Origin of the sequence: Roseateles noduli (assembly GCF_050626985.1) — a bacterium.
Classification (GTDB): Bacteria; Pseudomonadota; Gammaproteobacteria; order Burkholderiales; family Burkholderiaceae_C; genus Roseateles; species Roseateles noduli_A.
In genome coordinates this window covers 1,519,345-1,576,234 of record NZ_CP192463.1, presented here as the reverse complement: position 1 = coordinate 1,576,234, position 56,890 = coordinate 1,519,345, and the positions used below count along the sequence as shown (strand labels likewise).

Genomic DNA, 56,890 nt, shown 5'->3' with positions numbered 1-56,890 from the left:
GCCCTGGCCGCGGTGGACGATGCGCACGCCGGGCCGGTTCAGCGCGTCGCCGATCTGGCGGACGATGTCGCTGGCGGAGGCGTAGCGATGCAGGAGCTGCCCCTCGCCGAAAGGCTGCAGCGCGGCGCGGGCGCGGGCCATCTCGGCGCTGCCGGGCAGCAGGCCCTCGACGACCAGGCGGCGATCGACGCGGCGCACGGTGAGTCCTTCGACGCCGGCCTGACGGAGCGCCTGCGTCGCCTGTTCCATCGGACTGACGGGCGGCGCGGTCGAGGCGGCGGTCTGCGTGCTGAGCACCGACGCGAGCGCCGCGATCAGCGCCGCGGCGGCGACCAGCACGCTCAGCTTCAGGCCGAGCGCCGACTTCGCACGCGGCGCCGCTTCGGCGGCCACGGCCGCGGCGGTCGCCTTGATCTTCGCGACGGGCCGCATCAGCGCGTCCATCAGCGCCATGTCGCTGGGCCAGGCCGCGGCATCGGGGGCCGCGTCGGGACCGACGCACAGCACGATGTCGCCGAAGCGCCGCGGCAGGAAGTCCTCCAGCAGGCCCTGCGGATTCGCGGGCGTTCCGTCGTCGGCGATGAGGTGGAGCGCGGGAGACACGTCGGAGCCTTCTTCCTCGAACGTCAGGATCAGCGGGGCGTGGGCCCAGTCGCTGATCTGGAGGTCGGCGGCCTCATCGCTGGCGATGCGGTACTGCCGACGGGTCAACCGTAGCTGGACCCCGGCATGCAAGCCTGTGAGGATGCGAAGCTGCTTCATGGTTTGCGAATCCCGAACTTCTTTGTCGCTTCGTGGTGGCCTGTCGACGGCGTCGCGGGCTCAGCCGCCGCCGCCCTGCAGGAAGGATTCAGGCGTCGCGGACGGCGCACGAGTCGTCTGGTTCGGCGCCGGATTCGACGCTGGCAAGTTCGATGACGGGGTCGCCGCGGGCTGCGACAGACCCGATGACGACGGGGATTGCGGCGCACGACCGTCCGCCGTCATCGCCACCGCGCCGGCGGTCGCGGCGCCGTAGGGGCCCGACGGGAAGGTCGGCTCGCGGATGATCCGCGGCGAGATCAGGAACAGCCGCTCGGTCTGTCCGGCGCTCTCGCTGGTGTGGCGGAACAGGCCGCCGAGCAGCGGCACGCGGCCGAGCACTGGCACCTCGTCGCGCTGCGAGGCCTGGCTGGTCGTGGTGATGCCGCCGATGAGCAGGCTCTCGCCCTCGCCCACATGGGCCTCGGTCATGATCTCGGTGCGCTTGACGATGGGGACGCTGTCGACGCGCTGGTCCTCGAAGCTGCCGTCCTCGATGTAGAGCGAGAGCTTGATGCGGCGCGACACGCCGCCGTTGTCGGGCACGGAGGTGATCTGCGGCGTGACCTGCAGCAGCGTGCCGGCCTCGACCTGGAAGAGGTTGGCCTCGAGGTTGCCGGCGACCTTGACGGTGACGACGCGCTTCTCGCGCATGACCGCGGGCCGGTTGGCCACGCCGAGCACCTTGGGCTTGGCGATGACGCGGGCCTTGCCGCGGGCGCTGAGGGCGTCGATGCGCGCCATCAGCTCGCGGCCGGCGTTGGACCACAGCGTGCTCAGCGTGAAGGTGCCGGCGCTGTTGCTGCCCGGCGGCTGGGTGACGCCGAAGCTGCCCTTGCCGCCGCGCACGCTCCAGTCGATGCCCAGCGAGTCGATGCTGTCGCTGCTGACGTCGATGATGGTGGCCTCGAGCTCGACCAGCACCGGCTGCACGTCCAGGCGGCGGATCAGCTCGACATACTCGTCCATGCGCTGCGGCCGACCGTGGATGATGACGGTGTTGGTGCCTTCGTCGGCCTGGAAAATCGGCGGCGTGTCGTCGTCGACGGGACTCTGCAATCCGCGGCTGCTGCCTTGCGAGGCCGCGCCGGCGCCGGACTTGGCCGACTGTCCCGCGGTGACCTGGTTGGGCTTGCGCGCCATGATGTCGGCCAGCCGCGTGTCGCGTCCCATCACGCCCTGCAGCGCGGTCAGCTTGCCCGGGTGGATCTCGCCTGCCGACGTCGGCGTGTCCTCGTCGCCCTGCGCGCCGCTGGTGGTGCCGCTGTAGAGCGAGGTGAGCACGGAGGCCACGCCGCGGATGCGCGTCTGGCCGAAGGTGCGATCACCGGCGGAGGCGAAACGCAGCGGCACCACGCGCACCGCCTTGCGGTTGCGCTCCATCGCGCCAACATCGAGCGACTCGATCGCCGCGGCGATCAGCTCCACATGGCGCGGCGGGCCGTAGACCAGCAGCGTGCTTTCGGCCGCGTTGAAGCGCAGGGGGAAACGCGCGTCGCCGAGTTGCAGCGAATCCAGCAGGTCGCTGACCTGCTCGCGGCGGAAGCCCTTGAGCCGGAAGAGCCGGCTCTGCACGGCGCCCGCCGGGTAGAAGTACAGCGCGGTGCCGTCGTGGTACCAGATGACGCCGTAGGCCCGGTTCATCGAGTCGAGGAACTTGTCCGGCGTGGTGTCAAAGTTGGCCTGCACCATGCCGTCGATGCCGTCGGCGAGCACGGCCGGCAGGCCCTGGCTCGCGGCGAAGTCGAGCAGCACCTCGTTCACGCGCTTGCCTTCGGCCTTGTAGATGAAGCGCGGGCTGCGCCATTGGCGCGAGACGTTCTTCGTGGCCACGCGGTCCGACCGGACGGACTTCGCGGTCGGCGCGCCGGTTGGTGCCGTCGTCGTTGTCGTCGTTGTCGGCGTGGTCGTTGTCGGCGTGGTCGTCGTGGCGGGCGCGGTCGTCTGCGCCTGCGTCAAGGTCTTCACTGGCGGCGCGGCGAGCGGCACCGCGATCGGACTGGCGCCCGATCCGGCAGCGGCGCTGGCGCCCGACCTTGGCGTCGATGTCGATGACGATGACGATGTCGGCTGCGCCGACTCGCCGACACGCGCGGACCAACTGAGCGGCGCCGCAGCGCACAGCATCAGCGCCACCGGCAGGCGGCCGATCCGCATCGAGCGGCTGGAGGAACGAAGACGTCGGGGCATGAGGTTCACAGTGCGGGACGCTGACTCGTCGGCTTACTCGTCGTCCTGCATGGACGCCTTGATCTGGTCCGACACCTTGGTCATGGACTTGCTCATCGCCTGCTGACCCTGCTGCATGCTCATCATCATTCGCTGCGCCATCAGCGATTCGAGCTGCGCCGTCTCCGTGGGCGCCGCCGCAGCAGCCGGCGTGGTCGGGACGTTGGCGGCGATCGGTGTGGTCATGGCGAACTCCGTTGATGCGATGGGACGGAACATAGGGACCAGGCGGCCGGCAGCAACGAGACCATGCGAAGGCGGTGTGTGGGATGCGAAGGGGGGGACGGCTCATGCCGACTGCAAAAGCAGTGGCGTTGGCCGCCAGGTCGCGGGGCCTTGGCGGCAAGCGCCAAAACCCCGCGACCTGCCGTCCCCCATCGACGTCTTACTGCAACGGATTTGCGACCGAGGACTTCGGCAGATCTGAACGAGGACCTCGGTGGATCTGAACGAGGACCTCGATGGATCGGAGCGAGGGCCTGGGACAAGACCTGGCACTACCTCGGAAGAGTGGGTTCGTCCCGCCGTCGCACGCTTCGCATCGCACGGTGGCGTCCACCGATGCAACACTTAGCGTCGCGGCCTTCGCAGGTCATCGCTGGAGCGCCGCATGAACGACCGTTCGTTCGTTTCCTTCTTCCGCCACGTCGCCGTGATGACCGTCGTCATGCACGCGGCGGACACGATGGCGCAAGGCATCGGCGCGACCAGCGTGGCCAGCGCCGCCAGCTTCAGCGCCGCGAACGATCGACCCGTCGAGCAGGTGACCCGCTTCCGCTGCACGCTCATCGACGGCAGCACGCGCCTGTTCATCGAGGATCCGCGCGAGCGCCATCCCGGCCTCGCCGACGATTGCACGCTCGTGCGCGTCGCCGTGGCACCGCTGCGCCCAGGCGCCTCGGACGACAGCCCGCCATGGGTCGGTTTTTCCGCCCGGCTGATTCAAGGGCCTCAAGGATTCCCAGGGTCTGGCGCCGCGTCGACGGACATGGCGTCCTTCCTGCGCGACGCCGCACGGCCGATGCCCGCGGAGATGGCATCGCTGGTGCGCGCCGCCAGCGATCGTCATCGCCTCAACCCCGCGCTGGTGTCGGCGTTGATCTTCGTCGAGTCGCGTTATCGCGCCGATGCCCGCTCGCCCAAGGGCGCGATGGGGCTGATGCAGCTGATGCCGGCGACCGCCGCGCGGTATGGCGTGTACTCGCGCGCCGACCTGCTCGATCCGCGCGTGAACGTGGACATCGGCGTGCGGCATCTGCGCGCGCTGCATGACCGCTACGACGGCCGCGTCGACCTGATCCTGGCCGCCTACAACGCCGGCGAAGGCGCGGTCGAACGCTTCGGCCAGCGCGTGCCACCCTTCCCCGAGACCGAGGATTACGTGCGCCGGATCACCACGTTGGTTGGCGTGCCTGAAACCGCTTTCACCCCCTGAACGAGGGGGCATAAATGAAAATGAATGTTCCGTAAAGGACATGAAACGCCGGCGTTGGCGACAGTGCGGTGGTCATCCGGTTTTCAAGGTCCACGTGAAAGTCGCCACCCTCTGTCCTTCCCGCTCGCTGGAACACTTCGCCGCCGCTGCGCTGCGCGAGGCCGGCTACGACCCCAACCCCCACACCCACCTGAGCCCGTTGATCTCGGCGCTGCGAACGCCTGGCGCCGATGCGGTGCTGCTGGAAGACCACGACACCCACATCGACGGCTGGCTGGCCGCGTTGCGGCTGCACGCGGGACGCAGCGTGCCCATCGTCGTGCTCGGGCTGGGCGATTCGGTGGGCATCTCGCGCGCGCTGCAGCGCGGCGCGGATGACTACGCCGTCATCTCCGACGGCGCAGGCCCGCTGATCCATCGGCTGCGCGCCCGCATCCAGACCCGCACGGACGGCGTGCGCGCGAGCTCGCTGCGCGCCGGCCCGTATGCGCTGCATGCGTCGACGCAGAGCCTGTCCACCGGCGCGCGCGAGGTGAGCCTGACGGCGCGCGAGTTCGCGCTGGCCTGGACGCTGTTCGAGAACCTCGGCCGCGTGGTCAGCACGCACACGCTGTCGACCGAGATCTGGGGCCGCTCCAGCGACATCGGCAAGCGCACGCTGGAGCAGCACGTCTACAAGCTGCGGCTCAAGCTGAATCCCGGCGGGCCGCGGTCGCGGTCGCGCACGCTGGACGGAACGCCGGTGCCGCGCATCCAGACGGTGTACGGCGTCGGGTACCGCCTCGACGTGTGAGAGGAAGACCGGCTGCAGTCCTGCCGCGGCCGCTGGCCCTCACCCCTGCCCTCTCCCGCAAGCGGGAAAGGGAGCCATGCCGGCGCGCGCCCTTTACTCCCTCTCCCGCTTGCGGGAGAGGGTTGGGGTGAGGGCCAGCGGACTCGGCAGTCAACGAGACCTCATGCTCTCCCGCAAGCGGGCGATCAAGGCTGCGCGCGTTGCGCCGCGGCCCGCTGCGCGGCATTGCGGCTGCGCACCGTGTCGTTGAGCTGATACGACGCGACGGTCAGCGCGAGCAGCGCGCCGCCAATCAGCCCCGCGACCGCCGCATGCACCCCGGCCTGCGCGGCCTGACGCTCGTTGGCGCTGACGCCGGGCTGGCTCAGTGTCGACTGCAGGGCTTGCACCACGCCCAGCGCGATCAGGCCCGGCACCATCGTGTTGAAGATGCGCGTGTCGGCGCGTTCGGCCTGCCGACCGAGTTCATTGCGGGTGAACGGATTGCGTAGATCGATATGGATGTGGCGCACATGCGTCTCGCCGCCCCGGCCGTGCCGGGTCGTCTCACGCATGCGAAGCGCGGACGCGGTATCGACCAGATGGTCCTCGACCGACGAGGTCAGCATGTTGCCCACGCCCGCGATGGCCCCCGCGCCGATGGCCAGGCCGCGCGCGGCCTGCCAGGCCGGCTGTCCGCCGAGCGTGCGCTGCATCAGCAGCTGCGTGCCCATGTCGATGACCGCCGCGGCGGCGCCGAAGGTGCCTCGCATCGTCCAGGTCACATCGGCGGGACGCAGGTTCCGACCCTCGGGCGGCTGCGTGACGTTGGGGTCGCCGTTGCCGACATGCACCGTGTTGATCGCGGGACGCATCGCCTCGCGGAATTGCGCCTGCAGATGCGCGATGACCTGGATGGCGGCCGCCGCCTGCGCCGCGCCCGCCAGCGCGGGATTGCTGCGCGAGGCGATCGTCAGCGCCAGCGCGGCGAAGTCGCCGCCAGCGATCCCGGCGGACTGGATCCCCTGCCAGATGCGACGCGGCACGCTGCCGTTGCGCTGCGCCGAGTCCCCGGCGAAGGCCCGGTCGGCGACCTGCGCGCTGCTTTCGCTGTGGATCTGCGACACGATGCGGCGACCCAGCGAGTAGGCCGTCAGGGCGGTCTGCGCCGCCACTGCTGCGGTCGGGTGCGACACCACCGCCCGCGCGAGTTCGGGTGCGATGACGCCCTGCACCACCGTGCGCACGCCCGCCACTGGCAGCGCATGACGCACGTTCTGCATGAGGAAGAACGACAGCGCGCCGGCCTCGCGCGGCGCGTGGCCATGGCCATCAGGTGCCGCATGCGCAGGCGCTTGGGGAGGCTCCGGCACTTCGTGCACCGGCGCCTCATGCACCGGCGCTTCATGCGCGGGCACTGCGTGCACCGGCGCTTCATGTACGGGCACTTCGTGCACGGACGCTTCGTGCACAGGCGCCTCATGCACGGGCACTTCGCGCACGGGTGCTTCGTGCACAGGCGCTTCGTGCACAGGCGTTTCATGCACGGGCACTTCGCGCACGGGTGCTTCGTGTACGGGCGCTTCGTGTACGGGCGCTTCGTGCACGGGATGCTGGGCGTCAAGGCCGACACCGCCCGTCCGCAAGGTGCCCGATGCGGTGGACGTCGTGGACGTCGCGGACGACGTGCGCGTCAGCGCCACCGGCGACGGGGGTGTGGGGTCACCGGGCGGGCGGACCGGACGGCGCAGTTGCTCCAGCGACAGGCGCGGCGCGAGCGAGGCATCCCCACTGCGGGACGGGCCGGCGTCGGGGTTGCGACGTGCGCTCAGACCGCCGAGCTCGGACGACATCCGACGGGGCGGCAGGGCCCCTCCTCGGGGCGACGCCGGCGATCCGGGCGATGCCGGCGTCGTGGGGGTCGGCGCGCGATCGAGGCGGTCGAGCGGGATGTCGCCGGTGTGGGTCGTCGATGCGGGCAAGCCGGCAGGCGGCGTGGTGATCGTCATGGGAGCGGTCCTGCAATGAGCAGCTGCCACTCTCGACAGCCCGCATGACCCAACCGTGACGCCCGGGCCGGTGCGGGCATGGTCCCCGCGCGACCACTTCGCGCGGACGCGAGCCGCTTCGCCCTCAGTGCCTGAGCGCCCGCGCTTCAGTCGCCTGAGCTTCGGTCTTCGTCTCTCCGGTCGCCGAAGTCGTTTGAGTCGTTTGAGTCGTTTGAGTCGCTTGAGTCGCTTCGATCGCTCCAGTTGCTTCGATCGCTTCGATCGCTTCGATCGCTTCGATCGCTTCGATCGCCTCGGTTCCCTCAGTCACCGCAGGAAGTCGCGACGCCCGCCGTCCGCGCCAGCGCGGCGGCCATCGCGCGCGGTTCGTCCCAGCGATTGCCCTCCTCCTGCAGCCGCGCCATCGAGAAGCCGTCCAGCCGCGTCCGCATCCGTTGCATCAGGCGGCCCCACGGCGGCAAGGGGTCCGCGCGGATCGGGGAATAGGCCTGGCCCGCATAGCCCGTCAGTCGCGCCGCGTCCTGATCGCGCCCTTCCTCGAACGCCAGCCACGCGAACACCGGCAGCAGACGGTCGAACGCCTCGCTCTGGCTGTCGCCATGAAGCTCGCCTGCCTGCTCGGCCTGGCCCGGACCGTGCCCATGACCGTGGCCAGGACCGAGGTTCGTCCCCTCGATCCGACTGTCGCGGTAGACCTCGCCGATCGCTCCGCGCGGCGTCTTCGGCGAGACGATGCCGGTCAGCACGTGGCGCGCCTCCTCGGTGCGCCCTTCGGCCAGCAGCACGGCCGCCAGGCAGCCCTGCACACGCTGCAGGAACGCGCCGTTGGCCGTGTTGACGCCGCTCGCGCGGCTGGCGCCGTCCTCCCACTGGCGCACCAGCGCCGCGGAGCGCAACGGCTCGCCATGCCCGACCTGCAGGCTCATGAGCCGCTGCAGGTCGTCCAGCACCCATCGCGACGCGCCGATCTCCTGCGCCAGCTGCAGCGACGCGCACATCGCCTCGTCGGCCTCGGCCGCCTGACCTTCGACGCGCCAGACATGCGCCCGCGCCGCGAGACCCCACAGCTTCAGGCGCGCCGCATGCGCGCCCTCGCAGCGACCGGCCAGCGCGACGAGCTCGCCCATCGCGTAACGCATCGCGGCCTGGCTCAGTTCCTGGTCCTCCACGACCTGCCGGCACAAGGCCAGATAGCGCAGCGCGGGATCGTCCGCCGTGCGCGACACCGTCACGCCGCGCCGGTACCAGATCGCCGCGCGCTTCGGATCGTGCGGCGCGAGCAGGCCCGCGTGGTCGATGCAATAACGCGCCAACACCGCCGGCGGCAGCTCCTTCGGCAACTCGGCCTCGTAGGCGGCATGCCGCCACGCCGTCTCCGACGCCAGCGACAGCAACTCGAACAACGAGCGCGAATGCGCCAGCAGACCGAGCCCCCGCACCGGCTCATGTTCCAGGCACCAGTCGAGCGCGGCGCGCACATTGCCGAGCTCGGGCGAGAACTCCGCGATCCAGCGCGCGTCCGGCATCATCTGCAGCGCCCGCTCCGCGCGGTCGAACAGCTGGCTCATCGCGCGCGCATGCTGGCGGCGCGCGATGTCGACCTCGCCGGTCTCCTCCAGCAGCAGCAGCCCGTAGGCGCGGATGCCGTCGAAGAGCCGGTACCGCGGCCGATCCTCCGCGTCGACCTGGACCAGCGAATGGTCCACGAGCCCCTCGAGCGCCTCCGCCACCGTCCACGCATCGAGCTGCCGGTCCGACAGCGCGGCCGTCGCCATCTCCAGCGTGAAGCCGCCCTCGAACGGCTCCAGCCGCCGCAGCACGAGCTGCTCGACGTCATCCAGCAGCGCAAGGCTGGCGTCCATGCAGGCGCGCAACGACTGATGGCGACGCGGCCCCGCCTGCGTGCCGCGCGTCAGCAGCCGGTACCGGTCGCTGAGCCGCTCGCAGAGTTGATCGATGCCGAACATCGCGAGCCGGCCGGCCGCCAGCTGCAAGGCCAGCGGAATGCCGTCCAGCCGACGGCACAACGCCGTCACCTGGGCCACGTTGTGCGCGCCGAGCGCGAACGGCTGCCCCTGCGCCCGCACCTGATCGACGAACAAGGCGACGCTGCCGTGCATCAGCGATTCGTCCACGCCCGCGCCGGGCGGCGGCACCGACAGCGGCGGCGTGCGCAGCACACGCTCGCCCGGCACGCGCAGCACCTTGCGGCTGGTCACCATCAGCGCCACGTCCTCGGTGTTCTCGAGCACCGCGTGGCAGAAGGTCGCCGCGCGCGCGCCGGCGATCTCGGCGTTGTCGAGCACCAGCAGCAGCGACATCGGCCGCAGCAGCGCCAGCAGCGTCTGCAGATCGGTGCCCGGGTCCAGCCCGAGCGCCGCCGCCACGATCGGCAACGGGTCGGAAGGATCGTCGCCGTGCAGCAGATCCACCCACACGGCGCCGTCGCGGGCCGCCTGGCGGCGTTCATGCGCGCAGGCCAGCGCCAGCGTCGACTTGCCGACACCGGGCGCCCCGACCACGGTCACCAGGCGATGCCGCACCAACCGGCTCAACAGCGCCTGCAGATCGGCGCCACGGCCATGCATCGCCACCGGCGCCGATGGCAAGGCCCGCGGACGGACGACGGGCGATGGGGGACCGACCGGCCGGTCGGTCGACTCGTGGGACGTGTCCTCGTCCTGCCGCAACGGCCATGCGAATCGATAGCCCTGCCCGGCCACCGTGGCGATGGCTTCGCGGCCCAGCGCGCGGCGCAACGCCGACACGTGGACGGCCGCGTTGTTCTCTTCCACGGCCTGTCCGGGCCAGACCCGATTCAACAGTTCGTTCTTGGAGACCACCTCGCCGCGATGCGCGACCAGCACGCCGAGCAGATCCAGCTGCCGGCCGCTGAGCGGCACGGGCACGCCCTCCGACAGGAGGACGCGCGAGGCCATGTCAAGCACGAACCCTTCGAAGCGAAAACGACTCGTCACTTCAGCTTGCCCTTCATGGCTGTCACCGGCGGCAGGACCCTGCACGCCGTACGCCATCGCATCCCCGATGTCCTCGCGTCGGGCGAGGAAGCGATCACGAAAGTGGGCGCGAGTTTAAGGGTGCGTCATGACAACGTCCAGGGAACTCGGGACGTTCCCGAAGGGGGTCAGGCCTTGACAGCGTTGACTGTCGCGCGCACCTCGGCGGCATGACGATCGAAGCCCCGAAAGACGTGCGGATTCCCGCACAGCTGTCAGCAGGATGTCAGAGCGCCAGCCCGCAGAACGGCCGCGATGCGCGTGTTCATGGGGCATCCGCGTGACCGCGTGCGCACAGGTGGTGCAACTTTGGTCATGTCAGCGACTACCTCCAAGGTCGTAGTTCCAACGCAACTCACGGCCCGCGGGAATGTCTTCCGACGCGCGGAACGCATGGATGCGCGCGGTCCAGCCATGGCGCAGGCGCACGGGGAAGGACTCGCCGCGCACGTTGTAGCCGGCGGGCGGATGACCGTCGGGCCGACCCTCGGCGTCGAAGAGGAACAGCGTGTTCATCAGCGAGAGCAGGTTCTCGCCGTTCACGGCCACACGGCCGACGGGATCGGAGGCCGACATCAGATAGCGATCGTCGTCGAGCAGGAACAGATCGACCTCGTCGAGCAGCTGGCCGCCGTAGACGCCGAGACAGGTGCCGGCCGGGATGTCGTGACGCGCGAAAAGCCCGCGCTGGCCGATGAGCCCGGCCTCCTGCGGCGACCGCAGGTCCGCGGTCTCGATGCGACGCGGCACCAGCAAGCGCAGCGCGTGCGCGGCACGAGCGCGCCGACCGATGCGCGCATCGGTGTAGGGCTCGACGTCGGCGAACGCGTCCGCGCGATCGAGCACCTCGGCAACATGCACGACACCGTGGTCGGCATCGCGGAACGGCGGATCGCCGGCGTGCTCGGCCGCGTACTCGCGCCGCGCGACGCGGTCGCGATGACGCAGCCGCACCTGCGCGAGCAGCGCCAGCCAGCGCTCGGTGCCGTAGGACATCAACGCGAGTTGACGGGCGCGCTCGTCGGTCGGCGTGGCCGCGTCGTCCGTGGGCATCAAGGCGAGCACGCGATGCTGGCAGTCCAGCACATGGGTCATGTGCGCGCGACGGCGTTGCGGCGAATCGGGCATCGTGTCGATGCGCCGATAGCCGTCCCACAGCCAGCGGTCCACGTCCGCGCGGTCGTGCGGCCGAACCGTATCGATGAGCACCTCGTCCATGGAGCCTCCGGAGGATGGAGGACCAAGTCTCGACCACCATCCCCAGGAGGCCGCCTCGAAAGCGAAGCGAACGCCTCGCCCCCGAAGCCTCACGCAAGAACCCCGCACGCCCCAGGCCCGAGGTCAGCGAACGCCGGTGGGGCCGGAATGGGGCTTGGGGTCCCTGGAGGGGTGCCCCATGCCCCGTGGAGTGCCCGCGCTCGCCCCTCCGGAGTCGCGGGCTCTCCCTCCCACCGCCTCACTGCGTCTTCGCCGCCGACACCAACCGATCCATTGCCTGCGCCGTCGTGACGGACTCGCTGTTCCAGAACTGGCTGACCACGTCCTTGATGGCGCCTTCCGCCGCTGGCCGGACTGCCATGCCATGGGCGATGGAGGGCAGCAGCGTATTGGCCTTGCCTGCTTCGGCGAAGTCCGCGGCGGACGCCTTGGCGCAGTCGTCGTACTTGGCGAGGCTCACGCCCTTGCGCACCGGGATCGAGCCTTTCTCGAGGTTGAAGGATTCCTGCACTGCCGGCGACAGGATGGCCGAGGCCATGTCGCGCTGTGCCTGCTGGTTGGCGTCGCCCTTGACCTTGAACATCGCGAACGAGTCGACGTTGAAGGTGTAGGACTTGGCCGTGCCGGGCGCGGGCACGCACAGGAAGTCCTTGCCCGCGGTCTTGCCGGCCGCCAGGAATTCGCCCTTGGCCCAGTCGCCCATGATCTGCATGGCGGCCTCGCCCTTCATGACCATCGCGGTGGCGAGGTTCCAGTCGCGGCCTGGCGCGTTGCGGTCGGTATAGGCTTTCAGCCGGCGGAAGGTCGTCAGCGACTTCTCCATCGTCGGGCTCTTCAGGCTGGCGGGGTCGAGCTGGATCAGCGCCTTGCGGTAGAACTCCGGTCCGCCGGTGCCCAGCACCACGGTCTCGAAGGTGGTGAAGTCCTGCCAGGACTGGCCGCCGTGCGCCAGCGGCGTGACGCCGGCCTTCTTCAGCGTGTCGGCGGCGACGAAGAACTCGTCCCAGGTCGTCGGCGGCTTGACGCCGGCCTTGCGCATCACCTCGGGGTTGATCCAGAGCCAGTTGACCCGGTGCACGTTGACCGGCACCGCGATGTAGTGGCCCTTGTACTTGACGATGTTGCTGATCACGGGCAGCAGCAGGTCGTCCCAGTGTTCGGCCTTGGCGACGTCGTCGATGTTGGCGAGCATGCCCTCGGCGGCCCAGTCCTGCAGCAGCGGTCCCTTGATCTGCGCGGCCGTGGGCGCGTTGCCCGAGATGGCGCGGGACTTCAGCACCGTCATCGCCGCGTCGCCGGCGCCGCCGGCCACGGCGAAGTCCTTCCACTTGTGGCCCTTGGCCTGCAGCTGGTCCTTGAGGCCGGAGATGGCCTTGGCCTCGCCGCCGCTGGTCCACCAGTGCAGGACTTCGAGATCGCCGGCGCGCGCCGGTCCGGCCGCGACCGCCATCGTCGCCATCGCGGCGGCGGCCAGCAGGGCGCGGCGCGTCCACGGCGCGCTCGTCGTGGTGGTCGTGGTCGTCGTGATGGCCGTGGTCGTCGTCGCTGTCTTCTTGATCGATGTCTTCATCGTTGTCTCCTCTTGTCTCCGGGAACGGAGTGGTTGTCGTTGATCGTCGGGACCGATCGGCGGGTCGATCGATGGGTCGATCGGCGGGTCGATCGATGGGGTTGATCGGCGGGAACGGAAGGTCAGGTCACCCCTTCCGCTTGCAGTTGCTCGAACAGGCGATGGACAGTGCCCGCTTCTGGCGGCGTGGCGCCGCGCTGCAGGCAGGCGGCGGACCCGGCGGCGAGCGCCGCATGCAGATGCGCGCGCAGCGCGCGCTGAGGATGTCGGTGCAGGCTGTGCAGGAGCCCCGCGACCGCGGCGTCGCCCGCGCCGACGGTGTCGGCCACGGTGACCGCGGGCGCTCGTGCCATGCAGGCCGCATCGCCGCGCGACAGGTAGGCCACGCCGCCGCCGCGCGTCAGCAGGAACAGCGCCTCCGGATTGAACGCGCGCAGCCGCAACATCGCGTCATCGAGCGCGAGTTCGGGGAACAGGCCGCGCAGGTCGTCGTCGGACACCTTGATCACATCGGCCAGCGCGCACATGCGGCGCAGCGTCGGCTCGTAGCCGTGCGCCATCAGGTTGCGGAAGTTGGGGTCGTAGCTGATGGACACGCCCTGCCCCTTCAGGCGCTCGGCCAGCGCGACGAGCCGCGAGGCCAGCGGCTCGCGCGCCAGGCTGATGCCGCCGAAGTGCGCTCGCCGCGCAGCGCCGTCCCAGCCCGCCGGCAGCGCGTCGGGATCGAAGTGCAGGTCGGCGCTGTCGCCGCCGACGAAGAAGTAGCGCGGCGGCTCGCCCTGCTCGACGATCGCCAGCAGCGGCGCGCGGTCGACCTGCTGCATCAGCCGTGTGTCCAGGCCGACGGCCGCGCTGGCCCGCACCAGTTCATCGCCGAACAGATCGCGGCTCACCGCGCCGGCGAAGGCCGTGCGCGCACCCAGCGACGCCAGCGCGCGCGCCACGTTCCAGGTCGAGCCGCCGACGCGGCTGATCCATTGATCGGGCGCCTGCTGCAGCAGGTCGGTCAGCGCCTCGCCGAGGCACAGGAGCTCGGGGGCGTCGGACATCGCGTCGGACATCGCGCCAGACATTGGGTCGGACATTGGGTCGGACATCGGGCCCGGGCCCGATCGGGCCACCGCGTCATGCATGGCGCGCTCCCTGATCCACACCCCGCGTGCCGACGCCGTCCAGCACGTCGACGATGTCGTAGCACGCGCCCATCGTGTGGTAATCGACCTTGCCCGCCGGGCTCTTCTCGTCGCTGTACTTCCGGTTCTCGCCGTCGAGGAGGCGGTACCACGCGCCGTGCGTGTGATCGACGAAGTGCGTCCAGCTGTAGGCCCACAGCCGCCGGTACCAGTCCCAATAGACGTTGTCGCCGGTGCGCGCGGCCAGGCGGGCCGCGGCGGCGGCGCTCTCGGCCTGCACCCAGAAGTACTTGTCGGCGTCGCAGATGCTCAGGTCCGGCGCCAGCGAATAGCACAGCCCGCCGTGCTCGGCGTCCCAGCCGCGCCGCACCGCCACCAGGAACAGCTTCGTCGCCGTCGGCAGCACCCAGCCCAGGTCCTGGTCGAGGGACTCGCCACGCGCCTCGAGCTGCAGCAGCAGCTTGGTCCACTCGGTGAAGTGGCCCGGCTGGTAGCCCCACGGACGGAAGAGATTGGCCGGATCGTCGCGGTTGTACAGCCAGTCCGGCTGCCAGTGCGCGTCGTAGTGTTCCCAGACCAGACCGCCGCAGCGCTCGGCCTGGCGGCGCGTGATGTGCTGCGCCAGCAGCGCGGCGCGCGCGAGGTAGCGTCGTTCGCCCGTCGCATCGAAGGCGGCCAGCAGCGCCTCGCAGGCATGCATGTTGGCGTTCTGGCCGCGGTACGGCGACAGCACGTGCCACTGCGGGCTGGCCTCGTCGGCGTAGAGGCCGGCGGCCTCGTCCCAGAAGTGTTCCTCCATCAGCGCGAAGGTCTCGGCGATCCACGGCCGGGCCTCGTCCACCCCGGCCATGGCCGCATGCGCGTAGGCCAGCAGCACGAAGGCCAGGCCGTAGGCGTGGCGCGTCGCGTCGAGCACCCGGGCCTTGCCGTCGCGCCAGTCGAGCAGCCAGGCGTAGCCGCGCAGCGCGTCGTCGAAATGCGCCTCGCGCAGGAAACGCACGCCATGACGCACGCCGTCCAGGTAGGCCGCATCCCCGAAACGCCGGTAGGCCATCGCGTAGGTGAACACGAAGCGCGTGCTGCTCACCAGATGCCGCTGATGCGCGTCGTAGACGGTGCCGTCGTCCTTGAAGAAGTGGAAGAAGCCGCCGCTCGGGTCGATGCCGCGCGGGTGGTAGAAGTCCATCGTGTGCCGCGCGTGGGCCAGCAGCACGTCGCGGGAACGGAAATCGGGCAGGTCGCTGGTCGCGTGAGAGGTCGTGTCGGTCATGCGGTGGGTCGTGGCGTCGGGACGGTCGGTGTTCGAGGAGGTGCCGGGAAGATGCCGCAGAGAGGCGCTCGGGGTCAGTCGTTGCTGCTGGTGCTGTCGCGCACGACCAGCGCCACGGGCAGGGTCAGTTCAAGAGGCTCGTCCGCCGGCGTGCCCAGCAGCAGCTCCACGCCCTTGGCGCCGAGCGACTCCTTGTCGACACGCACCGTGCTGAGCGGCGGATGGGCGACGGAGGCGCCGCCGATGTCGTCGAAGCCGACCACGGCGATGTCCTCGGGGATGCGCAGGCCCTGGTTGAGGCACTGCCGCATGGCGATCAGCGCCGCGCTGTCGTTGAAGCAGACGACCGCGTCGGGCCGCTTGCGGCGGTCGAGCAGCACGCGCATCGCCTCGATCACGCCGGCCTCGCCGTCGCCCAGCTGCGGCGCGATGACCTCCAGGTCCGGGTCGGCCTGCACCTGCGCCTCGAACAGCGCGCGCCGGTAGCCGCGGGCGCGCTGCTCCAGGCTGTAGTGCGCCGGCGATCCCGAGATCAGCGCGATCGTCCGCCGCCCGCTGCGCAGCAGGTGGCTGGTCGCGAGGAAGCTGCCGTGCTGGTGGTCCGGATTGACCGAGGTCATCCCGCGCCGGTGCATGTCCACGAGCACCGTCGGCTTGCCGCTGCGCTTGAGGGTGTCGAGGACCTCGGGCTCGAAGTAGCCGACGCACAGGAAGGCGTCGAGCTGATGGCCGCGTGTCTGTTCCAGGACGGGCTGGCCGGGGCCGGCGACGATGAAGGACAGCGAGAGGCCCTCGCGCCGGCAGACCTGCTCGGCGCCGTGCAGCACGGCGGAGAAGAACGGGCTCGACGCCAGCGTGTTGTGCTGGCTGTGCAGCAGGAAGCCGATGCGCCGGATCCTGTTCTTGCGCAGCTGCGCGAAGTCGTAGCCCAGGCGCACGGCGGTGTCGCGGACGATCTGGCGGGTCTCTTCCGACAGCCCGGACTGGTTGCGCAAGCCGCGCGACACGGTGCCGATGGACAGGCCGGACGCCTTGGCGATATCGCGGATGGTGGTGCTGCTCATGGGTGGGGACGATTCTTGAAGTGCCCTTTTCAGGGGTCAACAAAGTCCCGCGAGTTTCCCAAGTGTTTAGGGCGTCTCGCTAAACACCGCCGCCATGCACCGCCGCCAGGCCCTCGAATCCCGTGCTCAGCGCCGCCGCGCCGGCGCCTCCAGCACATAGGGCCAGGCCACCACGGTGGCGATCGCCATCGGCGCGGCGACCAGCGCGGCCGCCAGCGGCGGCTCGAAACCGACGGCCAGCAGCAGCGTCGTCACGAGCGCGCCGCCGACGCCCGCGACGCCGTAGATCGTCCGGAGTCCGGGGCGCTCCCGCTGCAGGGTCGAGCGCGCGACCTCGTCGGCCGTGGCATGCATGGCGACCTCCAGCGCGCCGGCGCACAGGCCGAAGGCGAACAGGGCCGCGGCCAGCAGCCCCGGTGATCCCGCCAGCGCGAGCACGGGCAACATCGATGAGGAGCCCAGGCCGCCGATCAGCACCAGACGGCGCGCGCCCAGCCATGGCGGCCGTTGTTCGGGCGTCCGGCCACCCCCGCCGGCACGCGTCCGGGTGAGGGTCCTCGCGCCTATCAACGCGCCCGCCAGCAGCGCGAGCGCGGCCATGGCCAGATCCCACAGGTCGAGTCCGATCCGATGCGTCAGGCTCGGCATCAGCGCCGCGACGCAGGTGATCCCGCCGCCGGCCACGATGAAGGCCAGTCGCACGGCCAGGCGCGCCTCGGGCCGATCCGTGGCGGGCTCCAGGAAGGACCAGCCGTCGTCCAAGGCGCTCATCCCGCCGGGTCCACCGGGAGGACCTCGGCCCCGCTCTTGCGCAGCGCCTTCATGACGCTCGCGCCGACGTCGCGCTCGATGACGATGGTGTGCAGCGCCTCCAGCGCGGCGACGCGATGGGCGGCCCTCGCCTGCAGCTTGTCGCTGGTGACGAGTCCCACGACATGGCGGCTGCGCTCGATCAGGGTGCGCTTGAAGGCGGCTTCGCGGAAATGGGTCGTGAGGATGCCGTCACTCATCGACAGCGCGCAGACACCGACGAAACCGCGGTCGATGCGCAGCCGCGAGAGGCTGTCCACCGCGGCCGCGTCGACGCAGCCGCCCAGGTGCGGGTCGACCTCGCCGCCGATCATCAGCAGGCGCAAGTCCTGACGCCGCAGCACGGCGGCGGCGACGTCGACCGCGTTGGTGGCGACGGTGAGGTCCGCGTCCTCCGGCAGGACATCGACCAGCGCGAGGTTGGTGCTGCCGGTGTCGAGGAACACCAGCTCGCCCGGCTGGACCGTGGCCGCGCCGGCACGCGCCAGCGCGGACTTGCGGACCGGGGCCTCCTTCATCCGCGCGGCGAGCGGCCGGTCGTTGGCCGCGATCGGCACGGCGCCGCCGTAGACGCGCCGGCACAGGCCGTCCGCGGCCAGCGCACGGAGGTCGCGCCGGATGGCGTCCTCGGACAGGTTGAACTCGGCGGCCAGGTCGGCCGCGACCACGGCGTGGCCAGCGGAGAGCCGGTCCGCGATGACGTGGCGACGGGCGTGGGGAAGATCGGCGAGCGACATGGCGTCCCTGGAAGCGAGACGCGATTGTGCACGTTAATACACGTTATTGCACGATCATCCGTGACTCCGGGAAGTGCGCGTTGCGTCGCAGTAGTGCGTCACGTGCTCGTCGAACCGGTCGTGCACATGGATCGTGCCCTTGCCCGGAATGCCGTCGAAATGGTGCCCGATACCGAGGCCGTGCACGTTCGGCAGCAGGCTGCGCAGCGCCGAGACCACGTCCCCGCGCGGCGAGAAGCTCTCGACCAGTTCCGTGGCACGCGCCAGGTTCCGGGGCGGCAGGCGATGGACCAGGCCATCGCTCAGATGGGGCGGGCAGAACGCCGTGACAGGCACCGGGTTCTGCGCCCTCAGGCTCGCGAAGATCGCTTCGTTGGCGCCTTTGGAATGCCCCACCACCCGGACGGCAAAGCCCTTGAGCTCCGATGGCTGTTGCAGATGGTTCTGCGTCTCCAGCAGGAGATCGGCGGCCTGCCGATAGCTCTCGGGCAGATGGCCCGCTCCGGCCTTGAGATTGGCCCCCCACTGCGCCATCGTCGAGCCGAAGTTCTGGCCTGGCCGGGATCGCTCGAGCACCGTCTCGCCCGTCTTCTTGCCCGCCGTCGTGCCGCCGAAGGACAGGACCACCTCGCGCGTTTCCGGGTGCTGCAGCACGACGGCGGTCAGTCCGGTCCCGCGATCGACGAGGGTGCCATCGGCGTGCTCGACACCGGACGACCGGAGGCCGAGCGCGGTGCGGAGCTTCACCGCCAATGCCTCGCACGGCGACCACCCCGGCGGCAGTTGCGCGTCATCCCGCTCGTAGGGGAATCGGGCCAGGGCCGCGTTGCAGGTCAGCCGCTCCAGCGACGGGAGATCGGTGGGCATGGCGCGTTTCTCATAAAACCCGGACGTCGTCTGCGGCTGCGGGCGCAGCGATGACAGCGGCCCGCCACGCGCCGAGTCCGGCGTCGCCGCGGCGGCCACGCGCCGGGGCGGGGGCGTGGCGCGGCGGAACGCATCGCTGCGCATGAGCCGGGCGCGCGTCCCGGATTCCGCCTTCGCCTGGCGAAGGCCGCTCAGACGCGACCGCGGTGGGTCCGATGTCGGCGCGGGGGCGGCCGCCGGTGGAAGGTCGACAGGATCGAACGTCAGCGATACAGGTCTGGCATCGATTCTCATGCGGCTCTCCCGGTCCGCAGGAACAGCGCCGCGGTGCCGCGAGGCGGCCTGACATCGCCCGCGACATCGGCCCGCACCGCGGCGGCGAGGTCGAGCACGGCTTCGACGCCGTCGACGAACGCCTCCGGCTCCAGATCGAGCGGGAGTTGCTGGATCAGCACGAACTGACGCCGCAGGCCGTCGACCGCGATCACCGCGCCCCCGAGCGCAGGCCGATCGGCATTGAGGCGCAACAGGCGAAGCGCGAGCGTCCCGCCGGCATCCTGCTGCGGGATGGGCAGGATCCGCGCGATGAGGAACACGTGATCCCCGGCCATCGACAGCTCGACGACGAGCTGGACGATGTCGGTGCCGTCCAGCAGCACCAGCACCCCGTCCGGAGCCTCCAGCGGCGAGGCGGTGCGCCGTGACAGGGCGGCGAGGAGTCGCGCGAAAAGCGCGTCGGCTTCCGAAGGATCGAACATGGCAGAACGGAGGATGGAGGTCGGTGTCAGTCGACTACCAGCCAAAAACGTTCGGCCGTCGAAGCGACGCCGCCGGCGCACTCATTCAATCTGCACGTTCGCCTCCTTCATCAGCTTGGCGAACTTGGCCGTCTCATTGCGGATCTGCGACGCCAGTTGCTCGCTGGTGCCGCCGGTCACTTCGGCGCCGATCTCCTCCATGCGCTTGCGGAACTCGGGCGCCTGCAGCACCTTGACCATCTCGGTGTTCAGCTTCGCGACGATGTCCTTGGGCGTGGCCGCCGGGGCCAGCACGCCGAACCAGGTGCCGATGTCGAAGCCCTTCAGGCCGGCCTCGTCGAGCGTGGGCACGTCGGGCAGCGCGCTGGAGCGCCGGGCCGTCGTCACCGCCAGCGCGCGCAGCTTGCCGGCCTTGATGTGCGGCAGCACCGGCGTCACCGTGTCGAAGGACATCTGGATCTGCCCGCCGAGCAGGTCCGTGGCCAGCGGGCCGCTGCCCTTGTAGGGCACGTGCAGCATCGTCGTGCCGGTCAGGTTCTGGAACTGCGTGCCGATCAGGTGCTGCGCGGTGCCGTTGCCGTTGGAGCCGTAGGTCCATTCGCCGGGCTTGGCCTTGAGCTGCGCGACCAGTTCCTGCACCGTCTTCGCCGAGGTCTGGCTGGCGTTGACGACCAGCACGTTGGGGACCAGCGCGATGCTGGTGATGGGGACGAAGTCCTTCTGGAAGTCGTAGGGCAGCTTCTTGTAGACACTGCTCGCGATCGTGTGATGGACCGCGCCGATCAGCAGCGTGTAGCCGTCGGGTTTGGACTTGGCGACGTAGTCCGCGCCCAGCGTCGCGCCGGCGCCGGGCCGGCTCTCGACGATCACCGGCTGGCCCAGGCTCTGCTGGAGCTTCTCCGCCAGCGCGCGCGCCAGCACGTCGGTGGTGCCGCCGGCCGGGAACGGGACGATCAGCGTGATCGGCTTGGCGGGCCAGGGTTGGGCGAAGACGGGAGATGCGAAGCCGAGGGCTGCGATGGTCGCGGCGATCGCCGCGGCGGCGATCAGTTGCCGGCGGCGGAAGGAGGTCGGAACTTGACTCATGGTTTGTCTCCAGGGCGATGGCTCTGACGGCCATTCAAGGGGTGGTACTGCGCGAGACCGCAGCCCTCACCCCCGCCCTTGTATGTAGCAAAGTAGCCCAGGCCGTCACAGGCCGACCAGCCCAGGGTAGGCGCTTCGGCGCCATGCCGAGGGAGAGCGAGGGTCGTGGTGGCCGACCTCATTCGCCATGACGGACAGCCCGAACGGTTGTGAGGTCCATTGAGGCCGTATCGAACGCAAGGAAGGGCGCTGTCATGAGCGAAGAGATCTTCATCGGTATCGACGTTTGCAAGGCTTGGTTGGACGTGGCTCAGGTGCCCGCTCCGCCTGCCGACAAGTCCGGTGCGTTGGCCACGAGGGTGGACAACGACGAGCCCGGACGAGCAGTGCTGGTGTCGCAGCTCAAGAAGCTGGGGCCCACGCTGGTGGTGATGGAGGCCACCGGTGGCTTCGAGGCGGCGCTGGCGGGTGAGCTGTGCGCGGCGGGAATCGCCGTGGCGGTGGTCAATCCCAAGAAGGTGCGCGACTTCGCCCGGGCCGCCGGCGTCCTTGCCAAGACGGACCGGCTGGACGCGAAGGTGCTGGCCGAGTTTGCTCAGCGCATGCGTCCGCAGGTGTACGCGCTGCCGGATGAGACGCAGCAGGAAATCATCGAACTGGTGGATCGGCGAGCGCAGTTGGTGACCATGCGCGCACAGGAAAAGAACCGCTTGTCCACGGTCAAGCACGTGGCGCGCACGAGCGTGCGACAGCACATCGAGTGGCTGGATAAGCGGATCAAGGAGATCGACAAGGATCTGGACGGTCGCTTGAAGGACTCGACGATCTACCAGCCCAAGTACGAGCTGCTGGACAGCGTGCCGGGTATTGGCCGAGTCACGATCACGATGCTGCTGGGACGCCTGCCGGAGTTGGGCAGCTTGGACCGCAAGCGCGTGGCGGCGCTGGTGGGCCTGGCGCCGTTTGCCGACGACAGTGGCAAGCGGCGCGGCCAGCGCTACATCCAGGGCGGACGAGCAGACGTCCGCACGGCGATGTACATGGCTGCGCTCACGGCCAAACGATGCAACGGGCCCATCAAGGCGTTGTACGAACGCCTGCGCTTGGCGGGCAAGCCCTTCAAGGTCGCGATGACTGCATGCATGCGCAAGCTGCTGATCATCCTCAACGCCATCCTCAAAACCGGCCAACCCTGGAGAAACGCCGAAGGCGCTTGACACGGTTGCTCTCCCGCAAGCGGGAGAGGGAGTAAGAACGGTGCCGGTCGGCCCCCCTCTCCCGCTTGCGGGAGAGGCTCAGGGGTGAGGGCCAGCGGCGGTGGCAGTGGGAACGTCAGCGGGGCTGGCGCAGGGCGGCGATCACGGCGGCGGTGACGTCGGTCGTTTTCGCCTGGCCGCCGAGGTCGCCGGTGTGCAGCGACGGGTTCGCCGTCACGGACTCGATCGCGCGCATCAGGCGCTGCGCCGCCTCCTGCTCGCCCAGGTGCTCCAGCAGCATCACCGCGGACCAGAAGGTCCCGACGGGATTCGCCAGGCCCTTGCCCATGATGTCGAAGGCCGAGCCGTGGATCGGCTCGAACATCGACGGATAACGACGCTCCGGATCGATGTTGCCCGTCGGCGCGATGCCCAGGCTGCCGGCGAGCGCGGCCGCCAGGTCGCTGAGGATGTCCGCGTGCAGGTTGGTCGCGACGATGGTGTCCAGCGTCGCCGGCTTGTTGACCATGCGGGCGGTCGCGGCGTCGACCAGCTCCTTGCCCCAGGTGACGTCGGGGAAGTCCTTCGCGACCTGCGCGGCGATCTCGTCCCACATCACCATCGCGTGACGCTGCGCGTTGCTCTTGGTGATCACCGTCAGCAGCTTGCGCGGCCGCGACTGCGCCAGCTTGAACGCGTAGCGCATGATCCGCTCGACGCCGGTGCGGGTCATGATGGACACGTCGGTGGCCGCCTCGATCGGATGACCCTGGTGGACGCGGCCGCCGACGCCGGCGTATTCGCCTTCCGAGTTCTCCCGCACGATGACCCAGTCGAGGTCCTTCGGTCCGCAGCGCTTGAGCGGCGCGTCGATGCCGGGCAGCACGCGGGTCGGACGCACGTTGGCGTACTGGTCGAAGCCCTGGCAGATCTTCAGCCGCAGGCCCCACAGCGTGATGTGGTCCGGGATGTCGGGATCGCCGGCGGAGCCGAACAGGAGAGCGTCCTTGTCGCGCAGCGCGTCGAGGCCGTCGGCCGGCATCATCTCGCCGTGCGCGCGGTACCAGTCGCCGCCCCAGCCGAAGTCCTCGAACTCGAAGCGGAAGCGGTCGGTGGTCGCGGCGAGGGCCTCCAGGACCTCGCGGCCCGCGGGGATCACTTCCTTGCCGATGCCGTCGCCGGGGATGGTGGCGATGCGATAAGTCTTCATGGGGTGTTGTCTCCAGGTGAGGTCGAGAGATCGCGGGACATCTCGGGACATCTCGGGACATCTCGGGACATCTCGGGAAATCTCGGGAAATCTCGGGTGAGGCCTGGCCCGACTCTAGGAGCCCCCTGCCCTGCGGATCGCGGCTAAAGTCAATCCGTCTTCAACCTGGATTCAACAATCGGCAGGTCTTCATGGCTTCAAACACCACGTCCGGCGCTGGAACCGCTAAGGCAACGACCACGACGGCGACCAGGTCGGCGACCAGGACGGTGACGAAGACCGGCAACAGTGCGGGGGCGATCGCGCCGGCCGACCTGGGCTTCTTCTCCGCGCTGTGCAGCGCCGGCAGCCTGAGCGCCGCGGCGCGCGAGCTCGGCATCACGACGGCGGCCGTCAGCAAGCACCTGACACAGATGGAGAGCCGGCTGGGCACGGCGCTGCTGAGCCGGACGACGCGGCGGATGAGCCTGACGCAGGAAGGCGAGCTCTATCTGGAGCACGCACGGCGGATCCTCGCGTCGATCGACGACCTGCAGGAGGTGATGAGCGCGAGCGGCGGCACGGCCAGCGGCCTGCTGCGCGTGAACGCGACCCTCGGTTTCGGACGGACGCACATCGCGCCGCTGATCTCGAGCTTCGTCCGGCAGCATCCGAAGCTGCAGGTCCAGCTGCAGCTGTCGGTCAACCCGCCGCCGCTGAACGAGGACGCCTTCGACGTCTGCATCCGCTTCGGCCCGCCGCCGGACGCGCGGGTCATCGCGCGGCGCATCGCAGCGAACCGTCGCCTGCTGTGCGCCTCACCGGCTTACCTGAGCGCGCACGGCACGCCGAAGACACCGGCGGAACTGGTGCGGCACGACTGCATCGGCATCCGGCAAGGCGAGGAAGCGTATGGCCTGTGGCGGCTGTCTTCGAAACGCGGTCGCAAGACGGTCACCGAGGCGGTGAAGACGCGCGGCGCGCTGACGACCAACGACGGCGAGATCGCGGTGAACTGGGCGCTCGACGGACACGGGATCCTGATGCGCGCGGAATGGGACATCACGCGCTACCTCGCGAGCGGGCGACTGGTCCAGGTCTTGCCGGACTGGGAGACGCCGGATGCGGACATCTATGCGGTGTACCCGCAGCGGTACCAGGGCACCGCGCGGGTGAGGCAGTTCGTGGCGCATCTGGGCAAGGCGTTGGGGAGGTCGGGGTGATTCCCGACCCGCCAGGCGAAGCGGCTCATGGGCACTCGCCGTTGCTAGTGCGACTTGATGAAGGGAGACACGGCGGCGAAGACCGTGGCCGCCAGTCCGATCAGACCGAACGTGAAGCCGACGGACCACTTGATCAAACCGAAGATCATTCCTTGCGTCTCAAGGTGTTGGTCGCTGGTCGTCTTTTGCATCTCCGCTCGACCTGCACCGAGCGCCTCCTTCATTTCCGCGCGCAGTGCACCGATCGTCTCGCTCACGGCACCAAATCCCTGATGCATCGCGGCTCGCAGCGTGCCGATGTCCTCCTTCATCTCGGCGCGCAGTGTGCCGATCTCCCCTTTTATCTCGGCGCGCAGTGTGCCGATCTCCCCTTTTATCTCGGCGCGCAGCGTGCCAACCTCCTCCTTCATCTCGGCGCGCAGCATGCCAACCTCCTCCTTCATCTCGGCGCGCAGTGTGCCAACCTCCTCCTTCATCTCGGCGCGCAGCGTGCCGATCTCCTCCTTCAGATCCGCGCGAGCCGCTCCGAAGCCTTCCTTCATTTCTCCGCGGAGCTGCTCCAGTTGAGCGCGCGTGGCCAGCGTCGGCAAGACCGTTTCAATGGCCTGCACGCGGGCGATCAGCTCCGGATCGGACCTCGCGGCGCGCTCGGCGGCGCCGCTCTCATAGGGATTCATCTGCATCGTCTGTTCCTCGATCAACAGCGGGCCCCTGCCCGCCATGGAGAACAACTCTGCCACCGCTGATCGAGTCCGAAATCGAAATCGGGCCGTGTTCCCCCATCAGTCGGCCTCAATCTGGAATCACCTTGCGGCGGATCAAAGGGCGGCGATAAAAATTCGTCCGGATGGGGGTGTGAATCGGCGGCGACGACGGCCCTCTTGGGGGATGGAGGCAACTCCTGACCCCGCCTTACACTGCTCAGGCATTCGGTCCTCGGCGACAAGACAGTGACGCTGAAGGCACCGGCATCCCGGGAGCCCCTCTCATGCCCAAGCTCACTCGTCGCGCCAGCCTGCAGGCCTCGGCCGCATTGGCCGCCATCGGTCTGTCGGCGCCGTGGCGCGCGGTCGCGCAGTCTGCCGCGCCCGCCAGCAAGCCTGCCTCCAACGCCGCATCCAACGCCGCTTCGAACTCCGCTTCGAACTCCGCGTTGAACGCTCCTTCAAACGCGGCTTCGAGCGCCGGATCGAGCCCCGCCGTTTCGCCGTCCCGCGACGCCCCTCAGCACGACGGCCCGGACGGCGCCCTGCTCGCCGAGCGCTTGAAGTACGAAGGCGTCGCGCTCGCGGCCCTGCGCATCCGTGACGGGGCGACCACCTTCAGCGGCGCGAGCGCCCGCGGTCCGGTGCCCGATCAGCAGGCGCTGTTCGAGCTCGGCTCGATCACGAAGACCTTCACCGCGCTGCTGCTGGCGGATGCCGTGACCCGCGGCCTGATCAAGCTCGACGATCCCGTCGAGACCGCCCTGCCCGATCGCCTCAAGCTGCGGGACAGCCAAGGCGCGCCGCTGCGCTGGGTGGATCTGGCGACACAGCGTTCGGGGCTGCCGCGGCTGCCCTCGAACCTGGCCGTGCGCCCGGAGCTCACCGATCCCTACGCCACCTACGACTGGCCGCAGATGGCCGCGTTCCTCTCCGGATGGAAAGCCGACAAGCCGCGCGACACGGCCTACGAATATTCGAACCTCGGCTTCGGCCTGCTCGGCCAGGCGTTGGGTTTCCTGCAGCAGCGCGACTATGCGACGCTGCTTCGCGAGCGCGTGCTGGTGCCGCTGGGGATGGCGGACCAGATCTTCCTGAGTCCTCCGGCAGGCCGGCGTTTCCTCGACGGACATGACAAGTCCGGCAAGCCCGTCGACCACTGGACCTTCCGTCCGGCGATGGCCGGCGCGGGCGCGCTACTCGGCAGCACGCGCGGCCTGGCGCGCTACGCGCAGGCGGCGATGGGGCAGTTCGACCATCCGCTGAAAGAGGCCTTCGCGCTGTGCCTGCGCCGACACGGCGCCCGCGACATCCCTGGTGCAGGCATCGGTCTCGCATGGAACAGCGCCGCGTTGCCGGGTCGCATCGCGTTCAACCACGACGGCGCGACCTTCGGCTTCAGCACCTCGCTGTGGCTGGACCCCTCGAAGGGCAATGCCGCCGCCGTACTGGCCAACGCCGGCGTGGGCGTCGTCGATCTGGCGCTGCATCTGCTGGAACCGGCCATCCCGCCGTCGGACATGTCCCTGACGCGCCAGGCCGAGGTGACGCTGTCGCCGGAGCAACTGACACCGTTGGCCGGCGTCTACCTGCTGTCGCCGTCGATGAAGATCACCGTGCACGCCGACGGCAACCGCCTGTTCGCGCGGGCGACCGGGCAACAGGCCTTCGAGCTCTTCGCGACATCTCCGCTGACGTTCTTCGCCAAGGTCACGCCGATGGAGATCGTCTTCGATCCCGGCGAGCGGGCCGCGCCGGCGCTGACCGTCAGGCAGGCGGGAAGAAGCACCCGGGCCCCGCGCGAGACGGACGCTACAACTGGACCCGCGAGCCCAACTCGATGACGCCGTTGTCCGGCAGCCGGAAGTAGTCTGCGGCGCTGCTGGAGTTGCGCGCCATCGTGATGAACAGCTGCTGCCGCCAACGCGCCATCCCGGAGGTCTTCTTGCCGGCGCCGGGTACCACGACCTGCCGGCTCAGGAAGTAGGACGCCAGAAAGGGATCGAACTGCAGGTCGTGCCGCGCGCAGCGCCCCAGCGCCGCCGGCAGATTGGGTTCATCCTTGAATCCGTAGCGCACCACCACGCGCCAGAAGCCGGGGCGCAGTGACTCGACGCTCAGCTGCTGATCCTCCGGCACGAACGGCACCTCGTCGAAACGGACGGTGACGATCACGTTGCGCGCATGCAGCAGTTGGTAGTGCTTCAGGTTGTGCAGCAGCGCCGGCGGCACGACCTCGGGATTGGAGACCGGATAGACGGCGATCCGGTCGGGTCGAGGGCCTTCGACGTCATGCGACAGGGACTCCAGGAACGGGAGCAACGGCAGGTCCTCGCCGGCGACCTGCTCGTGCAGCCGTTCCTTGCCTCGGCGCCACGTCGCCATCACGGCGAACAGCACCAGCCCCAGCGCCAGCGGGAACCATCCCCCCTGCATGATCTTGAGCGAGCAGGAGACCACCAGCAACGCGTCGACCGCCAGGAACCCGGCCGTGGCGGCCCATGCCAGCGGGGCCGGATAACGCCAGGCGTGGCGGACCACGAAGAAGGTCAGCAGCGTCGTGATCAGCATCGTGATCGTCACCGCGATGCCATAGGCCGACGCCAGGGCCGAGGAGCTTTCGAAGCCCAGCACGGCCAGCAGCACGGCGACGAGCAGCGTCCAGTTGATCGCCGGCAGATAGACCTGGCCCATCGCCCGCTCGGAGGTGTAGATCACCCGCATGCGGGGCAGCAGTCCCAGCTGGATCGCCTCCTTCGTCAGCGAGAAAGCGCCCGAGATCACCGCCTGCGAGGCGATCACCGACGCGAGCGTGGCCAGGAGCACGCAGGGGATGAGCCAGGCCGAGGGGAAGAGGCGGAAGAACGGGTTGTCCAGCGCACCCGGCTCCCGCAGCAGCAAGGCCCCCTGTCCGGCGTAGTTCAGCGCGAGCGTCGGCAGCACGAGCGCCGACCAGGCGAGCCGGATCGGCCGGCGGCCGAAATGCCCCATGTCCGCGTACAGCGCTTCGGCGCCCGTCAGCGCCAGCACGAGCGCGCCGACGACCAGGAACAGCCCCGGCCCGCGCGCCTGGAGGAAGGCCAGGCCGAATCGGGGATCGAGCGCCTGGAGGATCTGCGGGGCCTGCGCGATCTGGAGCGCTCCGATCGTGCCGAGCACACCGAACCACAACAGCATGACCGGGCCGAACATCACGCCGACGGCCGCCGAGCCGTGGCGCTGGATCAGGAACAGCCCCGTCAGCACCGCCACCGAGAGGGGCAGGACAAAGGGCTTGAGGGTCGGCGTGATGATCTCCAGGCCTTCCACGGCGCCCATGACGGAGATCGCGGGCGTGATGACGCTGTCGCCGTAGAAGAGCGCCGCCCCGCAGACGCCGACCAGCAGCAGCATCCGGCGCCGGCCCGGCGTGTCCCCGGCGGCCCGGACCGCCAGCGCGGTGAGCGCCATGATGCCGCCCTCGCCCCGGTTGTCCGCGCGCAGGATCAGCACGACGTACTTGAGCGTCACGACGATCATCAGCGCCCAGAGGATGGCCGATACCGCGCCGATGATGTCCGCCGGCTGCAGGCTCACGCCGTTGGCGGGGTTCAGCACTTCGCGCATCGTGTACAGCGGACTCGTCCCGATGTCGCCGAACACGATGCCCAACGCCCCCAGCGTCAGCGGGGCCAGTCCTTGACGCGGGCCGTGCTGGCCGCTCGAGGGGATGTCGCCGGCGACAGGCGGGGCGGAATCTCGAAGCATCAGGAAAGCGCCGAGGCGCGGTCTGCGGAGAAGGCACCACTATCCCACAGCGGGTGCCGGCTTCACCGGACCGGAGATCCGCGGCCGCGGGTGTCTCGCGGCCGCGGGTCCCCTCCGGCCGGGCGATCCTTCGCCCGTGCAGTCCGTGAAGCCCAAATCACGGTTGGTCGCGCGACGAGGGCGGCGGGCGGCCGTCGACGTTATGGTGTCGGCCAGCCGTATCGATCGATCACGGTGTCAACAAGGAGTGCGTCATGGGCTTCGTCGGCCTGCTGTTCTGGTTGGTCCTGTTCGTGCTGTGCTGGCCGCTGGCCTTGCTGGCGCTGGTGCTGTGGCCCGTCGCCTGGCTGCTGACGCTGCCGTTCCGCCTGATCGGACTGAGCGTCGAGGCGGTCTTCGCGCTGCTCAAGGCCATCCTGTTCCTGCCGGCGCGGGTGCTGGGCTGGCGCGAGTCCCGCTGAGCGCGCTCAGGGCGGAAGTCGCCCGCCTGCTTCAGTAGTGCACGACCGACCGGATCGACTTGCCTTCGTGCATCAGGTCGAAGGCCTCGTTGATGCCGGTGAGCGGCATCGTGTGGGTCACGAACGGGCCGAGCTGGATGTCGCCGCGCATCGCCTCCTCGACCATGCCCGGCAGTTGCGAGCGCCCCTTGACGCCGCCGAAGGCGCTGCCCTTCCAGGTGCGACCCGTCACCAGCTGGAACGGCCGCGTCGAGATCTCCTGACCTGCGCCCGCCACGCCGATCACGATCGACTGGCCCCAGCCGCGATGCGCGCACTCGAGCGCCGCGCGCATCACGTGGACGTTGCCGATGCATTCGAACGAGTGGTCGACGCCCCAGCCGGTCATCTCGACGATCACCTGCTGGATCGGTTTGTCGTGGTCCTTCGGGTTCACGAAGTCGGTCGCGCCGAAGACCTTGGCCAGCTCGAACTTGGAAGGGTTGGTGTCGATCGCGATGATGCGGCCGGCCTGTGCCAGCTTCGCGCCCTGGATCACCGCCAGCCCGATGCCGCCGAGGCCGAACACCGCCACCGAGTCGCCCGGCTGGACCTTGGCGGTGTTCTTCACCGCGCCCAGGCCGGTGGTCACGCCGCAGCCCAGCAGGCAGACCTGCTCGGGATTGGCGTCCGGGCTGATCTTGGCCAGCGACACCTCGGCCACCACGGTGTACTCGCTGAAGGTCGAGCAGCCCATGTAGTGGTAGATCGGCTGGCCCTGGTAGGAGAAGCGCGTCGTGCCGTCCGGCATCACGCCCTTGCCCTGCGTCGCGCGCACGGCCACGCACAGGTTGGTCTTGCCGGACTTGCAGAACAGGCACTCGCCGCATTCCGCGGTGTAGAGCGGGATCACGTGGTCGCCGGGCTTGACGCTGGTGACGCCCTCGCCCACCTCGACGACGATGCCCGCGCCCTCATGGCCCAGCACCACCGGGAACAGGCCTTCCGGATCGTCGCCGCTCAGCGTGAACGCGTCCGTGTGGCACACGCCGGTGTGGGTGATCTTCACCAGCACTTCGCCCTTGCGGGGCGGCTCGACATCGATCTCGACGATCTGCAGCGGCTGGCCAGCCTGGAATGCGACGGCGGCACGGGATTTCATGGGAAGGCCTTTCGGAAGAGACGGGGCAGCTGGCGAAGCGCCAGGAATGGCATGGACGCCAGGGACGCAAAGAGGATGCGCCCCGGAGGGGACGCTGATCCGGTCGAGTCTATCCCGCCCGGTCGCTCATCGCGGGCCCGTTGCGCCATCGGCGTTCGCTTCCTGCATCGGCTCCGGGAGCGCTCCGTCGGTCAATGCGCGAGCAGGTAGCGCGCCATCAGCCGCGCCTGCGTTTCGCTGACGCCCAGCGTCGGCATCGCGGTGTGCGCGTCGATCGCCTGCGGATCGCGGATCCAGGCGGCCAGGCCGTCCTCGGTCGGGAACGCCTTGCCGCCGATGCGGTCGCGTCCCGCGAGGCCGCTCAGGCGCGGACCGTTGGAGGTGTCCGGCCCGACCACGCCGGGGATCGTGTGGCAGGCGGTGCAGCCATGCTGGCGGAAGGCGCGCTGGGCGAGCTCCACGCTCGGCAGCGGCGGCACCAGCGGCGCCGGGGCGTCGACGACGCCGTCGCAGCGCGGCATCGCGTTCCGCGCGCCAGCCGGTCCGACCGCGATCGGTGACGGCCCCTGTGCTGTCGGCGATGTCGGCGACCTTGACGATGTGCCCGGGGCTCGCCCCGCCGTGGGGCCTCCCGACGGCAACGCGGTCAACGTCCGGTACTGGTCCGGCGTCATCAGCGGCAACGCGTCGAGGAAGGCGACGACGGCCCAGAGCTCGCCCTCCTCCAGCCGGTACTCCCAGGCGGGCATGCCGCTCATCTTGATGCCGTTGCGGGTGATCCAGTAGAGGTCCTGCGGGCGCCAGTGGCGGGTGGCCTCCACGAGGGAACTCGGCACCGGCTGCATGCCCAGCGCGAACGCCTCCGGCGCGACGCCCGGCGCGCCGTGGCAGGCAACGCAGCGGTCGCGGAAGCAGGCGGCGCCCTGCATCACGCGCTCCCGGGTGAGCAGGTCCCGCGGCGGCGGATGCGCGTCCGCGCGGTGCTGGACCGCGCGCTGCAGCGCGATTTCCAGCAAGGAATGCACCGGCTGCAGGTGCGGCCCGGTCGCCGACACGTCGTAGACGCCGAACCAGACGAAGGCGGCCGCGCCCGCCGCCCCGAGCACGCCGGCCGCGACGCCGGCGGCCAGGACGGCTTTCACAGGGGAGACGCCAGAGGAGACGCCCGGGGAGACGCGATGCGGCGGATCGATCATGGCCGCAGCGAGGCAAGCGCGGTGCCGGGCCGGCGATGCCGGACAGGTGCGCTCGATGGCGGGGCAGGCACTTCGTGTGCCGGGGAGCGCGCATGACGCGTCTACGCCCTCCCGTTCGCCCTCCCGTTCGTCCTCCCGTTCGTCCTTCCGTTCGCCTTCCCGTTCGCTCTCACTCGGCCGGCTCGGCCACCGTCCCTGCCTCCATCCTGGGGCTGACCGCCGCGCTGGTCGTCCTCCTGCTGGGGGGCTGCGGCCCCGACCCGGACGAGCCGCTGCGGCGGTGGCAGGTCGACGCCGCGGATTTGGAACGCGGTCGGCAACTGATGTCGCAGTTCCAGTGCGGCAGCTGCCACGCCGTCCCGGGCGTGCCGGGGGGCGGTCAACGGGCGCCGACGCTGGAGCGCTTCGGCCGGCGCGCCTACATCGCCGGGCAGTTGCCCAATTCCCCGGAGGTGCTCCAGCGCTGGCTGCTGGACCCGCCGGGCCTGCTGCCCGGCACGACGATGCCGCGACTCGGCCTGTCCGAGCGCGACGCGCGCGACATCGCCGGCTACCTGCTGTCGCTGCGATGAGCGCGGGCGGCATGCTCCGGCCGGCCGGCCCGCAGGCGCAGGCGCTGGCCGAGGTCATGACCACGACGCTGGTCGTCTGCGCCTTCGCCTTCGTGTTCGCGATGGCCTGCCTGGCCGCGGCGCTGTGGTGGAAGGGCCGCCGGCCCGTGTCGACGGCGCTCTGGCTCTGGGGCGGCGGCCTGGTGCTGCCGGTCCTGGTGTTCGGCGGCCTGCTGCTCCATGGCGAGCGGCGCGCCTTCGGCCTGGACGACCCGTCACCGCCGGGCGCGCTGCGCGTGGCCGTCACCGGACACCTCTGGTGGTGGGCGATGCAGTACGACGCGGAGAGCGACGCGCCCGCCTTCGCGACGGCCAACGAATTGCGCGTGCCGGTCGGCCGTCCGGTGACCCTGACGCTGGCCTCGGAGGACGTGATCCACAGCTACTGGGTGCCGGCGCTGGGCGGCAAGGTCGACATGGTGCCGGGACGACTCAACCGGCTGACGTTCACCGCGTCGCAGCCGGGCGTGTTCCGCGGACCGTGCTCGGAGTACTGCGGCACGCAGCACGCGGCGATGGTGCTGCAGGTCGTCGCGATGCCCCCGGAAGAGTTCGCGCGATGGCGGCGCGCGCAGGCCGGCGCCGCGCCGGAGCCGGTCTCGCGACAGGCGCTGCGAGGCGCCGCGCTCTTCCGCGAGAACGGCTGCGCCGCCTGTCATGCGGTGCGGGGCACCAACACCGCCGGCGACGCGGGCGGCCCGGCCGCCAACGGCGGGACCGGCACGACCGGCACGACCGGAGCGAACGGCGCGACCAACACGAACAGCGGCGTGCGTCAGGGTCTGCAGGCGGCACCGCCACTCGGTCCGGACCTGACCCATGTGGCGAGCCGGCTGTGGCTGGGGGCCGGCGCGCTGCGCAATCGCGATCCGCTCGGCGACCCGCGCACGGCGCTGCGGCAATGGATCAGCGACGTCCAGGCGGTGAAGCCGGGCGCGCGCATGCCGTCCTATCGGCACCTGCGCACCGACGAGATCGACGCGATGGTGGAGTTCCTCGCCGGGCCGCCCGTCGCAGGCGGTGGAACGGAGCGGCCGCTGGTCGCGTCCACGCCATGAGCGACACCAGCAGCATGGGCGGCGCGAGCAGCGCGAGCGGCGCGAGCGGCGCGGCCAGCGCGAGCGCGGCGAGCGCGACGCGCGACATGAACGACGTGCCGTCGGCGGGCGCACGTCGGCCGGAGAATCGCCTGCCGAGGCCGCAGGGCGAGCTCGAGCGCTTGCGTGCCGCCTGGGAGCCGCCGAAGGGCTGGGGGGTGATCGGCAGCGTCAACAACGTCTTCATCGGCAAGCTCTACATCGCGACGGCGTTCGTGTTCCTGCTGCTGGGCGGTGTCCTGGCGCTGCTGATGCGGGCGCAACTGGCGACGCCGGGGCAGACGCTGTTCAGCGCGCCGGTCTTCCAGCAGCTGTTCACGATGCACGGCACGGTGATGATGTTCCTCTTCGCCGTGCCGATGGTGGAGGCGATCGCCGTCTTCCTGCTGCCCAACATGCTGGGCGCGCGCGACCTGCCCTTCCCTCGCCTGTCGGCCTATTCGTACTGGATGTACGCCATCGGCGGGCTGGCCTTCTACGCCACGCTGTTCTGGCAACTGGCGCCCGATTCGGGCTGGTTCATGTATCCGCCGCTGAGCGGCGCGAAGTATTCGCCGGGCTTGAACGCGGACTTCTGGCTACTGGGCATCGGCTTCATCGAGATCAGCGCGATCGCGGGCGCGATCGAGCTGATCACCGGCATCCTGATGACGCGCGCGCCGGGCATGACGCTGGGGCGGATGCCGGTCTACGCGTGGTCGATGCTGGTGGTGGGGCTGATGATCGTGCTGGCCTTCCCCGCCGTGATTGCCGGCACGGCGCTGCTGGAGATCGAACGCGCCTTCGACTGGCCGATCTTCGATGCCACGCGGGGCGGCGATCCGCTGCTGTGGCAGCACCTGTTCTGGTTCTTCGGACATCCGGAGGTCTACATCATCTTCCTGCCGGCGGCGGGGCTGGTCTCGACGATGGTGCCGGCGCTGGCGCGGACCACGCTGATCGGCCGCCACGCGGTCAGCGCCGCGCTGGTCGCCATCGGCGCGGCGAGCTTCCTGCTGTGGCTGCATCACATGTTCACCGCGGGCCTCGGCGGACTGGGGCTGAGCCTGGTCTCGATCTTCAGCGTCGCGATCGCGATCCCGGGCGCGCTGCAGATCTTTGCGTGGATAGGCACGCTCTGGCGCGGCCGGCTGCAATGGACCACGGCGACCTGGTTCCTCATCGGTTTCCTCGTCACCTTCGTCGTGGGCGGCCTGACGGGCGTGATGCTGGCGCTGCTGCCGATCGACTGGCAGGTGCACGACACCTACTTCGTCGTCGCGCATTTCCATTACGTGCTGATCGGCGGCATGGTGCTGCCGATGTTCGCGGCGCTCTACCACTGGATTCCGCTGTGGAAGGGGCGCGCAATGTCGGAGCGCGCGGGCCGCTGGGTCTTCGGTCTGATCTTCGGCGGTTTCCACCTGACCTTCTTCCCGATGCACATCGCCGGCATGCTGGGCATGCCGCGGCGGGTGCACACCTACCCGTCGGGGCTGGGACTCGAACTGCCGAACCTGCTCTCGACCGTTGGTGCCTTCATCATCGCCGCGGGCGTGCTGCTCTTCGTCATCGACCTCGTGCGCAGCCAGTGGGGGCCGGAGCAGGAGCACGACGACCCATGGCGCTCCTCGACGCTGGAGTGGCTGCCCAGCGAGGCCTACGGCACGCGCAGCATTCCGCACGTCGAGCACCACGAGCCGCTGTGGCACCGCCCCGCGCTGCACCAGGAGGTCGAGGCCGGCGCGCACTGGTTGCCGGGCACGATCACCGGCGACCGCGAGACGCTGTTGACCAGTCCAGCCCAGGCGCGTCCGCTGCGCATCGTGACGCTGGCGGGGGACAGCCTGTGGCCGCTGCTGGCGGCGATCGGGACGGCGGCTTTCTTCCTGCTGATGACGGTGAAGCACGTGAGCGGCACAGTGGCGGGTGGCGTCCTGGCGATCGTCGCGATCTGGGCGTGGTTGTGGCAGACGGACCGCGCACCGCCCTTCGAGGAAGCCGAGGCGGCGGATGGCGTGATCCTGCCGATGGGGGTGACGGGGCGGCAGGCGCCGTCGTTCTGGGCTGTGGTGATCCTGATCGTGGTGGAGGCGACGATCTTTGCGTCGATGGCCTTCGCGCATCTGCATGCGGCGATGAAGCTGGACGTGTGCCCGCCGCCGGGGGTCGGACTGGCGAGCCCTGCGACCTTGTTCCAGCAGACGCTGGGCTACGCGCTGAGTCTGGTTGTCGTCATGTGGGCGGGTCTCGGCGCCAGGCGCGCGCCGGTCTCGAGATGGCGTGCCGTGCTCCTTGCACCGGCCTTCGGCCTGGCGGTGCTGGCGTTCTACAGCGGCCTGAGGACGGCCTGGCCGGCGGAGCGGCCGCCGACGCTGGATGCGTGGACGGGCACGCTCGCCGCGCTGCACAGCCTGCAAGGCCTGCAGATTGCCGTCGCATCACTGCTGGCGCTGTACTACGCCGCGCGCCTCGCGAGTGGGCTGATCCGTCCCCGACAGCACGCCACGCGCGAGGCGGTGGTGTTGCTGTGGGGATGGATCTGCGTGCAGGGTGTGATCACGGTGTGGTGGCCGCGACTGATTGCTTGAGGGCTGGATGGCTCGGTGGGCGCGACGAGCGCAGCGAGCAAGCCTGTAGAGAGGGGTGGTGCGAGGACTCCGGTGGTGGCCGTTTGAGGGCATCGTTGGAGGAGTCTCGCGAGCGTAGCGTGAGAGCGACGACGGCCCCACAGCGAGCGCATATGAGCGTCGTCAGAGCCGTTTTGGTTCCTTTGTCGGCTGACAAAGGGACTCGGCTGCCGGGCCGAGACCCGGCGGGCTGTACCGTGTGGCGTTCAGACCCCGAGCAGCGACACCGCCTTGGTATTGAGATAGGCCTCCAACGCCTCCGGCCCCCCTTCCGACCCATAGCCCGAGTCCTTCACGCCCCCAAACGGCATTTCCGCTGACGGTGTAGCGGGCTGATTGACCCACAACATCCCGACCTCCATGCGTTGCGCCAGCAGATGCGCGTTCTTGATGGATTTCGTGAACGCATACCCGGCGAGTCCGAACGGCAGCCGATTGGCTTCCGCGATGGCTTCCTCGAGCGTATCGAACCCACGGATGGCTGCGATCGGCCCGAAGGGTTCGTCGTTGAACACGGACGCGTCGAGCGGCACATCAGCCAGCACGGTGGGTGCGAAGAAGTTGCCCGCGTTCCCGACGCGTTCCCCGCCGGTGGCGATCTTGGCGCCGCGTTCGCGTGCTTCCGCGACGATCTTGGACATGGCGACGACGCGTCGCTCATTGGCGAGGGGGCCGAGGGTGGTGCCATCGGCGAGCCCGTCGCCGAGCTTGAGTCCTTGCGCATGCTTGACCATTGCCGCGGTGAACTCGTCCTTCAGGCTGTTGTGGACGAGGAAGCGGGTCGGCGAGATGCAGACCTGCCCGGCGTTGCGGAACTTCGCTGCGCCGGCGGCCTTGACGGCGAGGGCGACGTCGGCGTCTTCCGCGACGATCACGGGCGCGTGCCCGCCGAGTTCCATGGTGACGCGCTTCATGTGCGCGCCGGCCAGCGCGGCGAGCTGCTTGCCGACGGGGGTGGAGCCGGTGAAGGTGACCTTGCGGATGACCGGGTGGGGGATCAGGTAGCTGGAAATTTCATGCGGGTCGCCGAAGACCAGGCCGACGGTGCCCGGGGGGACGCCGGCGTCGACGAAGGTCTGGAGCAGTGCCGCGGGCGATGCTGGCGTTTCCTCGGGCGCCTTCACGAGGAACGAGCACCCGGTCGCCAGCGCCGCGCCGAGCTTGCGCACGATCTGGTTGACGGGGAAGTTCCAGGGTGTGAACGCGGCGATGGGGCCGACGGGTTCCTTGAGCACGAGCTGCTGCGCGGCCAGGTTGCGCGACGGCACGATGCGGCCGTAGACGCGGCGGCCTTCGTCGGCGAACCATTCGATGATGTCGGCGCCGGCGAGGATTTCGCCCTTTGCTTCCGCGACGGGCTTGCCCTGCTCCTGGGTCAGCAGCCTGGCGATTTCCGGCGCGCGTTCGCGCAGCAGCGCGGCGGCGCGGCGCATCGTTGCGGCGCGCTCATGCGCGGACACGTTGCGCCAGGCTTCGAAGCCCTTCTGCGCGGCCTCCAGCGCGCGGTCCAGGTCCGCCCTGCCCGCGTGGGCGACCTTGCCGATCACGGCGCCGGTGGCGGGGTTGCGCACGTCGATGGTCTTGCCGCCGGTGGCGTCCACCCATTCGTTGGCGATCAGCAGGCGGGTGTCAGGATAGGAAGCGGTGTTGGTCATCGTGGGGTCCTCGAAGACGTGAAAAAGCGTGATGGGGCACTCTACCCGCTCGATGGCGGCGGGCGCATGCCGCGGCGTCATATCCGACCTCACCGGAAGCCCTCCCTGGCGCAGCGCGTCCGGATGGGTCGCAGAGCGCCCCGATGACCTCATGGGCCTCATTGGGGGGCCTCATTGGGGGCCTCACGAGGGCCTCGCGACGGCTCCGCGCCGGCCCCGGGACCGCCGCTTGCCGCCCAGGCGGCACCCTGATTCCGCGGTGCATGGATGACTGTTTTGCCGACTTCCCTGAGCTCCCTGCCCTCCCGTCGCTCGCCCCGGGCGACGTGGTTCCTGCCGAGGTGGCTGCTGTGCGCGCTGCTGCTCTGCGCCGCCACACTGGCGCTGCCCGCCTTCGCGCAAGACCCGTCGCCGGAGCCGACCGATCCCGCGAAGCTGCTCGACCTGGCCCGGACGGAACTCAAGGCGGCGCAGCCCAAGCCGGGCAAGGAACTGACGACCGAGGACCTGAACGCCATCAAGGACAAGGTCGAACGGGTGAAGTCGCGCATCGACCAGGCGCGCTCCGCGCTTCAGCCGAAGTTGGACGATGCCAAGAACCGGCTCGCGCAACTCGGCACGGCCCAGGCGGACGTGAAGGAAACCCCTGAGGTGGCGCAGTTGCGCGCGCAACTGGGGCGCGAAGTCGCCACGATCGACGGTCAGGTGAAGGTCGCCAACGACCTCGGCGGACAGGCCGACAGCACACTGCGCAACGCCAACGCGGCCCAGCGGCTGCAGCTGAGCGCCCGTCTGGGCGAGCGCGTGCCGTCCTTGCTCCAGTCGGGCTTCTGGCGGGCGCTGGGCGCTGATCGCGCGGCCGACGTGGAACGCGCCCGCGTGTTCGGGATCGAGTTCGGGGCCTTGTGGTCCTCGGTGCCGGCCTCGGCCTGGGCGACCTTCGTCGCCGCGGTGGCGGCGTGGTTGCTCCTGTGTCTCGGCGCCCGGCGATTGACCGCGCGTCTGTGTGCGACGCGGATTCCGCCAGGTCGCCTGCGCCGGTCGCTGTTCGCGATCAGCGAGGTGATCCTGCGCACCCTGCGACCCGGCCTCATCGCCCACGGCCTGGTGCTGACCTTGACCGCCAGCCTCGTCGACGGCGCGCCGGACGGTCCGGACTCGCTCGCCCAGTGGCTGGACACGGCGGAGATGATCGTCTGGTTCGGCGGCTTCATCGCCGGTCTCGGGGCGGCGCTGCTGATGGCGCGCAAGCCGTCGTGGCGGCTGCTGCCGGTGCCGGACATCGCCGCGTCGCGCCTGGCCTGGCTGCCGCGCACGCTCGCAGGCGCCGTCGTGCTGGGCTGGCTGTCGTCCCGCACCGCGGCCACGCTGGACCTGAGCGCGTCGAGCAGCAGCGCCGTACAGACGCTCGCTTCGCTGACCTTCATCGCCGTACTGGGTGCCGCCATCGCGCAACTGCGGCGCCACGCTGGCGGCGCGACGCAGGACGGCGCCGCCACTGACGACGCCGGCACCGGGAACCATCCCGAACTCACGATCCGACCGCTCTGGCTGTCGGTGCTGCGCGCCGTCGCCTGGCTGACGCTGGTCGGCGCGACGCTGGCGCTGCTGATCGGCTTCGTGTCGCTGGCGATGTTCGTGCTGAACCAGGTGGTGTGGGGCTTGATCGTGATCGGCGGCGCCTACCTGCTGACGGTGCTGGTCGACGACCTCTTCATGACCCTGCTGGCGCCCTCGCCCTCGCCCTCGTCGGCGGCCACGTCGGGGGACGGCAGGAACGATGGCAAGGGCGACCACAATGGCGACAACAAGGGCGGCCCGAACGCAAGACCTGGCACCTCCGCCGCCGCCGCCGACGGTCCCGCGCCGCCGCGCACGCGCGAGCAGACCGCCCTGCTGCTGTCCGCCGTCTGCCGCGTGTCGATCGCCTTCTTCGCGCTCCTGCTGCTGCTCGCGCCGTACGGCGAAGGACCGATGGACCTGGTGCGCCGCTCCGGCAGCCTGCAGGACGGCCTCACCATCGGCACGCTGCAGCTCAACCCGATCAAGCTGCTGCAGGCGCTGGCCGTGCTGTTCGCGGGCCTGGGCGCGGTGCGGCTGCTCAAGGCCTGGCTGACCGACAGCTACATGCCGACCACGCGGATGGACGTCGGCATGCGCTCGTCGACGACGACGCTGTTCGGCTACGTCGGCACCGTGGCCGCGATCGCGGCGGCCTTGACCGCCGTCGGCTTCAGCCTGCAGAGCGTAGCCTGGGTCGCCAGCGCGCTGTCGGTGGGCATCGGTTTCGGCCTGCAGTCGATCGTGCAGAACTTCGTCTCCGGCCTGATCCTGCTGGCCGAGCGGCCGGTGAAGGTGGGCGACTGGGTCTCGCTGTCCGGCGTGGAGGGCGACATCCGCCGCATCAGCGTGCGGGCCACCGAGATCCAGATGGGCGACCGCTCGACGGTGATCGTGCCGAACTCCGAGTTCATCACCAAGATCGTCCGCAACGTCACCTACGGCGAGTCGCTCGGCATGGTGCAGTTCAAGCTGCCGATGCCGCTGGCCACGGACACCGACCGCGTGAAGGCGCTGGTGCTGGAAGCCTTCCAGGCGCACGGCGGCGTGCTGTCCGCGCCGGCGCCGAACGTGCAGCTCGACGGCGTGGACGGGACGAACCTGGTGCTCAACGCGTCGGGTTTCGTGAACTCGCCGCGCGCGGCCTACGGCATCAAGAGCGAGCTGCTCTTCGACGTGCTGTCGCGCCTGCGCGCCGAGGGACTGCTGCCCGGACAGACCTCGCCGCCGGCGCCGGCGTGAGCACCTGAGCACCTGAGCGCCTGAGGGCCGGAAGGCCGGAGGGCTGAATCACGCGCAGGAGCAAGGTCCGGCGACCGCCGTCACAATGGTCGCCGCCATGAAGACGCTCTTGAACGAACTCCTGAACGAACACGTCGCGCCGGTCCCGCTGAACAAGGCCTACCGGCTGCTCAACCACGGGCCGACCGTGCTGGTGTCCGCCGCGCACGGCGGCGTGCGCAACGCGATGGCCGCGGCCTGGTCCTGCGCGCTGGACTTCCAGCCGCCGAAGGTGACGGTGGTGCTCGACAAGGCGACGCGCACGCGCGAGCTGGTGGAGGCCAGCGGCTTCTTCGTGCTGCAGGTGCCGACGGCCGCGCAGGCCGAGCTGACGCACCGGCTCGGCAACCGCAGCCTGCATCAGGATGCGGACAAGCTCGCCCACGCGGGGGCGAGGCTGGTCGATGTCGAGCTCCCGGCCGATGCGGGCGCCGGCCCCGAGGGCGCCGCCGCGGGTCCCGTCCCGCTGGTGGACGGCTGCGCCGCGTGGCTGGTGTGCCGGGTCTTGCCCGAGCCCCGCAACCAGTGGATCTACGACCTGTTCATCGGCGAGGTCGTCGCGGCCTGGGCCGATGCCCGCGTGTTCAGCGACGGGCATTGGCACTTCGAGTCCGCGCCGCCCGAGCTGCGCACGCTGCACTACATCGCGGGCGGCCAGTTCTACGCGATCGGGGAATCGATCGTCGTGCCGGACACGCCCGCGGCGGGTTGAACGGAGGGGATCCGCGCCAAGGCGGATCGATCGCGGCCTCGCAGTGACGGCGACGTCGGACCGGTGCGGTCCGGACCGACGTGCCGACGCCGGTCAGAACCGGTGCTGGATGCCCAGGCCGACGCTGGACTGCGAATCGCCGAAGCCGTTGTCGTCGCGCGAGACGCTGACCCGTCCGCCGTCGCCCGACTTCGCCGTGGAGGCCACCGCGTAGAGGCTGGTGCGCTTGGACAGCTCGTACTTGGCGCGCAGCGCATACAGCTTCGGATCGTCGGTGCCGCTGGCGCCGCTGGAGATGTTCTGGAAGTAGACGGCCGGCGTGATGCTCAGCGCGGGCGTCGCCTGCCAGGTCGCGCCCAGCCAGGTCATCGTGCTCTTCGCATCGGCGCCGCCGACCGCGAACGCCTTCCTGTAGACGCGTTGCGCCAGGAACAGCTTGACCGGCTTCCAGTCATAGGACGCCGCCCAGTGCAGCGCCTTTTCCTTGTCGTAGCGGCCGTTGGCGGCGATCGTCGCGCCGTTGCGCTGATCGACGACCAGCGTCGCCGAGAACGGCCCCGCCGTGTACGCGCCCGCCAGGGCGAAGAAGCGGCCCGCCGAGTCCGAGCCCGTGACCTCGCCGAGCGCGTAGGTCGCGCCGACCTTCACCGGGCCGAAGGTCCCCTGGTACTTGATCAGGTTGGACATGCCCGTGGCCATCCCGTCCTTGCGCGGCAGCGTCGCGATCTGGCCCCCGGACGTGGCCCACGAGTAGAACGGCGCGTAGCCCATCGGGTCGAACGGCAGCAGGAAGTCGTAGGTGGTCGTGTAGGACCGGCCGGCGACGACGCGGCCGAATCCCCCCTCCAGGCCGACGTTGGCCTGACGGCCCCAATAGGACGAGCCCGCCATGCCGGTGTCGAAGGCGACTTCGGCCTCGAGCTGGAACACGGCCTTCAAGCCGCCGCCGAGGTCCTCGGCGCCGCGCAGGCCCCAGCGGGAGGTGTTCATGCCGCCCGACGTCAGGCCGAAGCGGTGGTCGCCGGCGGCGTTCATGTGGTCGCGGTATTCCAGCAGGACATCGGCGATGCCGTAGACGGTGACGCTGCTCTGCGCGAAGGCGGACGGTGTCGCGCACAGGGCCAACAGGCCGGCGGCGCACAGGGTGTTCAGTCGGATCGGGGTCTTGCGGGAGGGTGTCAAGGGAGTCTCCTTGTTGTCGTTGAAAAAATCCGGACGCAGGGGCGCCCGCGGTCCTCACGCGGTGAGGCCCGGGCTTGGGGGAATCGACAGGGAAGCGGGACCGGCGCTTCGACGCGCTCAGCGTCTGAGGCCGAAACGGGTGGCGAGCTCGACGTACTCGCGGTTCTGCCGGTCGATGACGTCGCGCAACGCCGGGCCGGTGAGCGCGAGCGGGAACAGACCGTGCCGCGCGCGGACCTCGGCGAAGGCCGGCGCGGCCATCAGGTGGTCGAAGGTGGCGGTCCACGCGGCGACGTCGCCGTCCGAGACCTTCGGCCCGACATAGAAGCCGCGGATCGCGGGCCAGACGATGTCGACGCCCTGCTCGCGCGCCGTCGGCACGCCCGACAGCGGGCCGGGCAGGCGCTGGTCGGCGAGCACCGCCAGCGCGCGGAAGGAGCTGCCGGGGCCGAGCTTGTCGAAGACCTCGGACGCGTCGCCCATGTAGACCTGGACGTGGCCGCCCTTGAGCGCGGCGATCGCTTCGCCGCCGCCCTCGAAGGCGACGAAACGCATCGACTTGTGGTCCACGCCGCCGGCCCCGGCGACCAGCGCCGACTTGACCCAGTCCTGGCTGCCGATCGTGCCGCCGGCGGCGAAGCTGATGCGGCCCGGATCGGCCTTCAGCGCGGCGAGCAGTTCGGGCAGCGTCTTCCACGGCGACTGCCGGCCGACCAGGACCACGCCGTAGTCGACGCCGATGGCGGCGATCCAGCGCACGTCGTCGACGCTGCGCTTGCCGAAGCGGCCATGCGAGAGGTTCAGCAGCGAGCCGCTGGAGAAGGCCACCAGCGTGCGCGGCTCGGCGGGGCGGCGCGTGACGATCTGGTCGAAGGCGATCGCGCCGACGCCGCCCGGCATGTAGCTGATGCGCATCGGCGTCGTCGTGAGGCCGGCCTGCTGGAACGCGGCCTGCGCGAGCTTGCAGCTCTGGTCGAAGCCGCCGCCGGGCTTGGCGGGGGCGATGCATTCGGGCGCGGTGTCGCCGCCCGGCATCGGCGCCATGGCGGGCATCCTGGCGGGCGCCGAGGCGCCCCGGCCCGGCTGCGCCGCGACACCGGCGGACGCGGTCAGCCAGACGGCCGCCATGAGCGTGGCCGCCCAGGTCGAGATCGATCGCATGTCTTGTCTCCTCGCGGTGGTCTGTATCGCCGCCGACCGTCGTCGATCGCGAAGACTCGCGCATCGTCGACAGGCTCGCGCGGTCGCCCGCCACCTGCTGGTGACGAACTCTAGGAAAGCGGCGCTTTCAACCGGCTTTCAGCGTGACAGGAATTTCCGCCGTCGCGCGCAGCGGAAGCCGCAGCGTGACGGTGGTGCCACGCTCGAGGCCGTCGGCGTCCAGACGCGCCGCGGCGATCTCCATGTCACCGAGGTGGCGACGGACGATCGCCCGCACGATGGCCAGACCCAGCCCCGATCCCGGCAGGTCCACGTTGCTGCCGCGGAAGAAGCGCTCGCCCGCGCGCGGCCGCTCGTCGGCGGGAATGCCCGGGCCGTCGTCGACGACACGGATCACGGCCCACTGCGCGCGTTCTCCGCTCATTCCGCCCTCTCCGTTCTCGCCGCTCTCTCCGTTCTCGCCGCGCTCGCCGCGCTCGCCGCGCTCGCCGCGCTCGCCGCGCTCGCCGCGCTCGCCGTTCTCGCCGTTCTCCCCGCGCTCCCCGCGCTCCTCGCGCGTGCCTCCCGTGCCTCCCTCGCCGCGCGCCTCGCTCCGCCCGCCCTGCCCGGCTGCCTTGTGCGCCTGCCTGCGTTCCACCCCGACCTGCAGCGTCACCGCACCGCCGCGCGGCGTGTAGCGCAGCGCGTTGTGCAGCAGGTTCAGCAGCGCCTCGCGCAACTGGCCTTCGTGGCCGAGCACGACGATGTCCCCGCCCGTGTGATCGAAGCCGAGGTCGATGCCCTGCTCCCGCGCCAGCGGCCAGGATTCGCGCGCGCAGCGATCGGCCAGACGGTCCAGCGCCAGCGGCGTCATCGCCACCGCCGCGGTATCGGCGCGGGCCAGCGCCAGCATCTGGTTGGTGCGACGCACGGTGTCGTCGATCTGGCCCTTGAGCGCGGTCAGCGCTTCGGCGAGCCGCTCCGGGTCGCGCTCGCGGCGCGCGTAACCCACCATCGTGGCCAGCGTCGCCAACGGCGTGCGCAACTGGTGCGAGGCGTCGTCGACGAAACGCCGTCGGCCGTCGATCAACTCGCGCTGCCGGGCGAGGTGATGGTTGATCGCGCGCACCAGCGGCGCGGCGTCGGCGGGCACCTCGGTCTCGTCGACCGGCGACAGGTCGTCGTCGGCACGCGCCTCGACCTCCCGCCGCAGCCGCTCCAGCGGCCGCAGCGCCCAGCCGATCACCAGCGCCAGCGTGCCGGCGACGATGGACACGGTCAGCAGATCGCGCCACACCGCCTGCAGCAGCAGCGCGCGCGAGAACGCGTTGCGCGAGTTGGTGCTCTCGGCCACCTGGATGATCATCCGCCGGCCGGGGCGTTCGGGATCGAGCTCGCGCGCCCAGGCGCCCACGCGCACCGGGGCGCCGAAGTACTCGGCATCGATGAAGCGCGGCACGCCGGTCTTCAGCGGCTGGCCGGGCAACGGCAGGCCGGCGTTGCCGATCTCGACGAGGCCGTCCTCGGTGCTGACGCGGAAGAAGACCTGCCCGCTGGCGGTCAGCTCGAAGAACTCCAGCAGCCGGTACGGCATCTCGACGGACAGGCCGCCGGTCTCAGTCGAGACGTTGCTGTCGATCGCCTTGATCGCGCCGAGCAGCGAGCGGTCATAGGCGGAGTTGGCCGCCTGCAGCGCGGTGCCCCAGGTCAGCGCCAGCTCGATGCCGACGGCGGCCAGCATCACCGGCAGCACCAGTGCGAGCAGCGTGCGGCGGACGCTGAAACGGTGCCAGCGGGTCGGGAGCGAGGGCCAGCGGAGGCCAAGGCGTTTCACATCGCTTCCAGCACGTAGCCCAGGCCGCGCAGCGTGGTGATGCGGACCTTGCCGGACTCGATGCGGCGGCGCAGCCGGTGAACGAGGACCTCGACGGCCTCGGGCCGGACATCCTGCTCGTCGGAGAACAGGCGCTCCAGGATCTCCTGCTTGGACATGGGCTCGCCGCTGTGCTGGATCAGCGTGCGCAGGACTGCGTGCTCGCGCGGCGACAGCGCCAGCGGTTCGCGGTCCAGCGTGAAGAGCTTGGAGGCCGCGTCGTAGACCAGCGGGCCGCAGGCGAAGCGCGGCTGGTCGCGGCCGCGGGAGCGGCGGATCAGCGCGATCAATCGGGCTTCGAGTTCCTGCAACTCGAATGGCTTGGCGAGGAAGTCGTCGGCGCCTTCATGCAGCGTGCTGACGCGTTCCATCAGCGAGTCGCGTGCGGTCAGCACCAGCACGGGGACGCGCGAATCGGCGTCCCGCAGCCGCGCCAGCACCTCGTGGCCGCCCAGGCCGGGCAGTCCGAGGTCCAGGATCATCGCGTCGTAGCGGGTGGCGGCGAGCTGGTTCAGCACCAGCCGGCCGTCGTCGACCCAGTCGACGACGAAGTCGTTCTGGGCAAGCGCCTTCACCAGCCAGTCGGCCAGGGGCTTTTCGTCTTCGACGAGGAGGATCCGCATGGCGCGCGATGCTAGCGCGGCGGTTTGCGGTGGCGGCTAGTGTCTTTCCACATTCCACCGGGGAAAGCGATCGTCACACGGCACGTTGGCCGCCCTCCGTGTCTTCAGGATTGCCATCGCTTTTGCCGGAGTCTTCCGACATGTCCAACCAACCCAGTTTGAACATCACGACACCTGCAATACCAAGAAGGATGGCATACACCACACCGGCCGCTGCCCACGAGATCAGGAATTCACGCAACATGAAAGGCCTTCACAAATAGAAAGTAATGCCCATAGGCGTTGAAAATCACCAGCCACCACATCGTCAAGAACGAAAGAAACTGGCGGAATCGTCCTTGACCGTTATGAGCCGCCGCCATCATGAGCGGCTCGAGCCAACGGACGATGACCATCCAGATCGCCATCGAAACGAAGATCAAGGCCGGCACGACCGGAGGCAGGAGAGCTCGGACGGCCTCGTTGGGTGTGCTGCAGGCCACATCTCGAATTGAAATGGCCGATGCCCCGTCAAATACCAGAAAGAGCAGCGCCGAGTCGGCGGCGGAACTCAGTAACGCGGACCTCCCCCGCAGCGTCATATTCAGAATCCATGTGACTGCTGGGGGGCAGATTCCGGCGAGCCAATAGGCCAGTACTTCTGACGTCATGGGTACTCCAAAGGTCATCCGATGCATCCGATCCTATGACTGCGCGAGATACCCCAAAACGAGTCCACCCCGCGTTTTGCGAGGTTCTTGCCATCAAAACAGTGCAAATAAGTAGTCCGGCGTCACCGCGGGACAAACTGGGGCTAGCAAGACGCGCCGAACGCGTCGTGGATCGATGAGGGGATGGCCTTGTTCAGGCGTGTCGGAGGCCGCAGCGCGGGCCACCCGGGCCCGGACAGGCGCCGTCTCCCGACGGCACGGGTTCGCGCCGCACCGCGGTCGCGAGACTCCTCCGGCTGGCGCTGCACAGCGCCAGGAACGGCTAGGGATGCGTGAACCTCCCCGCCGCGGCCCGAGACGGCATCGCGGACCGCCGGCAGCGGCGGGGGATACCCGCTCAGGCGGACAGGCCGCGCGTCGCGTCGATCGTCGCGATCGCCTCGACCGTGTCGCCGTGGCGGACCAGCCAGCTGACCTTCTCCAACTGGCGCAGATCGCTGGAGTTGTCCGGGTCGCGTTGCGCCATCAGTTGACGACGCACGTCGCGCAACAGGTGCATCGCGTTGTCCTGGTGATCGCAGTAGAGCTCGACCTGCACCGCGCGCAGCTGCTGCTGGATCGTCGCGCGGCGCTCCGACCGGCGCGCCATGTCATCGGGATTCGTCGAGGCCTGGGCCGACGCCGCCGCGAACGCGGCGACCATGGCGAGGATCGGGGTGGACTTGCTCATGTGCATCTCCTTCGGCTCGGCGGGCTCCGCGCCGGTGGCGTCTCGGGAAAGGCGTCGCCGTGGGCCGCGGGGCCGGTCGGGCCGATTGCGTCAAACATCGTGTTGCCCTGGGCGTAAGGTGCGCCCACCGAATTAGGGCGTGCTTAAGAAAACCTGCCGCCGGGCGCTGGAAAACCTGTCGCGGCGCTGGGCGCCCCAGGTTTTACGCGGCGGCAACGTCGGCGTCACGGACCGTCACAGAGGCGGCTCCGCGAGAGGTCGTGCGCCTCGCCGGTCCTGGCACTCGCGGGGGCGGACGGTCTGTTTGTATGCCAGTGTGTCCAACGCCTGCGACGACACGCGCCGCGCCAATTCGGCCGGGTGCTCACACATCGTCGATACATCGGCCCGATGCAATGCGGGTCATGCAGCGAGTGACGCTGTGCCACTGGAGTCCGACATGCCCCCGACCACCGATCACGTCCAGGTCCTCTACACCGCCCACACGCACACGACCGGCGGCCGCGACGGCCGCGGCCAGTCCGACGACAGCCGTCTCGACGTCCAGCTGGGGTCGCCCGGCACGTCGCGGCCCGGCACGAATCCGGAACAGCTGTTCGCGGTCGGCTGGTCGGCCTGCTTCATCGGGGCGATGGGCCTGGCCGCCCACGCGATCGGCGTGCGGCTGCCCGCGGAGGCCGCCGTCGACGCGTCGGTCGACCTCAACAAGGGCGCCGATGGCTACTTCCTGAGCGCCAAGCTGCGCGTCAGCCTGCCCGGCCTGCCCCGCGACACGGCCTACGAGCTGATCAAGCGCGCCCACGAGACCTGCCCCTACTCGAAGATGACGCGCGGCAACATCAACGTCGGCCTGGAACTGGCCTGAGCGGGCGACAACACGGGATGCACCTCATGAAGCGATGGCTGCTCGCCCTGCTCTTCCTCCTCGGCGGCGCGGCGCATGAGGTGCGCCATCCGCTGCAGTGCACCGCGATCACGAGCGGGGCCGGCGCCTCCGGAAGACGCAGGCGCGCGTCCTGAGGGGCGCCCCGGCCCGGGGACATCAGGCCGAGGCATCGACGCTGGGGCATCAACGCTGGGACATCAACGCTGGGTATAGTGACTTTCACTGTCACCCCGCCGCACGCTGCTTCGGCCATGAGCCCCGTTCCCCCTGCCCCATCCCCTGCCGTTCTCCCCGCCGTTCTCCCTGCCGTTCCTCCGGCGGACTCTTCCGCCTTCACGATCCGGGCCTTCCACGACGACCGGACCGGCACGGTCAGCTACGTGCTGGCCGACCCCGCGACCCGCCAGGCGGCGATCGTCGATCCAGTGCTCGACTTCGACCTGAAGTCCGGCCGCACCGCCACCACGCAGGCCGATCGCCTGCTGGCGCACGTCGCGCAGGCCGGGCTCACGGTGCAGTGGATCCTCGAGACCCACGCCCATGCCGACCACCTGTCGGCGGCGCGGCATCTGCAGGCGCATGTCGGCGGCCGCATCGCCATCGGCGAACACATCCGCGAGGTGCAGGCGGTGTTCCGCAAGCTCTACAACCTGGAGCGCGATTTCCTGCCCGACGGCCGCCAGTTCGACCACCTGTTCCGCGACGGCGAGACGTTCATGATCGGCGGCATCGAGGCGCAGGCGCTGCTGGTGCCGGGACATACGCCGGCCTGCATGGCCTACCGCATCCGGGGTGGCCCCGAGACACGCCGTGAGACCGGCCTTGAGATGGGCCTTGAGGAAGGCGGTGAGGCAGGCAGCCAGGACGTGGTCTTCGTCGGCGACACGATGTTCATGCCCGACGTCGGGACCGCGCGCGCGGACTTCCCCGGCGGCGACGCGGCGACGCTGTACCGCTCCATCCGCCGCCTGCTGGCGCTGCCGCCGGCGACCCGGCTCTTCGTCTGCCACGACTATCCGCCCGAAGGCCGCGCGCCGGCCTGGGAAACGACGGTCGCCGAGCAGCGCGCCCGCAACATCCACGTCCATGACGGCGTCGGCGAAGCCGAGTTCGTCGCGCTGCGCACCGGGCGCGATGCCCAGCTGGAGGTGCCGGCGCTGATCCTGCCCTCGATCCAGATCAACATCCGTGCCGGCCAGATGCCGCCCGCCGAGGACAACGGCGTCAGCTACCTCAAGATCCCGCTGAACACGCTGAGCCGACCATGATTGCCAATGACTCTGGCAGTGACTGCGGTGACCGGCGGCGATTCGGGGGCGATCAGGGGTCGATCAGTGCCCGCCCGCGGCGGTGCCTTGATCCTCGTGGTCGACCGTCACCGGAAACGGCGCCAGCCACGCCAGCACGATCGGCGGGATCGAGAACACCAGCACCCAGCCGAAGAAGCTCGCGTAATGCTGCCCCAGACCCGCGTAGAGCCAGCCGCTGACGCTGCCCGTCGTCCACCGGGTCAGCGCCATCACGCCGGTGGCCATTGCGTAGTGGGTCATCTTGAAAGGCCCCGGCGCGATCTGCTGCATCATGTACAGCATGTGCCCGACGGAGCCCATGCCGAAGCCGAACTTCTCGATGGCGACCACGGCGCCGATCCACCACAGGTCCGTCGGCATCGCGTGGCTGAGGTAGTAGTAGGTCAGATGCGGCAGGTTGAGCGCGACCGCCAGCAGCAGGAACGAACGTCGCAGCGTCATCTTCGCGGCGATGAATCCGCCGAGGAAGGCGCCCGCGATGAACGCGATCGTGCCGGCGCTGCCGTAGATGTGGCCCAGCGCCGCGTTGTCCAGGCCGAGCCCGCCCGCCGAGCGCGGATCCAGCAGGAACAGCGGCCCGAACTTCTCGATGAAGCCCTCGCCGAAGCGGTAGAAGAAAACCACGGCCAGCATCATCCAGATCGACGGCTTCTGGAACAGCGTGATCCACGACTGCCGCAGCGACACCATCGCGCTGGCCAGGTCCTGCCCCTGCACCACCGACGGGGCGCCCGTCGGCAACACGCGCAGGTGCCACAGCCCGAAGCCGCCCATCATCGCCGCCGCACCCAGCATCACCGCCATCCAGCACTGCACCCAGCTCCAGCCCAGCGAGCCGTGCAGCCAGCCGGTCAGCGACACCAGCAGGCCCGACGCCACGACCGCGCCCAGGTTCCAGCACATGCCCTGCACGCCGGCGTAGCGCGCCTGCTCGCGCGGGTTCATCGTGGTCATGAACACCCCGTCGGCCACGATGTCCTGCGTCGCCGAGGCGAAGCCCGTGATCCAGAAGAAGGCCAGCGACGCGCGGAAGAAGCCGTCCAGCGGCAGGCAGAACGCGACGGCGCCGATCGACGCCATCATCAGGAACTGCATCGTGATCACCCACCAGCGCTTGGTCCTGTAAGGCTCCAGCAGCGGCGACCACAAGGGCTTGAGCACCCACGGCAGGTACATCTGCGAGGTGTAGAGCGCGATGTCCTCGTTGGACACGCCCATGTTCTTGTACAGGATGGCCGCGACCAGGCCGACCAGCACGTTCGGCAGGCCCATCGCCAGGTACAGGGAGGGCACCCAGGTCAGCGGATGACGGGCATGCACCGCGGCGGCCTCGCCGGACGGTGCCTCGCCCAGCGGCGTAGTGCTCAGCGGCGTATTGCCCAGCGGCGTAGTGCCCGGACGCGCGGGCGCGCCACTGCCGGCGACCTGGGATAGATCTGCGCTCATCGACTGTCTCCTCTTATGGGTGCGGAGCATAGAGCACTCTGACAACGCTGTCATACGGGCAAGTGCGGAGTCTCCGGCGAGGACCCCCGATTACCTAAGTCACCACCCCGAAGCCCCCCCGCTGGCTATCCTTTCTTCCGGTCAAGAAGGACAAGCAGATGCTCACGCCGCGTTCGGGATATTCGGGAACCCACTCCCTCACTCGCAGGGCTGCTGTCGCGGCCCCGCTGGCCTTGGGGGCGTTGCTCGCCCTGGGCGCCTTGGGGGGCTGCTCGTCCCTCGACAAGATCAACCCGTTCTCCAGCTCGGAGAAGCCGACGGAGGTCACCAAGGGCAGCATCCAGGCGTCGGCCCAGGTGAACCCGAGCGTGACCAAGCGCCCCTCCCCGCTGCTGGTGCGGGTGTATGAGCTGAAATCGGACGTCGGCTTCAATGCGGCCGACTTCGTCAGCCTGTACCAGAAGGACCAGGCCGAGCTGGGCGGCGAGATCGTCTCCCGCGAGGAGATGACGCTGCAGCCCGGCGAAGCGCGTCCGTGGACGAAGAAGATCCTGTCGCCCGAGACGCGCTTCGTCGCGGTCTTTGCCGCCTACCGCGACCTGGAGCGCGCGCGCTGGCGCGCGGTCGTGCCGGTGGTGGTCGGCAGGAAGCAGGAGATCCTCATCCAGGCCGAAGAGCTGTCGGTCAGCGCGACGGTCAGGCTGCCGTGAGCTGGCACAGCAAGGTCATCTGGTCGCAGGGCATGTTCCTGCTGCCGCACCATTTCCAGCAGGAGACCCGATACCTCGAGCACCTGGTGGACAGCCGCGCCCGCGCGTTGGCGCCGCACGGCTGGGGATTCACCGAACTCGTGCTGGACGAGGCGCTGCTCAGCGTCGGCCGGCTGGGCATCGTGCGCGCGAGCGGCATCCTGCCCGACGGCACCCCGTTCCAGATTCCCCAGGCGGATGCCGCGATGGCGCCGTTGGAGGTGCCCGCGGACCTGAAGGGCGACATGGTCGTCCTGGCGGCGCCGATCGCCCGCCCCGGCACGGACCAGGTCGCGTTCAACGGCCACGATGCGGGCGAGCTGCACCGTTATCACGTCGTCGACCAGGACCTGCGCGACCAGACCAGCGCCGGCGACGAGCCCGAACCCGTGCAGACCGGCGCGCTGACGCTGCGCCTGCTGCCCGCCCGCGAGCTCAACGACGCCTATGCCGCGCTGGGCGTGGCCCGCATCGCGGAGCGCCGCGCCGACCAGCAGCTGGTGCTGGACCGCAGCTACATCCCGCCGCAGACGCGCATCGACGCCAGCGGCCATCTGTCCGTGATGGCGTCGCTGCTGCACGGGCTGGTGCGCCAGCGCGCGCAGCTGCTGTCGTCGCGTATGGGGCAGCTCGGCAACGGCGTGTCCGAGCTGGCCGACTTCCTGATGCTGCAGGCGCTGAACCGCGCCGACCCGCTGTTCCGCCAGCATGCGGCCTCCCCGCACGTGCACCCGGAAACGCTGCATCGCGACTGCCTGCAGCTGGCCGGCGACATGGCCACCTTCGTGAGCGACACCCGGCTGGCCTCCGAATATCCGCTGTACCGCCACGACGACCTGCGCGGCAGTTTCGCGCCCTTGCTGGAGGACCTGCGCCGCATGCTCAGCGTCGTGCTGGAGCGCAACGCGCTGCAGATCGACCTGACCGAACGCACCCACGGCGTGCGCACCGCCGTCGTCCCCGACGCCGACCTGCTGCGCAGCGCGAGCTTCGTCATCGCGGTCAACGCGCAGGTGGCGGCGGAACAGCTGCGCCAGCGCTTCCCCGCGCAATCCAAGCTGGGCCCGGTGGACCGCATCCGCGACCTGGTCAACCTGCAGCTGCCCGGCATCAGCATGCGCGCGCTGCCGGTGGCGCCGCGCCAGTTGCCGTTCCACGCGGGCTTCCACTATTTCGAGCTGGACCGCGGCGGCGACCTCTGGAAGCAGCTCGAGCGCAGCGGCAGTCTGGCGCTGCACGTGGCCGGCGATTTCCCCGGACTGGAACTGGAGCTCTGGGCCATCCGGCAGTGACCGCCGCTCGCGGCGACGTCGGGCCCCGCTCCACGCTTCCACCGATTCAAGACCAGTAACCTCCGGGAGCCGGCATGGACCCCTCCGCGCTCAACGATCCGTTCGCAGGCTTCGACGATCAGCGCACCTTCATCAAGCCCCGTCCGGGCGGCGCGCAGGCGCCGCGCGGTGCCACGCCGTCGCCCGACTCCGTGCAGCCCGACGCCGCCCCGCCGGCCGCCGGGCTCAACCCGCTGCTGACGCTGGCCAATCCGCTGCTGCTGCTCGTCCCGCAATTGCGCGGGACGCGCCGCGTCGACGACGTGGCCGTGCTGCGCAACAACCTGGCGCAGGGCATCCGCGACTTCGCGGCCCGCGCCGCCGCGGCCGGCATTCCGCCGGAGCGCGTCATGGCCACGCGCTACGTGCTCTGCACGATGATCGACGAGGCCTGCGCCGACACGCCCTGGGGCGGCTCCGGCGTCTGGGCGCGGCACAGCCTGCTGTCGATGTTCCACAACGAGACCTGGGGCGGCGAGAAGGTCTTCCAGCTGATGGCCCGCCTGGCCGAGAAGCCCGAGGCCAACCGCGACCTGCTCGAACTGATCTACGCCGCGTTGACGCTGGGCTTCGCCGGCCGCTATCGCGTCATCGACAACGGTCCGGCGCAACTGGAAGCAGTGCGCGACCGTCTGGCCCAGATCCTGAAGCAGCAGCGCGGCGACTACCCCGCCGCGCTGGCGCAGCACTGGCAGGTCGAGGCCATCACCCAGCGCCGTCACATCGGCTGGCTGCCGCTGGCGGCGACCGCGGCGCTGACGGCGCTGCTGCTGGTGGGCGTGTACCTGTCGCTGACGCTGTCGCTGGCGGAGCGCTCCGATCCGGTGTTCGGGCAGATCCAGGGGCTGCGGCTGTCGCCGCCCGTGGTCGCTCCGCCCCCGCCGCCGGCCAAGCCGCGGCTGGCGCAGTTCCTGCAATCCGACATCAAGGCCGGCCTGGTCGCCGTGCGCGACGAGGTCGACCGCAGCGTGGTGACCATCCGCGGCGACGGTCTGTTCGCGCCGGCCAGCGCGACGATCGTGCCGGAGCGCGAGGCGCTCATGACCCGCATCGCCGACGCGCTGACGCAGGTCCAGGGGTCGGTGCTCGTGACCGGCCACAGCGACAACACGCCGATCCGCACGGTGCGTTTCCCCTCCAACTGGCACCTGTCGGAAGAGCGCGCCAACACCGTGCGCGAGCTGCTGATCGCGCGCCGTGTCGCCCCCGAGCGCATCCGCGCCGAGGGCCGCGCCGAGGCCGAGCCGGTCGCCCCCAACGACACCCCGGCCAACCGCGCGTTGAACCGGCGCGTCGAAGTCAGTCTGATGGTCAATGGCCGCGCGCCTGAAGCGCCGGCGCGCGGAGCTTCCCGATGAAACGCGTCCTGGGATGGATCTTCAACCGCTGGGTGCTCCTGGCGGTGCTCGTGCTGGCGGTCGCGCTGCTGATCTGGATCATCGGTCCGCTGGTGGCCGTCGGCGAGGCTCGCCCGCTCGACACCGAGCGTTCGCGCTGGCTCACGATCGGCGTGCTCGTCCTGATCGTGGCGCTGTGCATCGCCTGGAGCCGCTGGCGCGCCAAGCGCGGCAACAGCGCCGTCGTCAACCAGCTGCTGCAGCAGCCCGCCGCGGACGCGCCCGAGCGCGAGACCGCCGACATGCTGGCCGTGCGCGAACGCTTCCGCCAGGCGCTGCAGATGCTGCAGCGCTCGCGCTTCGGCGCGGAGGGATCGGCGGGCTTCGGCGCCAAGCTGCGCTCGCGCTTCGGCGGCCGTTATCTCTACGAGCTGCCCTGGTACCTGATCATCGGCGCGCCGGGTTCGGGCAAGACCACGGCGCTGCGCCACAGCGGGCTGAACTTCCCGCTGGCGGACCAGATGGGCGACCACGCGATCCGCGGCGTGGGCGGCACCCGGCATTGCGACTGGTGGTTCACCGACCGCGCCGTGCTGATCGACACCGCCGGCCGCTTCACCACGCAGGACAGCGATCCCACCAACGACAAGGCCACCTGGAGCGGCTTCCTGCAGATGCTGCGCCGCTCGCGCCCGCGTCAGCCGATCAACGGCGCGCTGGTGACGGTGTCGGTCACCGACCTGCTGTCGCGCAGCCCGTCGGAGCGCGCCCAGCACGCCGCCACCGTGCGCGCCCGCGTGCAGGAGCTGCAGAAGGACCTGGACATCCGCTTCCCGGTCTACCTGCTGGTCACCAAGGCCGACCTGCTGTCGGGCTTCATGGACTACTTCGCGACGGTCGACAAGGACCAGCGCGCGGCGCCGTGGGGCTTCACCTTCCCGCGCAACAGCACGTCGCCGCTGGCCGGCTACGGCGCGGAGTTCGACGCCCTCGAGCAGCGCCTGCAGAACGGCCTGATCGACCGGCTCCAGGCCGAGCGCGATCCGCAACGCCGCGCCCGCATCTACGGTTTCCCGGCGCAGTTCGCGAGCCTGCGCGCGCTGCTGGCGGAGTTCGCCGAGGGCGTCTTCGCGCCCTCCCCCTATGAAGCGCAACCGCTGCTGCGCGGCGTGTACTTCGTCAGCGGCACGCAGGAAGGCACGCCCATCGACCGCGTGCTCGGCTCGGTGGCGCGCAGCTACCAGATCGAGAACGCGGTGCTGGCGCCCAACCAGGCCAGCGGCCGCAGCTACTTCCTGAACCGGCTGCTCAACGAGGTCGTCTTCGCCGAGGCCGGCCTGGGCGGCACGCACCGCGGCTGGGAGCGCCGCCGCAACGCGCTGGCGCTGGGCGGCTACGCCCTGGTCGCGGTCGCCGGCATCGGCCTGCTCACGGCCTGGACCGTCAGCTACTTCAACAACAGGAAGTACCTGGAAGAGACCTCCGCCCGCGCGGACCAGGTCCGCGAGCTGCTGCAGGCCACGCCCAACCGCGCGACCGCCGACCTGCTGCCCATCCTGCCCGCGCTGCAGGCCACGCGCGCGCTGGCCGCGGTCGACGAGAACGTCCCGTGGTCGATGCGCATGGGCCTCTTCCAGGGCAAGAAGCTCGACAGCGCGGCGCGCGCGGCCTACCAGCGGATGCTGGGTGACGCGGTGCTGCCGCGGCTGGTGCTGCGCATCGAGGAACAGCTCCGCCAGGGCGCGGCCACGCCGGTGACGCTGTACGAGGCGCTCAAGGCCTACGTGATGCTGCACGACCCGCAGCACTTCGACGCCCCGGCGCTGAAGCAGCACATCGAGGGCGACTGGGAGACCACGCGCCGCGAGCTCACGCCGGACCAGCGCGAGGCGCTCGGCGCCCACCTGGACGCGCTGCTGTCGCAGGGCGGCATCGCGTCGCCGCTGCCGGAGGACGCCTCGCTGCTGACGGCGGTGCGCACGCAGCTCGCGACGCAGCCACTGCCGCAGCGGATCTACAACCGGCTGCGCGCGCAGGGCCTGGGCACCGAATATCCCGACTTCACCGTCGCGCGCGCCGGCGGCCACAACGCGCCGCTGCTGTTCACGCGGGCCAACGGCGCGCCGCTGACGCAGGGCGTGCCGGGCTTCTTCACCCGCGACGCCTACCTGCGCGGCTTCCAGCCGCGGGTCGGCCAGGTCGCGGACGAGCTGGCCGCGGAAGAGCCGTGGGTGCTCGGCGTCGCCGCCGCGCCGAAGAATCCGCAGGACCTCGTGCGCGCCAACGCGCCGCTGGTCGACGACGTCCGCCGGCTCTACCTGAACGACTACGCGGCCTCCTGGGAGTCCTTCCTCAACAGCGTGAAGCTGCTGCCGATGGCGACGGTGCCGCAGTCGGTGGAACGCTCGCGCATGCTGTCCGCGCCGGACAGCCCGCTGGGTCCGTTCCTGCGGGCGGCGTCGCGCGAGACCACGC

48 protein-coding genes (2 of these 48 running past the window's edge) are annotated in these 56,890 nt (G+C 70.1%); 18 read left to right on the top strand and 30 right to left on the bottom strand.

Translation table 11 applies throughout. The annotated features are described in order from the left end of the window. The 3 genes in view from ACQ4L4_RS06995 to ACQ4L4_RS06985 are tightly spaced (at most 60 nt apart) and all read right to left on the bottom strand, a layout consistent with a single transcriptional unit that may run on beyond the window. Positions 1 to 762 carry the 5' portion of a hypothetical protein gene (locus ACQ4L4_RS06995; protein ID WP_431103509.1) on the bottom strand. It extends 285 nt beyond the left edge of the window, so the window shows 762 of its 1,047 coding nt (coding positions 1-762); its start codon is at positions 760 to 762; the stop codon falls past the left edge of the window. A 60-nt stretch (positions 763 to 822) separates the two neighbouring features. Next, positions 823 to 2,991 carry a type III secretion system outer membrane ring subunit SctC gene (sctC, locus tag ACQ4L4_RS06990; protein ID WP_431103508.1) on the bottom strand — a complete coding sequence of 723 codons (2,169 nt, stop codon included), beginning with the start codon at positions 2,989 to 2,991 and terminating at the stop codon, positions 823 to 825. 33 nt (positions 2,992 to 3,024) lie between these two features. Next, entirely contained in the window at positions 3,025 to 3,216 is a 192-nt protein-coding gene (locus tag ACQ4L4_RS06985) for a hypothetical protein (protein ID WP_377155152.1), read from the bottom strand. A 424-nt stretch (positions 3,217 to 3,640) separates the two neighbouring features. Here ACQ4L4_RS06985 and ACQ4L4_RS06980 point away from each other — a divergent pair, with 424 nt between their 5' ends. Together ACQ4L4_RS06980 and ACQ4L4_RS06975 are read left to right on the top strand one after the other, a co-directional pair. Continuing rightward, positions 3,641 to 4,465, top strand: coding sequence for a lytic transglycosylase domain-containing protein (locus ACQ4L4_RS06980; protein ID WP_431103507.1), 825 nt, complete (start codon positions 3,641 to 3,643; stop codon positions 4,463 to 4,465). Between the two features lie 94 nt (positions 4,466 to 4,559). Next, complete coding sequence (locus ACQ4L4_RS06975) at positions 4,560 to 5,258, top strand: winged helix-turn-helix domain-containing protein (protein ID WP_431103506.1); 699 nt, start codon at positions 4,560 to 4,562, stop codon at positions 5,256 to 5,258. 185 nt (positions 5,259 to 5,443) lie between these two features. On the opposite strand, the gene ACQ4L4_RS06970 is transcribed toward ACQ4L4_RS06975, so the two are convergent. From ACQ4L4_RS06970 to ACQ4L4_RS06910, 13 genes are all read right to left on the bottom strand, one after another. Then, entirely contained in the window at positions 5,444 to 7,246 is a 1,803-nt protein-coding gene (locus ACQ4L4_RS06970) for a hypothetical protein (protein WP_431103505.1), read from the bottom strand. Positions 7,247 to 7,370: 124 nt separating this feature from the next. Beyond that, positions 7,371 to 7,556: a hypothetical protein gene (locus ACQ4L4_RS06965; protein ID WP_431103504.1), complete on the bottom strand. Its 186-nt coding sequence runs from the start codon at positions 7,554 to 7,556 to the stop codon at positions 7,371 to 7,373. Continuing rightward, entirely contained in the window at positions 7,549 to 10,185 is a 2,637-nt protein-coding gene (locus tag ACQ4L4_RS06960; protein WP_431103503.1) for an ATP-binding protein, read from the bottom strand. The genes ACQ4L4_RS06965 and ACQ4L4_RS06960 overlap by 8 nt, the downstream gene beginning before the upstream one ends. Before the next feature lie 396 nt (positions 10,186 to 10,581). After that, complete coding sequence (locus ACQ4L4_RS06955; protein WP_431103502.1) at positions 10,582 to 11,481, bottom strand: hypothetical protein; 900 nt, start codon at positions 11,479 to 11,481, stop codon at positions 10,582 to 10,584. A gap of 238 nt (positions 11,482 to 11,719) precedes the next feature. Continuing rightward, complete coding sequence (locus ACQ4L4_RS06950) at positions 11,720 to 12,940, bottom strand: ABC transporter substrate-binding protein (RefSeq protein ID WP_431104895.1); 1,221 nt, start codon at positions 12,938 to 12,940, stop codon at positions 11,720 to 11,722. Between the two features lie 233 nt (positions 12,941 to 13,173). After that, on the bottom strand, positions 13,174 to 14,100 hold the full coding sequence (locus ACQ4L4_RS06945) for a carbohydrate kinase family protein (RefSeq protein ID WP_431103501.1): 927 nt from the start codon (positions 14,098 to 14,100) through the stop codon (positions 13,174 to 13,176). 76 nt (positions 14,101 to 14,176) lie between these two features. After that, entirely contained in the window at positions 14,177 to 15,454 is a 1,278-nt protein-coding gene (locus ACQ4L4_RS06940; RefSeq protein WP_431103500.1) for an AGE family epimerase/isomerase, read from the bottom strand. A 74-nt stretch (positions 15,455 to 15,528) separates the two neighbouring features. Continuing rightward, positions 15,529 to 16,518, bottom strand: coding sequence for a LacI family DNA-binding transcriptional regulator (locus tag ACQ4L4_RS06935; RefSeq protein ID WP_431103499.1), 990 nt, complete (start codon positions 16,516 to 16,518; stop codon positions 15,529 to 15,531). A gap of 126 nt (positions 16,519 to 16,644) precedes the next feature. Continuing rightward, positions 16,645 to 17,289, bottom strand: coding sequence for a hypothetical protein (locus tag ACQ4L4_RS06930; RefSeq protein ID WP_431103498.1), 645 nt, complete (start codon positions 17,287 to 17,289; stop codon positions 16,645 to 16,647). Then, complete coding sequence (locus tag ACQ4L4_RS06925; protein ID WP_431103497.1) at positions 17,286 to 18,065, bottom strand: DeoR/GlpR family DNA-binding transcription regulator; 780 nt, start codon at positions 18,063 to 18,065, stop codon at positions 17,286 to 17,288. Before ACQ4L4_RS06925 ends, ACQ4L4_RS06930 begins: the two co-directional genes overlap by 4 nt. A 54-nt stretch (positions 18,066 to 18,119) precedes the next feature. Continuing rightward, positions 18,120 to 19,226, bottom strand: coding sequence for a hypothetical protein (locus tag ACQ4L4_RS06920; RefSeq protein WP_431103496.1), 1,107 nt, complete (start codon positions 19,224 to 19,226; stop codon positions 18,120 to 18,122). Beyond that, positions 19,223 to 19,690 (bottom strand): type III secretion system chaperone, encoded by a 468-nt coding sequence (locus ACQ4L4_RS06915; RefSeq protein ID WP_431103495.1) that lies wholly within the window; start codon positions 19,688 to 19,690, stop codon positions 19,223 to 19,225. Before ACQ4L4_RS06915 ends, ACQ4L4_RS06920 begins: the two co-directional genes overlap by 4 nt. 81 nt (positions 19,691 to 19,771) lie before the next feature. Continuing rightward, positions 19,772 to 20,776, bottom strand: a complete 1,005-nt coding sequence (locus ACQ4L4_RS06910) for a Bug family tripartite tricarboxylate transporter substrate binding protein (RefSeq protein WP_431103494.1) — start codon at positions 20,774 to 20,776, stop codon at positions 19,772 to 19,774. Positions 20,777 to 21,030: 254 nt separating this feature from the next. Between ACQ4L4_RS06910 and ACQ4L4_RS06905 the strand changes: the two genes are divergently transcribed. Continuing rightward, on the top strand, positions 21,031 to 21,993 hold the full coding sequence (locus ACQ4L4_RS06905; RefSeq protein ID WP_431102186.1) for an IS110 family transposase: 963 nt from the start codon (positions 21,031 to 21,033) through the stop codon (positions 21,991 to 21,993). Positions 21,994 to 22,108: 115 nt separating this feature from the next. On the opposite strand, the gene ACQ4L4_RS06900 is transcribed toward ACQ4L4_RS06905, so the two are convergent. Continuing rightward, complete coding sequence (locus ACQ4L4_RS06900) at positions 22,109 to 23,182, bottom strand: tartrate dehydrogenase (protein WP_431103493.1); 1,074 nt, start codon at positions 23,180 to 23,182, stop codon at positions 22,109 to 22,111. Between the two features lie 269 nt (positions 23,183 to 23,451). On the opposite strand from ACQ4L4_RS06900, the gene ACQ4L4_RS06895 reads away from it, so the two are divergent. Continuing rightward, complete coding sequence (locus tag ACQ4L4_RS06895) at positions 23,452 to 24,384, top strand: LysR substrate-binding domain-containing protein (RefSeq protein WP_431103492.1); 933 nt, start codon at positions 23,452 to 23,454, stop codon at positions 24,382 to 24,384. 44 nt (positions 24,385 to 24,428) lie between these two features. Here ACQ4L4_RS06895 and ACQ4L4_RS06890 read toward each other — a convergent pair whose 3' ends face one another. Beyond that, the gene (locus ACQ4L4_RS06890) at positions 24,429 to 25,124 is read right to left on the bottom strand and encodes a hypothetical protein (RefSeq protein ID WP_431103491.1); all 696 of its coding nucleotides are present in this window, start codon (positions 25,122 to 25,124) and stop codon (positions 24,429 to 24,431) included. Positions 25,125 to 25,372: 248 nt separating this feature from the next. Between ACQ4L4_RS06890 and ACQ4L4_RS06885 the strand changes: the two genes are divergently transcribed. After that, a complete protein-coding gene (locus ACQ4L4_RS06885) occupies positions 25,373 to 26,932 on the top strand; it encodes a serine hydrolase (RefSeq protein WP_431103490.1) in 1,560 nt (519 codons plus the stop codon). On the opposite strand, the gene ACQ4L4_RS06880 is transcribed toward ACQ4L4_RS06885, so the two are convergent. Further along, on the bottom strand, positions 26,901 to 28,835 hold the full coding sequence (locus ACQ4L4_RS06880; RefSeq protein WP_431103489.1) for a potassium transporter Kup: 1,935 nt from the start codon (positions 28,833 to 28,835) through the stop codon (positions 26,901 to 26,903). The genes ACQ4L4_RS06885 and ACQ4L4_RS06880 overlap by 32 nt on opposite strands. Positions 28,836 to 29,089: 254 nt before the next feature. Between ACQ4L4_RS06880 and ACQ4L4_RS06875 the strand changes: the two genes are divergently transcribed. Next, the gene (locus tag ACQ4L4_RS06875; RefSeq protein ID WP_377155172.1) at positions 29,090 to 29,296 is read left to right on the top strand and encodes a hypothetical protein; all 207 of its coding nucleotides are present in this window, start codon (positions 29,090 to 29,092) and stop codon (positions 29,294 to 29,296) included. Between the two features lie 31 nt (positions 29,297 to 29,327). Here the strand turns inward: ACQ4L4_RS06875 and ACQ4L4_RS06870 are convergent, their stop codons facing one another. Beyond that, positions 29,328 to 30,437 carry an S-(hydroxymethyl)glutathione dehydrogenase/class III alcohol dehydrogenase gene (locus ACQ4L4_RS06870; RefSeq protein ID WP_431103488.1) on the bottom strand — a complete coding sequence of 370 codons (1,110 nt, stop codon included), beginning with the start codon at positions 30,435 to 30,437 and terminating at the stop codon, positions 29,328 to 29,330. Between the two features lie 191 nt (positions 30,438 to 30,628). Further along, a complete protein-coding gene (locus ACQ4L4_RS06865) occupies positions 30,629 to 31,579 on the bottom strand; it encodes a c-type cytochrome (RefSeq protein WP_431103487.1) in 951 nt (316 codons plus the stop codon). Between the two features lie 356 nt (positions 31,580 to 31,935). On the opposite strand from ACQ4L4_RS06865, the gene ACQ4L4_RS06860 reads away from it, so the two are divergent. From ACQ4L4_RS06860 to ACQ4L4_RS06850, 3 genes are read left to right on the top strand one after another with little or no spacing between them, the layout of a single operon-like run. Next, complete coding sequence (locus tag ACQ4L4_RS06860) at positions 31,936 to 32,205, top strand: c-type cytochrome (RefSeq protein WP_431103486.1); 270 nt, start codon at positions 31,936 to 31,938, stop codon at positions 32,203 to 32,205. Between the two features lie 11 nt (positions 32,206 to 32,216). Continuing rightward, the gene (gene coxB / locus ACQ4L4_RS06855) at positions 32,217 to 33,302 is read left to right on the top strand and encodes a cytochrome c oxidase subunit II (RefSeq protein ID WP_431103484.1); all 1,086 of its coding nucleotides are present in this window, start codon (positions 32,217 to 32,219) and stop codon (positions 33,300 to 33,302) included. Next, positions 33,299 to 35,911, top strand: coding sequence for a cbb3-type cytochrome c oxidase subunit I (locus tag ACQ4L4_RS06850; protein ID WP_431103483.1), 2,613 nt, complete (start codon positions 33,299 to 33,301; stop codon positions 35,909 to 35,911). The genes coxB and ACQ4L4_RS06850 overlap by 4 nt, the downstream gene beginning before the upstream one ends. Before the next feature lie 245 nt (positions 35,912 to 36,156). Here ACQ4L4_RS06850 and ACQ4L4_RS06845 read toward each other — a convergent pair whose 3' ends face one another. After that, complete coding sequence (locus ACQ4L4_RS06845) at positions 36,157 to 37,605, bottom strand: NAD-dependent succinate-semialdehyde dehydrogenase (RefSeq protein WP_431104893.1); 1,449 nt, start codon at positions 37,603 to 37,605, stop codon at positions 36,157 to 36,159. A gap of 276 nt (positions 37,606 to 37,881) precedes the next feature. On the opposite strand from ACQ4L4_RS06845, the gene ACQ4L4_RS06840 reads away from it, so the two are divergent. Together ACQ4L4_RS06840 and ACQ4L4_RS06835 are read left to right on the top strand one after the other, a co-directional pair. After that, positions 37,882 to 40,407, top strand: coding sequence for a mechanosensitive ion channel domain-containing protein (locus ACQ4L4_RS06840; RefSeq protein ID WP_431103482.1), 2,526 nt, complete (start codon positions 37,882 to 37,884; stop codon positions 40,405 to 40,407). Between the two features lie 121 nt (positions 40,408 to 40,528). Next, a complete protein-coding gene (locus ACQ4L4_RS06835; RefSeq protein ID WP_431104892.1) occupies positions 40,529 to 41,158 on the top strand; it encodes a flavin reductase family protein in 630 nt (209 codons plus the stop codon). 93 nt (positions 41,159 to 41,251) lie between these two features. Here the strand turns inward: ACQ4L4_RS06835 and ACQ4L4_RS06830 are convergent, their stop codons facing one another. The 7 genes from ACQ4L4_RS06830 to ACQ4L4_RS06800 form a co-directional block, all read right to left on the bottom strand. Then, positions 41,252 to 42,340: a porin gene (locus tag ACQ4L4_RS06830; protein ID WP_431103481.1), complete on the bottom strand. Its 1,089-nt coding sequence runs from the start codon at positions 42,338 to 42,340 to the stop codon at positions 41,252 to 41,254. 117 nt (positions 42,341 to 42,457) lie between these two features. Next, positions 42,458 to 43,501 carry a tripartite tricarboxylate transporter substrate binding protein gene (locus ACQ4L4_RS06825; RefSeq protein WP_431103480.1) on the bottom strand — a complete coding sequence of 348 codons (1,044 nt, stop codon included), beginning with the start codon at positions 43,499 to 43,501 and terminating at the stop codon, positions 42,458 to 42,460. Positions 43,502 to 43,628: 127 nt separating this feature from the next. Next, positions 43,629 to 45,314, bottom strand: a complete 1,686-nt coding sequence (locus ACQ4L4_RS06820) for a sensor histidine kinase N-terminal domain-containing protein (protein WP_431103479.1) — start codon at positions 45,312 to 45,314, stop codon at positions 43,629 to 43,631. Then, positions 45,311 to 45,976, bottom strand: a complete 666-nt coding sequence (locus ACQ4L4_RS06815; protein WP_431103478.1) for a response regulator — start codon at positions 45,974 to 45,976, stop codon at positions 45,311 to 45,313. The genes ACQ4L4_RS06820 and ACQ4L4_RS06815 overlap by 4 nt, the downstream gene beginning before the upstream one ends. 73 nt (positions 45,977 to 46,049) lie before the next feature. Beyond that, positions 46,050 to 46,220 carry a hypothetical protein gene (locus ACQ4L4_RS06810; protein ID WP_431103477.1) on the bottom strand — a complete coding sequence of 57 codons (171 nt, stop codon included), beginning with the start codon at positions 46,218 to 46,220 and terminating at the stop codon, positions 46,050 to 46,052. Further along, positions 46,210 to 46,626, bottom strand: coding sequence for a hypothetical protein (locus tag ACQ4L4_RS06805; protein ID WP_431103475.1), 417 nt, complete (start codon positions 46,624 to 46,626; stop codon positions 46,210 to 46,212). The genes ACQ4L4_RS06810 and ACQ4L4_RS06805 overlap by 11 nt, the downstream gene beginning before the upstream one ends. Positions 46,627 to 47,023: 397 nt before the next feature. Further along, on the bottom strand, positions 47,024 to 47,356 hold the full coding sequence (locus tag ACQ4L4_RS06800) for a hypothetical protein (RefSeq protein WP_431103474.1): 333 nt from the start codon (positions 47,354 to 47,356) through the stop codon (positions 47,024 to 47,026). A 439-nt stretch (positions 47,357 to 47,795) separates the two neighbouring features. Between ACQ4L4_RS06800 and ACQ4L4_RS06795 the strand changes: the two genes are divergently transcribed. From ACQ4L4_RS06795 to ACQ4L4_RS06785, 3 genes are all read left to right on the top strand, one after another. Further along, on the top strand, positions 47,796 to 48,221 hold the full coding sequence (locus ACQ4L4_RS06795) for an organic hydroperoxide resistance protein (RefSeq protein WP_431103473.1): 426 nt from the start codon (positions 47,796 to 47,798) through the stop codon (positions 48,219 to 48,221). A gap of 26 nt (positions 48,222 to 48,247) precedes the next feature. Further along, on the top strand, positions 48,248 to 48,376 hold the full coding sequence (locus ACQ4L4_RS06790) for a hypothetical protein (RefSeq protein WP_431103472.1): 129 nt from the start codon (positions 48,248 to 48,250) through the stop codon (positions 48,374 to 48,376). A 117-nt stretch (positions 48,377 to 48,493) separates the two neighbouring features. Next, on the top strand, positions 48,494 to 49,510 hold the full coding sequence (locus tag ACQ4L4_RS06785; protein ID WP_431103471.1) for an MBL fold metallo-hydrolase: 1,017 nt from the start codon (positions 48,494 to 48,496) through the stop codon (positions 49,508 to 49,510). A 63-nt stretch (positions 49,511 to 49,573) separates the two neighbouring features. Here the strand turns inward: ACQ4L4_RS06785 and ACQ4L4_RS06780 are convergent, their stop codons facing one another. Next, positions 49,574 to 50,998: an MFS transporter gene (locus ACQ4L4_RS06780; RefSeq protein WP_431103469.1), complete on the bottom strand. Its 1,425-nt coding sequence runs from the start codon at positions 50,996 to 50,998 to the stop codon at positions 49,574 to 49,576. A 158-nt stretch (positions 50,999 to 51,156) separates the two neighbouring features. On the opposite strand from ACQ4L4_RS06780, the gene tssJ reads away from it, so the two are divergent. From tssJ to tssM, 4 genes are all read left to right on the top strand, one after another. After that, positions 51,157 to 51,708, top strand: coding sequence for a type VI secretion system lipoprotein TssJ (gene tssJ / locus ACQ4L4_RS06775; protein ID WP_431103468.1), 552 nt, complete (start codon positions 51,157 to 51,159; stop codon positions 51,706 to 51,708). Further along, complete coding sequence (gene tssK / locus ACQ4L4_RS06770) at positions 51,705 to 53,039, top strand: type VI secretion system baseplate subunit TssK (protein ID WP_377155192.1); 1,335 nt, start codon at positions 51,705 to 51,707, stop codon at positions 53,037 to 53,039. The genes tssJ and tssK overlap by 4 nt, the downstream gene beginning before the upstream one ends. A 74-nt stretch (positions 53,040 to 53,113) precedes the next feature. After that, on the top strand, positions 53,114 to 54,436 hold the full coding sequence (locus ACQ4L4_RS06765; RefSeq protein WP_431103466.1) for a DotU family type VI secretion system protein: 1,323 nt from the start codon (positions 53,114 to 53,116) through the stop codon (positions 54,434 to 54,436). After that, a protein-coding gene (gene tssM / locus ACQ4L4_RS06760) for a type VI secretion system membrane subunit TssM (protein WP_431103465.1) crosses the window boundary here: on the top strand, positions 54,433 to 56,890 show its 5' portion. Its footprint extends 1,121 nt past the window's final position; only the first 2,458 of its 3,579 coding nucleotides appear in the window; the start codon lies at positions 54,433 to 54,435; the stop codon falls past the right edge of the window. Before ACQ4L4_RS06765 ends, tssM begins: the two co-directional genes overlap by 4 nt.

Coding starts and splice junctions, on each gene's coding strand:
- sctC (WP_431103508.1), bottom strand. CDS start 2,991: ATGCCCCGACGTCTTCGTTCCTCCAGCCGCTCGATGCGGATCGGCCGC.
- ACQ4L4_RS06985 (WP_377155152.1), bottom strand. CDS start 3,216: ATGACCACACCGATCGCCGCCAACGTCCCGACCACGCCGGCTGCTGCG.
- ACQ4L4_RS06980 (WP_431103507.1), top strand. CDS start 3,641: ATGAACGACCGTTCGTTCGTTTCCTTCTTCCGCCACGTCGCCGTGATG.
- ACQ4L4_RS06970 (WP_431103505.1), bottom strand. CDS start 7,246: ATGACGATCACCACGCCGCCTGCCGGCTTGCCCGCATCGACGACCCAC.
- ACQ4L4_RS06960 (WP_431103503.1), bottom strand. CDS start 10,185: ATGGCCTCGCGCGTCCTCCTGTCGGAGGGCGTGCCCGTGCCGCTCAGC.
- ACQ4L4_RS06955 (WP_431103502.1), bottom strand. CDS start 11,481: ATGGACGAGGTGCTCATCGATACGGTTCGGCCGCACGACCGCGCGGAC.
- ACQ4L4_RS06950 (WP_431104895.1), bottom strand. CDS start 12,940: ATGGCGACGATGGCGGTCGCGGCCGGACCGGCGCGCGCCGGCGATCTC.
- ACQ4L4_RS06945 (WP_431103501.1), bottom strand. CDS start 14,100: ATGTCCGACGCCCCCGAGCTCCTGTGCCTCGGCGAGGCGCTGACCGAC.
- ACQ4L4_RS06940 (WP_431103500.1), bottom strand. CDS start 15,454: ATGACCGACACGACCTCTCACGCGACCAGCGACCTGCCCGATTTCCGT.
- ACQ4L4_RS06935 (WP_431103499.1), bottom strand. CDS start 16,518: ATGAGCAGCACCACCATCCGCGATATCGCCAAGGCGTCCGGCCTGTCC.
- ACQ4L4_RS06930 (WP_431103498.1), bottom strand. CDS start 17,289: ATGAGCGCCTTGGACGACGGCTGGTCCTTCCTGGAGCCCGCCACGGAT.
- ACQ4L4_RS06925 (WP_431103497.1), bottom strand. CDS start 18,065: ATGTCGCTCGCCGATCTTCCCCACGCCCGTCGCCACGTCATCGCGGAC.
- ACQ4L4_RS06920 (WP_431103496.1), bottom strand. CDS start 19,226: ATGAGAATCGATGCCAGACCTGTATCGCTGACGTTCGATCCTGTCGAC.
- ACQ4L4_RS06915 (WP_431103495.1), bottom strand. CDS start 19,690: ATGTTCGATCCTTCGGAAGCCGACGCGCTTTTCGCGCGACTCCTCGCC.
- ACQ4L4_RS06910 (WP_431103494.1), bottom strand. CDS start 20,776: ATGAGTCAAGTTCCGACCTCCTTCCGCCGCCGGCAACTGATCGCCGCC.
- ACQ4L4_RS06905 (WP_431102186.1), top strand. CDS start 21,031: ATGAGCGAAGAGATCTTCATCGGTATCGACGTTTGCAAGGCTTGGTTG.
- ACQ4L4_RS06900 (WP_431103493.1), bottom strand. CDS start 23,182: ATGAAGACTTATCGCATCGCCACCATCCCCGGCGACGGCATCGGCAAG.
- ACQ4L4_RS06885 (WP_431103490.1), top strand. CDS start 25,373: ATGCCCAAGCTCACTCGTCGCGCCAGCCTGCAGGCCTCGGCCGCATTG.
- ACQ4L4_RS06880 (WP_431103489.1), bottom strand. CDS start 28,835: ATGCTTCGAGATTCCGCCCCGCCTGTCGCCGGCGACATCCCCTCGAGC.
- ACQ4L4_RS06875 (WP_377155172.1), top strand. CDS start 29,090: ATGGGCTTCGTCGGCCTGCTGTTCTGGTTGGTCCTGTTCGTGCTGTGC.
- ACQ4L4_RS06870 (WP_431103488.1), bottom strand. CDS start 30,437: ATGAAATCCCGTGCCGCCGTCGCATTCCAGGCTGGCCAGCCGCTGCAG.
- coxB (WP_431103484.1), top strand. CDS start 32,217: ATGCTCCGGCCGGCCGGCCCGCAGGCGCAGGCGCTGGCCGAGGTCATG.
- ACQ4L4_RS06850 (WP_431103483.1), top strand. CDS start 33,299: ATGAGCGACACCAGCAGCATGGGCGGCGCGAGCAGCGCGAGCGGCGCG.
- ACQ4L4_RS06845 (WP_431104893.1), bottom strand. CDS start 37,605: ATGACCAACACCGCTTCCTATCCTGACACCCGCCTGCTGATCGCCAAC.
- ACQ4L4_RS06825 (WP_431103480.1), bottom strand. CDS start 43,501: ATGCGATCGATCTCGACCTGGGCGGCCACGCTCATGGCGGCCGTCTGG.
- ACQ4L4_RS06815 (WP_431103478.1), bottom strand. CDS start 45,976: ATGCGGATCCTCCTCGTCGAAGACGAAAAGCCCCTGGCCGACTGGCTG.
- ACQ4L4_RS06810 (WP_431103477.1), bottom strand. CDS start 46,220: ATGTTGCGTGAATTCCTGATCTCGTGGGCAGCGGCCGGTGTGGTGTAT.
- ACQ4L4_RS06805 (WP_431103475.1), bottom strand. CDS start 46,626: ATGACGTCAGAAGTACTGGCCTATTGGCTCGCCGGAATCTGCCCCCCA.
- ACQ4L4_RS06800 (WP_431103474.1), bottom strand. CDS start 47,356: ATGAGCAAGTCCACCCCGATCCTCGCCATGGTCGCCGCGTTCGCGGCG.
- ACQ4L4_RS06795 (WP_431103473.1), top strand. CDS start 47,796: ATGCCCCCGACCACCGATCACGTCCAGGTCCTCTACACCGCCCACACG.
- ACQ4L4_RS06790 (WP_431103472.1), top strand. CDS start 48,248: ATGAAGCGATGGCTGCTCGCCCTGCTCTTCCTCCTCGGCGGCGCGGCG.
- ACQ4L4_RS06785 (WP_431103471.1), top strand. CDS start 48,494: ATGAGCCCCGTTCCCCCTGCCCCATCCCCTGCCGTTCTCCCCGCCGTT.
- ACQ4L4_RS06780 (WP_431103469.1), bottom strand. CDS start 50,998: ATGAGCGCAGATCTATCCCAGGTCGCCGGCAGTGGCGCGCCCGCGCGT.
- tssJ (WP_431103468.1), top strand. CDS start 51,157: ATGCTCACGCCGCGTTCGGGATATTCGGGAACCCACTCCCTCACTCGC.
- ACQ4L4_RS06765 (WP_431103466.1), top strand. CDS start 53,114: ATGGACCCCTCCGCGCTCAACGATCCGTTCGCAGGCTTCGACGATCAG.